Source organism: Bacillus cereus group sp. TH152-1LC (genome assembly GCF_027710505.1).
Taxonomy (GTDB): domain Bacteria; phylum Bacillota; class Bacilli; order Bacillales; family Bacillaceae_G; genus Bacillus_A; species Bacillus_A mobilis.
The window spans coordinates 1-52,305 of the sequence record NZ_JAQFNK010000029.1 but is presented as its reverse complement, the minus strand read 5'-3'; the positions used below and the strand labels follow the sequence as shown (position 1 = coordinate 52,305).

Here is a 52,305-nt window from a genome sequence, read left to right as displayed (position 1 = left end):
ACGCTTGAAAATAGTAGACAGAGTTGCTTATTGGCAGGTGTGGCAATTTTATTGAAAAGATTTTAAACAGGTTCTTAGAAAAACTAGAAGCTTTAACTGGTAAATCAATAGAGGTTATCCATATGGGCGGCGGTGGTATTCAAAATGATTTATTTTGTCAATTTACCGCAAATGCGACAAACCGCCCTGTTATAGCCGGACCGGTTGAAGCGAGTGCGATTGGAAATGCATTATCCCAATGGATTGCACTCGGGAAAATAAAAGATTTAAAGGAAGGTAGAGACATTGTTGAAAATTCGTTTCCTGTTAAACAGTATCAACCTCAAAATCAATCAGAATGGCAGGAAGCATACGGCCGCTTTACCGAAATAATCGACCAAAATGTAACGAAAAAGGGGTTTTAAAATGAAAACTGTTCATAATAGATTTTACAATAAACTACCAAAAATCGGCATAAGACCAACTATTGACGGGAGAAGAAATGGTGTACGTGAATCTCTTGAAGATATGACGATGAATCTAGCAAAATCGGTAGCGAACTTATTAACTGAAAATTTGCGTCACTATAATGGGGAAGCGGTAGAATGTGTCATTGCTGATACATGTATCGGCGGTGTGGCTGAATCGGCTAAAGCGGCTGAAAAATTTGCAAGAGAGGGAGTCGGTGTTTCTATCACTGTTACACCATGCTGGTGCTATGGTTCTGAAACAATGGATATGAATCCCGATATTCCAAAAGCAGTATGGGGATTTAATGGAACAGAACGTCCCGGGGCAGTGTATCTTGCGGCTGTCCTAGCTGCCCACAATCAAAAGGGCATTCCGGCTTTCGGCATATACGGGAAAGATGTGCAAGATTTAAGTGATACATCCATTCCTGAAGATGTGCAGGAAAAGTTACTCCAATTTGCAAAGTCTGGTCTTGTTGTTGCTACTTTAAAAGGGAAATCGTATCTTTCGATGGGATCTGTCTCTATGGGGATTGCCGGTAGTTCCGTCCAACCTGAATTTTTCCAAGATTATTTAGGAATGAGAAATGAATACATCGACATGTCTGAATTTGTAAGAAGGATAGATGAAGAGATTTATGATAAGGAAGAATATGCAATGGCTTTAAATTGGGTGAAGGAGTATTGTCCAGAAGGCCCAGATAATAATGCAGAAGAAATGCAACGATCAAGGGAGCAAAAGAATAAAGATTGGGAAACGAGCGTTAAAATGACGTTAATTGCAAGAGATCTTATGGTTGGAAATCCGAAACTAGAGGAACTTGGCTATGGTGAAGAAGCATTAGGACATAACGCCATTTCTGCAGGTTTCCAAGGTCAACGCCAATGGACGGACCATTTCCCGAATGGTGATTTTATGGAAACAATTTTAAATTCATCCTTTGATTGGAACGGAATTCGACCTCCATACATTATGGCTACTGAAAATGATAGTTTAAATGGGGTTACGATGTTATTTGGCCATTTATTAACAAATACGGCTCAAGTTTTTGCAGATGTAAGAACGTATTGGAGCCCGGAGGCGGTAGAACGCGTGACAGGGCATAAACCGGAAGGATTGGCGGCAAATGGATTTATTCATATGATTAACTCCGGTTCCGCTGCGCTTGATGGTACAGGACAACAAACGAAAGATGGAAAGCCTGCTATAAAACCGTTTTGGGAAATTACGGAGGAAGAAGCTCAAAATTGTCTAGCGGCGACTTCTTGGAGACCAGCTTCAACTGGCTATTTCCGCGGAGGTGGATTCTCAAGTGATTTCTTAACGAAGGGAAATATGCCTGTAACAGCAGCTCGTCTCAACCTTGTAAAAGGATTAGGTCCTGTTTTACAAATTGCAGAAGGTTACACAGTTGAAATACCGAAAGAGGTTCACAACGTATTGGATGAAAGAACCGATCCAACTTGGCCAACAACTTGGTTTGTACCAAATTTAACAGGAGAAGGTGCCTTTAAAGATGTTTACACTGTAATGAACAATTGGGGTGCTAACCACTGTGTAATTAGCTACGGACATATTGGCAATGATTTAATTACTCTTGCTTCCATGCTCCGAATTCCTGTAAATATGCATAACGTCAAAGAAGAGAACATATTCAGACCGAGTGCATGGGGTATGTTCGGAACAAAAGACCCAGAAGCAGCAGATTATCGCGCCTGCCAAAACTTTGGCCCATTATACCATTAATGATAAGATCCCCTGATTGCATATCGGGGGATTACTATAGAGCATATTTTTCTGAATTGGAATGAAATTGTACCAACTGTAGTGCTGAAAAGAATCGCAAGTAATAGGAAACTCTTGAACATACAAATACACATTATTTTCGTATCCAAAATAATAAAACAATAAAAAATAACGGGGGTAAAAATATGGTTAAAAGTTTATGGAACGAAACGAAGGCAACACAATTATCGCAAGGAGTAGACGAATTAGTGTATCGTTCGAATTTAATTGGAACTGACCGTGCAGTATGTAATTGGGGCGGCGGAAACACATCGGTAAAGACATTTGAAAAAGATTTTCGCGGTCATGATATAGAGGTCATGTGGGTGAAAGGAAGTGGATCTGATTTAGCGACTATGAAAGCACAAAACTTTACTGGTTTAAGAATGGAAGACATTCGTTTATTAATGGAGCGCGAAGAAATGCCAGACGAAGAAATGGTAGAGTACTTAGCACATTGTATGATTGATAGCAAGCATCCGCGTGCGTCTATCGAAACATTATTGCATGCTTTCTTACCTTTTAAACATGTAGATCATACACATCCAGATGCCATTATTAGTCTTTGCTGCGCACATAACGGAAGACAAATTGCTGAGGAGATTTACGGTAATCGTTTCGTTTGGGTTCCGTATGTGCGCCCTGGATTTACGTTATCTAAAATGATTGCAGAAGGCGTGAAAAATAATCCAAATGCTGAACTAGTGTTAATGGAAAAACACGGCCTAGTCGTTTGGGGAGATACGGCGAAGGAGAGTTATGAAAAAACGATTGCTGTTATTAATGAGGCAGAACAATATATCAATGAGCGAGTGAATGAAAGTACTGTATTTGGAGGTCAAAAATACGAAGCACTTTCAGTAGAAGAGCGTAGGAGAATTCTTGCAAAAGTAATGCCGATTATTCGCGGGGCAGTTAGCGATGAAAAGAAGATGCTATTATCCTATGATGATGCAGATGAAGTACTTCAATTTGTAAACAGCCACAATGTACGAGAGCTTTCGCAAGTTGGAGCGGCTTGTCCTGATCATTTAGTTCATACGAAGCGCAGTCCTCTTTATATCGATTGGGATCCGGAAACGAAAGACACGGACGGATTAATAGAGAAAATGAAAGCTGGTGTGGAAAGCTTTAAAGAAGAGTATAAAGCTTACTTTGAACGTAACAAATACGAAGGAGACAAAATGTTTGAATCTGCACCTCGTGTAATTTTAATTCCTGGTATCGGTATGGTGAATACCGGTAAAAATGTGGCGATGTCAAAAGTAAGTGGTGCGCTGTATCATAGGGCGATTTCAGTAATGAAAGGTTCCACAACACTTGGACGCTTCGTTTCTTTAAATGAAAATGAATCTTACAATGTGGAGTACTGGCCATTAGAGCTATATAAATTATCGTTAGCACCAGCTGAAGCAGAATTTTCTCGCAAAGTTGCCTTTATTACAGGTGGTGCTGGCGGAATTGGAAGTGAAACAGGACGCTGCCTCGTTTTAGAAGGCGCACATGTAGTACTTGCTGATTTGAACTTTGAAGGGGCAGAAAAAGTTGCGGCTGAAATTAACGAGAAGTATGGCGAAGATCGTGCGCTCGCGGTAAAAATGGATGTAACAAAAGAAGAAGAAGTGAAGGCGGCATTTGAGCAGGCAGCACTTGCTTACGGAGGCATTGATTGTATCGTGAACAATGCAGGACTTGCGACATCGAGCCCATTTGATGAAACAACGCTTCAGGAATGGAATTTAAATATGAATGTTCTTGGAACGGGATATTTTTTAGTAGCACGTGAAGCATTCAAGCAAATGAAACAGCAAGGAATTGGTGGGAACATGGTATTTGTCGGCTCAAAAAACTCGGTATATGCCGGGAAAAATGCTTCAGCATATAGCTCTGTAAAAGCACTTGAAACGCATTTAGCAAGATGTATTGCAGCTGAAGGCGGTGAGTATGGTATTCGTGTAAATTCAGTTCTTCCCGATGCGGTTCTGCAAGGATCAGCTATTTGGGGTTCAAAATGGCGTGAAGAACGTGCCGCAGCATATGGTATCGAGCCTGATCAATTAGAGGAGCATTACCGTAAACGTACAACATTATTGGTTAATATTTATTCGAAAGACATCGCTGAATCGATTGCTTTCTTTGCCTCTTCAAAGGCGGATAAAACAACGGGATGTATGATTACAGTTGATGGCGGCGTAACCGCAGCATTTACTAGATAATCATTTCGCGTATATAACAAGAAGTATAATAGGCAAATGTTTTTTGCCTATTATACTTCCATATAAAAGAATAGCGAATTTCATGGGGAGAATAGAATAAGTCAATGCGTAGAAGGGGACATTTTACATTCGCTTTTCAAAAGGGGATGGAAATTTGAAACTTAAAAACTTATTAACAGGGGGATTGCTTTTTGGTACTTTATTATTCTCTTTAGGAAGCACGGGAGAGTTTAGTAAGGTAGAGGCAACATCACCTATTACAATTGAAACTCCAAAACCAGAAGGAAAGAAATTAATGCTTTGGTACAATCAGCCAGCAAAAGATTGGGAAAAACAAGCATTGCCAATCGGTAATGGTTATATGGGCGGCATGGTCTTTGGCGGAGTCCAGCAAGAACGTATTCAGTTTAATGAAAAAACACTTTGGACTGGCGGACCGAGCAGTACGAGTGAGTATACTTTTGGGAATCGTGATGGGGCAGCGAGTCATTTAGGTAGTATTAGAGAAAAATTATCGAAAGGTGATAAATCAGGAGCAGAAAGGGAATCTTCACAATTTCTTACAGGTCTTCAAAAAGGGTTTGGTTCCTATCAAAATTTTGGAGACATATACTTAGATTTTAATATGCCAGATGCGACTTCATTTTCCAATTATCGCAGAGAATTAAATGTAAATGAGGGAATTGCTACTGTTTCTTATAACTATAAAGATGTTCAATACAATAGAGAATATTTCACAAGTTATCCTGATCGCGTTATGGTCATGCGTTTAACGGCTAGTGAAGCGAAAAAGATTTCATTAGATGTGAGACCAACGAGCGCACAAGGAGGGGAAGTAACGTCCGTAGATAATAAAATCACGATGAAAGGACAAATAACGAATAATGGAATGAAATACGAAGCAGCATTCAAAGTATTGAATGAGGGCGGTACGTTAACAGCAGAAAATGGAAAAATAAAAGTAGCAAATGCAGATACCTTAACAATTATTATGACTGCGGCAACTGATTATGAAAATAAATACCCTACTTATAAAGGGGAAGATCCACATGAAAAGGTTGAAAAAGTCATGTCTGCTATTTCGAAAAAGAGTTATGAGGTTTTAAAATATACACATATTAAAGACTACCTCTCTTTATTTAATCGTGTTTCTTTAAATTTAGGAGGGGAACAACCATCTGTTCCAACAAATGAACTACTAGCGTCTTACAGTAAAGAAAACAGTAAGTATTTAGAAGAACTATTCTTCCAATATGGAAGGTATTTGCTTATTTCTTCTTCAAGACCAGGAACGCTCCCTGCAAATTTACAAGGTGTATGGAATAATTCGAACACACCACCGTGGGAAAGTGACTATCATTTCAATATTAATTTGCAAATGAATTATTGGCCGGCAGAAGTGACAAATCTGTCTGAAACAGCTGTGCCATTAATGGATTATGTGGATTCATTAAGAGAACCAGGAAGAGTTTCAGCTGAAAAACATTTCGGTGTTAAGGGCGGCGGATGGACCGTTAATACGATGAATAATCCATTTGGATTTACTGCACCTGGTTGGGGATTAGGCTGGGGCTGGGCACCTAGTGCGAACGCCTTCATTGGTCAAAACGTTTGGGAACATTATAAATTTACAGATGATAAACAATACTTACAAGAAAAGATTTATCCGATTCTTAAAGAAGCAGCAGAGTTTCATAGTAAGTTTTTAGTGGAAGATCAAAATAAGAAGTTAGTTGTTTCTCCGTGTTGGTCTCCAGAGCTTGGTGGCATTTCTAATGGATGTGCCTTTGACCAACAGTTAGTATATGAGTTGTTTTCAAATGTAATTGAAGCGAGTGAAGTTTTACAGATTGATAATGTATTTCGTGATGAGTTGAAGGCGAAAAGGGATAAATTATTCCCACCAATTCAAATTGGTAGATACGGTCAAGTGCAAGAGTGGAAGGATGATATTGACGACCCTGGTGAAACGCACCGGCATATATCTCAGCTAGTGGCGCTATATCCTGGAAGTATGATTAATCACAAAACACCAAAATGGCTAGAGGCCGCTAAAGTTACTTTAAACCATCGTGGTGATGAAGGAACAGGCTGGAGTAAAGCGAATAAAATTAACTTATGGGCACGTTTATTAGATGGTGATCATGCTTATAAAATTTTGCAAGGGCAACTTACAGGAAGTACGCTCAGCAACTTATTTGATACGCATCCACCGTTTCAGATTGATGGAAACTTTGGCGCGACATCAGGAATTGCTGAAATGTTAATTCAAAGTCATACCGACTCCATTCAACTATTGCCTGCACTTCCGAAAGCTTGGAAGGACGGTTCTTACAAAGGACTAAGAGTACGCGGTGCATTTACGATTAATGCGGACTGGAAAAATGGTGTTCCTACAGTTGTTCAGGTGACTTCTGATCACGGAAATGATGTAAAGTTAAAAAGTCCGATGTTCAATACACCATTTACTGTGACAAGAGTCGGAACGAACACACCAGTGCAATATACGAAGGATGGCGATACGATTTCCTTTAAAACGGAGCAAGGTAAATCTTATAAAATTGAGTCTATGCTCAGTTTCGAGTTAGAATCTACGAACAATGTAACAGCAGGAAATACAGTGAAGGTAAAAGTTCATTTATCAAACTTTGGTACATTGAAATCTTCTTCTGGAGAAGTGGTTGTAAAGGCTCCTGAGAGCTGGAATGTGAAACCAATTCAAGTCGATTTTGAAGGTATGGAACCAGGAGGATCTAAAACAATTGAGGCGGATTTACCTGTTCCAATTGATATAGTTGCTAACAAGTACGCCATTGAAGCGGAAGTAAATACAGATAGTGGAAGGGTTAGTAAATCGAATCAAATAGAAGTAACTCCAGCAGTAAAGCTCATTTCGGCAAAGGTAGAACCAAATCCAATTATTGTTGAAGGTGGTTCTACTATATTAAAAGTAAAAGTTCAAAATGAAATAAAGGAAAAAGTAACTCCTGGCAAAGTTGAGCTTCAATTACCAGACGGCTGGAATGCACAGCCATCCACAACGGACTTTCAATTACCGGCAAGAGGAGAAGAAACATATTCGTTTGTTATCACTCCGCCAACTCAGTTTAAAGGAATGAAAGAAGTTGGTGTCTCCGTAAAATTGGGGAATTCGGTGGTGACTTCAACGAAAGTGCAAGTCGCTTCTGGTGGTATTTATCTTAGTGATATTCCATGGGTAAAAGCAACTGCCGGATGGGCAACAGTTCAAAAAGATAAAAGTACTGATGGAAACCCAATTTCATTACTCGGAACGACAGGCCCGATTACGTATAAAAAAGGAATCGGAACTCACGCGAAATCAGAAGTTACCTATGATATATCAAAGGCAACTTACAAACAATTTAATTCTTATGTAGGAATTGACCAAGAACCTGGCGGTAAAGGTGGTTCGGTCGTGTTTAAAGTACTACTTGATGGAGCGGAAGTATTTAATAGCGGCACAATGTACTATAATACCCCGGCCAAATTTGTTGATGTTGATCTTACAGGTAAGAAAGAATTAAAACTAGTAGTTGACGATGCAGGAAACGGTATTGGAAACGATCATGCCGACTGGGGCGATGCTTGGTTGAGTTATAGATAAATATAGGCTAACAATCTAAAAAAACGCTATTCTTTCTGTAGAATGATAGGAAAGAATAGCGTTTTTGTATGTGTATTTTTATATTAGATGTATTTAAATTAATTGTTAGAGGAATTCAAAACTTCTTATCTAAAATATTATATAAAGTTATATTTTCTGCCTACAGCTCGTAAATAACCGATAAAGTGATTTTTGACGATGAGGTGTTCAAAAAATGAAAATACAAATTGTATTGTTTGACGGTTTTGGAGAACTTGTCTCCTTTGCACCTTTTGAAGTACTGAAAAGAGCAATAGAAGAAGGGGCTCCATTTACGGTTGAATTCGTATCAAGTGAACCGAAAAAAGAAGTTACTACTTCGTTTGGAGTGACGATTACACTACATGATTTTTTACGAATGGATAATCGCCCAGATTTGTTAATTGTACCTGGTGGTGGTTGGAATCATAAAGCTGAACATGGAGCGCGAAAGCAAGCTGAACTTGGTACTTTAACTAAAATCATTAGAGAGATGCACAACGAAGGAACGATTGTTGCGGGAGTTTGTACTGGAGGTATGTTACTAGCTGCATCTGGTATAGTGAATGGTAAAAAGGCGACAATGCATCATTTGGCGCAGAGTGAAATGAGTGAATATGGAGCAGAGCTTCTTCCTTACAGAATTGTGGATCAAGGAAATGTTATTACTGCAAGAGGAGTTACTTCAGGAGTTGACTTAGGACTTTGGATTACGGAAAGGTTCGCAAGCCCTAAAATTGCAGCTGCTGTTGAATATAGAATGGAATACGAGCGGCGAGGGGTTGTTTGGAAGTGATTTGACCGTAATCATAGTTTTATAGATTTTAAAGAAAAAAGCCTACTCGTATGAGTGGGCTCTTTCTTTTATGTATTCATTTTCTATGTTTAATAATTTGGCTGAATATAATCTGATTTTATTTCCTTCATGACAGATTCCAAAATGAGGGAAGTTCAACATAATGGACATAAACGTTGCTTATACATGTAAAATAAGATGTCATAAAAATGAATAAAGACTGCAAATTTTCGTCCGCTTTGATTATGGAGAAATAGGGGGAACGACATGAAAGACAATACGCCTAAGAAAATTTTATTTATTCAATCAGGAATTCCTTTTTATTACCCAATGATTGAAGAAGCAATTTTGAATAGTTTACAAAAGGTAAACAGTAACACAATTATGGTGAACCCAGAACGAGCGATAGAAACCGCATTAAAAATGAAACCGGATTTTATTTTGGTACTTGGTGGTTTAAGCGAGGGAATTATTAGTGTCATGCCAGTACTAAAGAGTGCGGGTTTTACTACTGGACTTTGGCTGACAGATGATCCTTATTATATGGATGTAACACAACATCTTGTTCCATATTATGATTACATATTCACGCAAGATTTAAATTGCATCAAGTTTTATAGAGGGATAGGATGTAATAATGTGTTTCATCTTCCGTTAGCAGCTAATCATGAGGTGTTTAAACCTTCTCATAAAGAAGATACATATAAGTATGATCTTAGTTTTATAGGCACAGCATTTGAAAATAGACTTACTTTTGTTGATTCTATTTCAGAGTATTTAGCAGAAAAAAATATAAAAATTGTGGGGTTCGGTTGGGAGAAGTTAAAGAATTATGAAAGATTAAAGGATAAAATACAAGTCTTGCCACTTGCGAAGTATGAGGATGCATTGCAATATTACGTATCGACTAAAATCAATATAAATTTACACCGTTCACCTAATGATCAGGAATTGAATTGTAATGCTGCAAATATCCAAGCCTATTCAGTAAATAATAGGACTTTTGAAATTAATGCCGTAGGTTCTTTTCAACTAACTGATATACGACCAGATGTAGCAAAGCATTACATACCAGGTGTTGAAATAGAAACGTTTAATAGTGCACCAGAGTTTATACAAAAAGCAGAGTATTATTTGGAACATGTACAAGAAAGAAAACAAATAGCAAAAAATGGACTGGATAGAACTTTGAAACATCACACATATGATAGACGTATATTACAATTATTAAACCATATTCATTTCATAGGCGTGAAGATGTAGTCTAACCATTAACTGAAATGAAAAGCGTTTCGTGCTTTCAACTAGAGTTAACTCTCGTATTCTATAAAATCCTTTACGAAAAAGGATTTGGATAATTTTATTGAATCTATTTATACAGAAAAGATAATTTCATATTCAAACTAATTTATATCTAATAATTAGAGGAGATTAAAAATGAATCACTTTTTTGTAGAATTTGGTGAATATGAAGCAAGTGTTTGTGAATGGGGGGATAAAAGAAATCCTCAAATCATTTGTTTTCATGGTTTAGGAAGTACAAAATTAAGTTTTATCGAAATAGCGCAGCTTTTAAAGGATAACTATCATATTGTATCGTTTGATCTATCTGGACATGGAAAAACACCAAATTTTGAGAAGGATGAAGATTACGGTGCATCTCATTTAACAAAATGGGTAGTAGCATTACTTGAGCAGCTAGGAAAAGAAACATTTCATATAGTAGCACATTCATGGGGAGCAAGTGTTGCGCTTCACTATGCAGCAGAACGTCCAGAAAAAGTGAATAAAATGGTATTGTTAGATGGTGGTTATCATCATGGTAAAATGAACGCGGATTATTTTGCGAATCTATATAAAGATGCGAAAGAAGGAGAGTGTCCACCGCGATCATTAGAAGAAGAAATTACCCATTACGAAAAAGATTTTGATGAATACATTTTTGACAGTAAAGAAGCATTCATCCAGTCAGAAAAAATGGTTTATAGCAGGTGGTCACCATTAATAGAACGTGCGGTTTATGATTTAATGCGAGAAGAAGATAATAAAGTGAAATGGCATGCTACTGGCGATACTGCTAGAAGTGTAATTAAGTTTCAATATTCGGTGTATAAAACGTTGAAATCTAATAAAATTAAAAATGATATTTTATTATTGTATTGTGATCTTCCACATAATTATTTAGAAATAAGAGAATTGCAAATTGCGGAATTTAGGAAGCATATTGATATTACAACTAAGCTTTATACAGATACAGGGCATTTAATGCATTGGGATAGACCAGAAGAGATTGCTGAGGATGTTTTACATTGGTTCATATAAAGGAGGTCCGTTGTTCGAATTTGAGCAACGGATTTTCTTGATACGTTACCTGAACAAGAAACAAGTATCTCTAAACTAGAGGAAAGTAAAAAATAAAGAAAAGAGGTTGCAAAAAAGTAACTATTCAGCGACTTTTTGGGACAACCTCTTCTTTTTGTTGTAGATTTTCAAGAAAATTTAGAATAAAATAATAATAGTCACCTACCTATTATTCACTAATGAAAAGAGGCTAGCGAAATGCAACTGAAGTATGGAAAGCACATTAATATATTATCTATTGTTCTAACGTTGTTCTCTTTTTCTGTAATTGTAAGTTTCTCTACCTGGTTGAGTGGATATTCTATTCCCAACCTTTCTACAATGCTTAAGGTAACAATGTTGAGTGCATTTATTCTTGGGATTATAGGGTTTAGACAAGAGAAAAGCGCACTAGCGATTATAATTATGGGAATATGTGCCTTTGCTCTAGTCGTTCTATATACTTATGCGGTTATAAGTTTTCTTGAGCATTAAACCCCATAAAAAAGAAACGAACAATATATGTTCGTTTCTTTTTTTGGGGATGATTATTATAAAATAGCCTTTTCTAATGATTGAGTGCTGAATCTAAGAATTAATTTTTGAATGTTATTTTCATGATCCTTTACAATGATATATGGAACGCCCTGTACGTTAAAGGATTCAAACTCTTCTTTTTCTAATATGGGGTATTAGGGGTACCACCCCATATTAGAAAAAACGATATTTTGATGCAAAATTATAGTGTAAGCAAGAGCATTAAAGTTCTATCGCCAATTCTTTTTTTGATATAATAGATGCGTGGCAGAAAATAGATAGAAAGATACTGCTAGTCATTTATACTTAAAAGGTTGGGAGATTGAACAGAGTTATGGGGAATGAAAAAGAAATTAGTTCCGCTAAATTAATATGGAAGATGACGCGCCCGCATACATTAACGGCGACGTTTTCTCCTGTAATTTTAGGAACAGTAACATCACTTTATGTTACAGACATTCATTGGCTTTTATTTATTGCGATGATGGCTGCATGTTTAGCATTGCAAATAGCAACGAACTTATTTAATGAGTACTATGATTTCAAACGTGGATTAGATACCGCTGATTCTGTAGGTATCGGTGGTGGAATTGTCCGTCATGGATTGAAACCAAAAAATGTGTTAACAGTTGCGCTTTTATTGTATGTGGTAGCAGCAATTATTGGAGTTTATATTTGTATGAATAGTAGCTGGTGGTTAGTTGTTATTGGTTTAATCGGGATGGCGGTTGGCTATTTATATACAGGTGGTCCATTACCAATTGCGTACACTCCATTTGGAGAATTAGTTTCTGGATTGTTAATGGGGACATGTTTTGTACTTATTGCTTTCTTTATTCAAACGAATACGATAACGACTGAAAGTGTATTGATTTCTATTCCAATTGGAATTTTAGTCGGTGCAATCAACATGTCGAATAACATCCGAGATATCGAAGAAGATATTAAAGGTGGAAGAAAGACATTAGTAATTCTCCTTGGGAGAGAAAAAGCAATCGTAACACTAGCTGTAGCGTTTCTAATTGCTTACTTATGGATTGCCGTAATTGTATTGATGGGTTATATAAGCCCTTGGGCATTAGTTATGTTCCTAGGTTTGAGAAAGCCAATCTCTGCAATTCAAAGTTTCCAAAAAGGAGCAAAGGATCCCGGATATATGCGCATCGCAATGAAATCAACAGCGATGACAAATACGATTTTCGGCTTCTTATTATCAGCAGGGTTATTAATAAGTTACTTGTTCTAAATAACTTAACCCCAATTTCTCAATTTTAATATAGAGAAATTGGGGTTTTATTTTGAGTTTTTTTAAGTTATAAACTATTCTCATTTGAAATGCAAATACCAATAAATTGCAATTTCATCACTTGTCATATCCAAACCTTTATAAACAAGAAAATCAAATCCACCAATTACAAATCCGCATTTTTCATAGAACTTACATGCTGCGACATTATTATTTTGCGTTTCAAGCATAATACCGGGCATATTGTTTTCTTTTGCCCACTGCTTTGCTTGATCAACTAAACTTTTACCAACTCCGAGTGTACGATATTTTTTATCCACCGCTATATCTTCTATGTAAGCATAGTGATTCCAATTCTTTTTCAATACTATGAATCCAATGATTTGGTTATGTAACAGTGCTATGTAAATTACTTGATTCGGTTTATTTATATATTCATTGTACGCCAGTTCTTCATTATCATTTTGATTTTGTAAATAACTTTTTTCATAACTCGGAACGTCTTCTACTGTATATTCTATGCGTTTATTTACTTTTGAAAGAGAAAGAATTAACCGAGCATTCACTATAAAACTGTCATCAATCTCCGGGAAATTATCTAAATCATTTGTTTCTAACTCTCTAATTAAAAGGCTCATCGTGATACCTCCAAATCATATTATTTCTTCTGGTTCTTTATGTGATTCAAATTCATTCCAATTACAAAATTATAATAGAATTTCAATAGTAAGGCTATCTCTGCATTTTATCTTTATACTATCATGCTATTATCTTGATATAACTATGTTGTATGTGGTAGTGACGGAAATAGTGAAAGATTTCTAATTGGTTAACATATAAAATGAACTATTTCTTCCTAACAATAAAGTGAAACTTTAATCAGTGGGGGTTTTCTTCATCCCCACTGATTATCAGCCCTCACTAATCGGACTTTTATGGGCAGTTGATCCCCAGCTAAATTCTTTGCTTTCGCTGCATTTTGAGGTTGGGGTCTTACTGCCCATTAAAGCGGGATAAAATAAATCGTGGAGAAGATAAAGATGCAAAGAACAATATTAATTGTAGAAGATGAAGATATTTTACGTGAAATTATGAAGGATTACTTATTAAACGAAGGGTATAACGTCTTAGAGGCGATTGATGGGAAAGAAGCCTTATCTATATTTGAAGAGCATGAGGTGCATTTAATTATTTTAGATATTATGTTACCGGAATTAGATGGTTGGGCGGTCTGTCGGCGAATTCGGAAGAAATCTAATGTACCTATCATTATGCTAACGGCTCGGGTGGATGAGGATGATACTTTACTCGGATTTGAACTAGGAGCAGATGATTATATTACAAAACCATATAGCCCTCCTATTTTATTGGCAAGAGCAAAACGGTTAATGGAAAGCCGATATTCTGCCGCTGTTAATGTATCAACTGAAGATACATTAACGAGTAGCGGTATTCATGTACATTTCCCTTCTCGTACAGTAACTATAGATGGAGAAGACATAAATTTGACGCATACAGAATTTGAAATAGTAACGTATCTCATGCACAATCAAGGGATTGTAATTTCGAGAGAACAACTAATTACTAAAATTTGGGGTTATGAATTCGCTGGAGATGATCGCACTGTTAATAGTCATATTCGTAATTTGCGTCATAAATTAGGACAAAAAGCAGCTTGTATTGTAACTGTTGTACGAGTTGGTTATAAATTTGAGGGACAAGTATGAAAAAAGGAATTGTATTAAAGTTATTTATATTAACAACAGCATTATGCACACTTATTTTAGTAACTATTTTTATGGGACAAACGATATTTTTTAAGCAATACTACGCAAATCGAAAAGTGAATGATATTAAAACGAATATTCAATCCTTTGAAAAAGCATATGTAAAAGCTGGAGATGATGCGAAAGCAATTCAAGAATTGGAACAAAATTTCTATCAACAGAATGCGACATGGATTACAACGTTAGATCGTGCAGGTAATATAAAATATGCAAATGATTTCTCTTTAGAAATTCAATTAGACTCTAGCGAAAATAAGAGATTTTCTGAACGTTCCATTCACATACCGTTGTATAGTTTTATCAATTTAGAAGATATAGAAAGGATGAAATATAGTTTAGAACAAGGGAGTCATATTATTATCGATGGAGTACAGAAAGGGGATATAGTAGTCCCTGCGATGTTAACAATAAAAGAGAAGAATGTTGGGCTAGAGAACAAGCAACTGTCAGAAAGGTTGTATGGGCCAAAAGCTGTATCATCAAAAGAAAGTTCACAATTATATTTAGCAGGAAGCATTCAGAACGTGGAATTACCAGAGGGGGCTGTAGGAACGAACTTTATATATGGAAATCGTGTGCTTATAGATAGAATAAAGCAATTTCAGGTTGATTTATTATTGAATCAAAAATCTAATGATGCTACTTCTACAGAAATAATGGATTACGAAGAAAATAATATTAAATATAAGCTATTAATCAAACCAACAACAGCTACAGATGGTGAGATAAACTATATTTTTGCTATGACATCATTGCAACCAGTTGATGAAGCAGTACAAATGATAAAGGATTATTATGTATATTTAATTATCTTTGTACTAATTTTAATTGTGTTGATATCGTTCTATTACTCAAAAAAAATAGCCAAACCATTATTACAAATAAATAACACTACCAAAAAAATTGCAGGTTTAGATTTCTCTGAGACGATACCTATTACGACAAAGGATGAAATAGGTGATTTATCACAAAATATTAATACGCTTTCTAAAGCTTTGCATTCGTATATTCATCAATTGCAGCAAGATATAGAAAAAGAAAAGCAATTAGAAAATACACGTAAAGAATTTATCGCGGGTGTTTCACATGAGTTAAAAACACCTTTAAGTATAATGAAGAGCTGTATTTCAATTTTGGAGGATGGTGTTGCTAGTAATAAAAAGGAGTATTACTTTAAAGCAATGTCAAAAGAAGTAGATAAAATGGATATGCTCATTATTGATATGCTGGAGTTATCAAAATTCGAATCTGGTACGTATAAAATGAAAATGGATGTTTTCCATATTGATGAGATGATTGATTATATATGTGAGCAATTAACCTCAGATATAACAGCTAAGCAATTACATGTGCATAAACAACTTTCTAAAATTGAAGTTGTTGCAAACCAACATCGCATAGAACAAGTTATAACTAACTTTATTACGAATGCAATTCGTTACACACCAGAACAGGAGAATATTATTATTTCTACAATAGAAGAGAATGAACGTGTAAAAGTATGTGTAGAAAATAAAGGAGCACATATTGAACTAGAACATTTAGAAAAAATATGGGATCGTTTTTATCGAGGAGATACGTCACGTCAACGTTCAAAAGGTGGAACAGGATTAGGTCTTGCTATTTCAAAGAATATTTTGGAGCTACATGGTGCGGAATATGGTGTTTCGAATACAGAAGATGGAGTACTATTTTATTTCTATTTAAATAAAAACGTGTAGAATTTTCGTTCTACACGTTTTTGTCATTTTTAAATGAAATCGACATTATCTGCATTTTATCTTTATCAGCATTCATTACTATTTTCATTAGAAACGGAATGAAAAGTTGATAAGGAGATTGTTAAAATGAAAAAAAGAGCGATATTGCTTTTGTTTATTATATTAATAATGGGTACAGGCGTTAGTTTCATACATGCTAAAGGGTACAAAAACATATCAAAAGAGGATTTACGATTAAAAGGAAAAACTATTGTAATTGATCCGGGGCATGGTGGAGGAGATAGAGGGACGAAAGGAAAGAAATTTGGAACGATCGAAAAAGAGCTTAATTTAAAAGTAGCTCAAAATATAAAAAAAGAATTAGAAAAAAGAACGGATGCAAAAGTTATATTAACACGTGAAAAAGATACGAGTTTACTTCCAGAAACAAAACAAAAGGAAGAATTGCAAGCTCGTGTCAAAGTAGCGAAAGACCATGCGGCGGATCTTTATATTAGCATTCATCATGATGCTTTTGAGGATACAAATGTAAAAGGAATAACAACTCATTACGGATCTAATAAAAGGAAAGATAAAAAATTAGCTAAGATTGTACAAAAAGCTATTTTTGATCAAAATATAGATAGCCGAGATCGAGGGGTTCATGGAAGTGATTTTCTTGTCTTACGAGAAAATCCTTCTCCGTCTATTTTAATTGAATTAGGATTTACATCTAATGCGAGTGATGAAAAAAGAATGAATTCAGAAGAGTTCCAAGCAAAATCGCAACAAGGTATTGTGGATGGCATTATTAATTATTTTATTATGTAATAAAATAAGCAAGTAGAAAAATACTATTCTTTCTAAATCTTAATTAGGAAGAGTAGTATTTTTTTTTGGGTTGTATATTTATTTTCCAAATTTAACTGTATTAGTGAAACAAATTCTTTTTTTAGTAAACACAATACGCTATTCTTTAACTGATTTCGACGTTATCTGCATTTTATCTTTATCTCTCCCTATTAATCTATTTATTGTAAACACCGGTTGAAACGAATGATTCAGTCGAATAAAGGCTCAGCCTTATAAATAATGAAAATTAATAGGGAAAGGATCGAAAAATAATGAAAGAAACGCAAAGTAAGAAAAAAACAAGTGTAGTAACGAAGGCAATCATATCTCTAGGAGTTGTTTTAGCGACGACCTTTTTCACATTCTTCTTAATTGGAAATTGGAACTCTACTCCAGCGAAGGGAGTTGCTAATGAAAGTAGTAAACAAGTTAATACGCAACGAGAAGAAAAGAAAAAGGAAAAACCACCAGAAAAACAGAAAAGACCTGATGGAAAACCGGTAGGAAAGGTTGTTTATTTAACATTCGATGACGGTCCTAGCGAATTAACTGGGAAATTTTTAGATGTACTAAAAGAGCAAAATGTTGCCTCGACATTTTTTATGCAAGGTAGCAATTTACAAAATACAGGTTTTCAGGAAAATGTAAAAAGAGCGGTAAAAGAAGGGCATTATATTGGTGCTCATAGTATGACACATAATAGTGACAAGCTATACAAAAAAGGACAATTTGTACCAGAGATGAAAGAAACATTAGCTCTTATCCATAATATTACGGGTACAACTCCTAAACTAGTTCGTCCACCATATGGATCTGCACCAGGATTAAAGGGTGAGGAAATTCGTAATCAAATTGTAGAAGCAGCAATAAAAGTTTGGGATTGGACGATTGATACTCATGATTGGGAATTAAAAAATAATCCGAATCAGATTATAGAAAATGTGAAAAAACAAACAACAGAAGAGGTAGAAGTTGTTTTAATGCATGAAAAGGTGCAAATATTACAAGCTCTTCCTGAAATTATTAAATTTTATAAAGAGCAAGGGTATGAATTTGGGGTATATAATGATGAAGATCATTTTCGTTTAAACTTCCAGAAAGATCAACGTCTATAGTATAAACATAGTTATCTTAAAAGATGTTTGTATTACTAAAACAATAACTAAGACAAAGTCGATTTCCATGAAGTGTACCCCGATTGTTAAGCGTATTCTAACAATCGGGGTATTTTTTATATTCAAATTCTCTTAGCGTATGAAATTCGCATTTTTCTACATAGCGAAATAGGACTTACACGCTCTAACCTCATTGTCCTCTGTACATGAAATAAATTTGGTTTGTAATATAATCTGAACTAAAATGAAGTCCATTTCTTATCCACCACATGATGATTCCTACCAATGAGGCAGTTTTGATCTCAATAGCGACATAATCTGCGGGTAACTCTGTATTACTATTATTCCTTCTCGTTTCTACTAATTTCTTTATTAATAGAAATAATTGTTCCTCAAAATGATTCATATTAAATAAAATAGATAAATAATTTCGATGAATATATAAATAATCAAGCAATTGTGTTAGCTGTTGTTTTTCTGATAAATTGCTTACGTGTATTAAAGCGGTAATTTTATTAGAAAGTTCGTTTAAAATTTCATTAGTGAGCTGCATGAGTAAATCCTGAATGTCTTGATAGTGTAAGTAAAATGTTGTCCGATTTAATCCAGCTTTGTTTGCGATTTTTTGGACTGTTAAATTTGAAATGGTGGATTCCTCTTGTAAAAGGGAATAGACAGCATTTTTAAACATTTCTCTTGAACGAAGTGTACGAGGATCCTCTTTTTTAGATGTAGACATTTTGAAACTCCTTTATAGATTTTTCTTTGACTTTCTCGACATAGCATATTTTCAATGTCGATTAATGAACATTTTCAACAAAATTGTTCATGGTCAGGAATATGTATCTTTGTTACTATGAATTTTATCGACACTGTGTCGATAATGCAACTATAGAAAAAGGGAGTTTAGAAATGGAGAAGGGAATAACAGAAAAAAATAAAAAAGTTTTATTACTTGTACTAATTGCTGGCTGTTTTTTATCAACATTAAACCAGACGTTACTAAATGTAGCAATGAGTAACTTAATGGAGGTATTTGATGTTACGGCTGCAACTGTACAATGGTTAGCAACAGGATTTATGCTCGTAAACGGTGTATTAGTGCCAATTACGGCATTTTTAATGAAACGTTTTACAACGAGACAATTATTTACTAGCTCAATGATTTTTTTATTTATCGGAACATTACTATGTGCCGGTGCCATCAATTTTGGCATGTTATTAACAGGAAGAATGATTCAAGCAATTGGGGCAGGAATTATTATGCCGCTCATGATGACAGTTATTTTATATTTATACCCTAGTGAAAAGCGCGGGAGTATTATGGGAACTATCGGCTTTGCCATAATTTTTGCGCCAGCCATCGCTCCAACATTATCTGGTTTTATCATTGAATATGTATCATGGAGATGGTTATTTATTGGATTAGCTCCATTTGTATTAATCGTCATTATTCTTGCGCTGAAATATTTAATTAACGTTGCAGATACGACAAAAGCAAGTTTGGATATTGTAAGTGTCATTTTATCAACGATTGGTTTTGGGTGTATTTTATTTGGATTCAGTAGTGCGGGCAGCAAGGGATGGGATCATCCGATTGTTATTACAACAATTATTACTGGGATAATTGTTACAGCACTATTTTGCTTACGTCAAATAAAATCTAAGGATCCACTATTAAATTTATCCGTATTTAAGTATAAAATTTTTACTCTTACATCAGTGATTAACGTACTCATCACGATGATTATGTATGCTGATTTAATTCTTTTACCGATATACTTACAAAATGGAAGAGGCTTTACCGCATTTGAATCAGGTTTACTTCTATTACCTGGGGCTATCATTAATGCATTCTTATCACCTATTACAGGTAAAATGTATGATAAATACGGGGCAAAACCACTCTTCATTACAGGATTAGTATTAATCATTATTTCGATGTGGGGTGCAATTGATTTAACTGAATCCACAACGTATATGTATGTAATGGTGCGTACTATTCTTTTACGGATTGGATTAAGTTTCATTTCGATGCCTTTAAATACAGCAGGATTAAATGCTTTACCTAGAGAATTAGGTTCACATGGTTCTGCGGTAAATAATACGATTCGTCAATTAGCAGGTGCTATTGGAACAGCAGTTGTTATTACTGTATATACGACTCAAGCAACTTCACATGCTTCGGAGTTATCTTTGGAAAAAGGAAACATTACAGCTATTCAACTAGCGAAATTATCTTCTGTTTTCGGCTCAAATGATGCGTACCTATTTATGTTATTTTTATCTTTCGTAGCATTAATTTTTGCGTGTTTCATGCCTAAAAAAGTGGGGAATCCAAAATTTGAAAGTGAAGCACATAATTAGAATAAATAATAGAATTGTTTAGAAAGTATATATGGAAAGAAAAAGAAAGTGACCTATATATAGGTCACTTTCTTTTTCTTTCTAATTGTTTATGAACTTAACTTTATTTTGTAGAGAAATCAAAGGGGAAATGAAACATTACACCTACAGCAATTAAAAGATTGACTATGTATGTAGAGCTCTTATTATTTATCCTATCCTCATTTTTTGAATAACAATAACAGATTATTCGACAACCGTATTAATAATCAGTAAAGTATAGAATATACACATCTTAGGGAGGGCATATATGTGAAGAAGTGGATGAAGATTGTTCTGTACTCTTTACTAGGTATTTTACTTATGGGAAGTATTGCTTTTTTGACTTGGTCTCAGTTTACTTATAAACCAACGAAAGAGGCTTTGTCGTTAGTGGATGATAAAAAAGATGAAGATAATATAATTTTTGGACAGAAAGATGCTAAAGTAGGAGTTATTTTTTATCAAGGAGCTAAAGTAGAAGCTGAGGCTTATAGCTACTTAGGGGAAGCTCTTGCAAAAGATGGGCATTTTGTAGTAATGCCTAAGTTGCCATTAAATTTAGCGATACTTGGAATCAATGCGGTAGACAGTGTAATGGAACAGTATCCTGAAGTTCAAAACTGGTATGTTGCGGGGCATTCCATGGGCGGAGCTATGATTTCTAAGTATGCCTTTCAACATGAAGACAAGGTAGGGGGGATCATTTTCTTAGGTTCATATCCTGCAGATGATTTCTCTACGAAATCGATGCCGATGTTATCAATTTATGGGGAAGTAGATGCTTTAGCAACTGTAGAAAAAATAGAGAACAATAAAAAGTTAATGTCAAAAAATACAACTATGCACATGATCAAAGGCGGAAACCATGCTCATTTTGGCATGTACGGTGAGCAAAAAGGTGATAATGCAAGTTTAATTACGCCAAAAGCACAGCGAGATGAAACAGTGAAAGTAATTGAAGAATGGTTATTAAAACAATGATAATGAATGTAATAAATCGATTGAAAAAGACTCTTACTATATAAGAGTCTTTTTTTCGTAATTGCTATAATTTTATATATATGTCCAGATCCTTAATGGATAAACTCGCATGAAATAACTTCAATTGGGGATAAATATTAAAAAATAGAAGGGGTTTAATATGAAAAAAATTATAGCAATTTTGTTCACTAATTTAATCACACTCTTTCAATAAAATATATGCTAGTAGTTAGCTAAACTTTCTTGAATATAAAATGTAAATTATTTGGCTAGAGGTGGTATAGTTGTTTGACTTAGTTTTATATCTAGTCTGTTAATTCGGAAAACTAAGATTGATAGATTTGAAGGACGTGTAGGAGGGGAATCTAATTTTAAAATTGTAACTATCAGCTGTTGACTATTTGGAGGAAAATATATAAAGTATTAAATAGAATTTTATTCGCAAACTCACACATTTAAGTGAGAGGCGGAATTTTGTAGAGTTTAACTCTGTTTCATTCGCCCGTTGTCTATTTATAGACAACGGGTATTTTTATTTTTTAGGAGGTTTTTTTTGAGGAATTTAAAATTTTCTTTATTAGTATTATTAGGTGCTTGTAGTTATGGTGTTCTTTCATCTATTCTTAAAGTTGGATTTGCAAATGGGTTTTCTTTTTATGAATTATTAGGTGGACAATATGTGTTTGGATGGGCAGGGCTATTATTAATTGTTCTCTTATTTTCACGTCATAGAGTATCAAAAAAAAATATATTTTTATTGTTAATTGTCGGAACAACTATGAGCATAACAAGTATATTTTATGGATATTCAGTAAAAGAATTACCAGCATCCATTGCTGTTATTTTATTATTTCAATCCACATGGATTGGTGTATTAATCGAAGCTGTAGTCAGCAAAGTTGTTCCAAGTCGTGAAAAGGGGTTATCCATTTTCGTTCTGTTTATAGGAACGTTTTTTGCTAGTGGTATTCTTGAGGGGACAGGTCAACATTTATCTGTAAAAGGGATTGTTTTTGGATTGCTGGCAGCTATAGTTTTTGCTTTATATATATTTGCAAGTGGACGTGGAGCTATAAATGTACCAACCTATTCAAAAAGCTTTTTCATGACAACAGGTGCGGCTCTATTCGTTTGTTTTATTTATCCACCTAGTTTTTTAATAGATGGTACATTACAGGCCGGTTTATGGAAATATACTTTTTTTCTGGGTTTGTTTGGCGTTGTTATACCGGTTATTTGTTTCTCAATCGGTGTACCAAAAATTGGATCTGGTCTTGGGACAATTTTAGGAGCAGCCGAATTACCGATAGCTATTATTGCTTCTATAGTGCTTGTACATGAGACAGTATCACCTTTACAATGGTTTGGAGTTATTTGTATTTTAATTGGAGTTTTTATGCCTCAAATGCTAATTATGCGAAAAGAAAAGCAACAGATTAATAATAATAAAAAGGTAAAAAAAGAAAATAATTCTTTACAAATTGATTAAAATATAATTTTATTTGTTCTATATTATTAATTTAGTGGAATGTTGGTATAAATAAAAGGGAGCAATTTTTTAATTGCTCCCTTTTATTGTAATTCTACATTCCTTAGAATTTTGTAAAGTACTCTTAGCTTTGGATTAATTATGAACTTTAAGTTTTATGATAGAAATGTGAGTACTAGCGGATACATTCAATATAATAATCGGGTATTTTATACGGATTATTTATTTTTATTTAGCAAATTTAATACTTGCTCACTTACTGTGAACATAGGTGAAATGTTATTTTTCGATAGCGAAAGAGCATAGGCACCTTCGATCCATGCTTGAATAGCTACTCCTAGATGCTGGGCCTCTTCAGGTTCATAACCAGAGGACATTAATTTGTTAGCATATACTTGTATCCAATCTTCATAAACATTTTCACAAGCTTGGCGTAATATTTCACTTGAAGCCCATACTTCTCTGGAGATTGCCACCAATGAAATGTCAGTGGTTTCTTTTTCTCGTTCCATCATTCCAAGTGCTTTCTTTCTAATATGATGATGAATAGCTAAAGCAGCATCTTCGTGTGATGCTAGCGAACTTTCAATATAATTCTTTATATTTTCACCAGTTTTTCTTATAGCTTCTTCTGCTAATTGTTCTTTTCCTCTTGGAAAATAATAATAGATAGAACCTCGAGGAGCATTACTTTCTTTTGTAATCTGACTTAAACTTGTTGCATGATATCCTTGTCTACGAAATAATTTAGCAGCTGCACTTAGCAACTTATCTTTAGTATTGGCTTCCTTCATAAAAATTCATCCTTTTCATGTCAAATGTAATTCAGTTGACCATTCGGTATAATCTTATCAAGATTACTTTAAACGTTCAATAAAAACGATGTAGAGAGTAGTGAAATAAATTTGAAAAATAATTATTTTATCTTAGATAAATTTGCGTAAAATAATTAGATCTTCATTGGATTATATCATTAAAAATGTTTGTATATTATTTTTAGTTATACATTATAACTAAGGAAATACAAAGTAAATAATACTCTAATTTATAAGAATGAATAATGAATCATATCAATAAACAAAAGAAGAAGTAGTTTCTGATATCTAAAAGGTTACTCTTTTCATGGGAAAAATATACCGACTGGTCAAGACACTGTTGACAGGATATCTTACTAAGAGTAGAATGAAAATCGGTTTAATAAAGGAGAGGCAAATGGAACGTGCTATTCATTTATCGATATTCCTAGGATAAAGATAGCTACTTAAAAATAATCTTATTTAATTGGAAAGATGAATTTAACTTCACGAATTATACTGATCGGTCAACATTTTATTGACAAGTTAAATTACTAAGAGTAGAATGAAAATCGGTTTAATAAAGGAAAGGTAAATGAAACGTGCTATTCATTTATCGATATTCCTAGGATAAAGATAGCTACTTAAAAATAATCTTATTTAATTAGAAAGCTGAATTTAACTTCATGGATTATACCGACCGGTCAATATATATTTATTGAAGTAAAATACAATTTCATTTGATTATAGAAAGGGGAGATAAATTTTATAACCTTAAAGCGTGAGCCCAATTAAACCAATGTAAGTCCTGTATATTTAAGAATATAAGGATTAAAACAACACAGAAGAAAGAGGGGATCTTATTAATATATATAAAGATGATGTTTCTGGATTTATTATACCGACCGGTCAATATATGATTAACTTCCATTATAGAATAAGTATTTAAATTGTCTGGATAAAAATATACCATTAACCTCTTAGATACTAAAGTTTAATAATAAATTTAAAGGAGCTAAAAATATGTCTAGTACTTCATCTAATAAACTTCCATGGGTAGGACTATTAGCCCTGGCTATGGCCGGATTTATTGCAATTATGACTGAAACTCTTCCTGCAGGTTTACTACCGCAAATTAAAGATGGACTACACATTTCAGAATCTATGGCTGGGCAGCTTGTTACTGCATATGGAATTGGTTCGTTAGTTGCTGCAATTCCACTTGCATTGGCTACCAGTGGTTGGCGTCGTCGTCCACTTTTGCTTGTGACAATTCTTTGTTTTCTAATATTTAATACAGTGACTGCATTATCATCAAATTATGTTTTAACTCTGGTTGCTCGATTCTTCTGTGGAGTAGCAGCTGGTGTTTTATGGGGGATGATTGCTGGTTACGCCTTACGTATGGTACCTGAACAACTTAAGGGTCGAGGGATGGCTGTAGCTTTAGTTGGAACACCAATTGCTTTATCCTTCGGAGTTCCTGTTGGTACACTTCTTGCATCTATTATGAGTTGGCGTTTAATATTTGGAATTATGTCTCTACTGTCTATTGTTCTGATAGGAGGGGTGCTATGGAAAGTGCCAGATTATCCAGGGCAGGCATCTGGTAAACGAATTTCTATTTCTAAAGTGTTATTCACACCAGGAGTAAGCTCAATTCTATTTGTTATTTTCACATGGATGTTAGCTCATAATATCCTTTATACCTATATTGCTCCATTCTTAACTAAATCAGGTCTTGAGCAGTATGTAGGATTAATTTTACTTGTTTTTGGACTCGCATCACTAATAGGTCTTTGGGTTATTGGTGTGTTAATTGATCGTTGGTTACGTTTATTAGTATTAATTAGTCTTGCAAGTTTTGCAGCGACTTCTCTTGTATTAGCTATTGCGGGTAGCTACAGTATAGTTATATTTTTATCTGTTGCTTTATGGGGACTAACATTTGGTGGTGCAGCTACACTGCTACAAACAGCCCTTGCTCAAGCTGCAGGCGAAGAAGCTGTAGACATCGCTATGCCAATGAGTGCAACAGTTTGGAATTTGGCTATTGCAGGGGGCGGAATATTAGGAGGTATCATTCTAGATACTTTAGGGGTCACATTTATACCTTGGACACTGCTAATTATTATTCTTCTTGCATTACTTGTTGCATGGGGAGCAAAAAAACATGGATTCCGCTCGATTCGTCGTTAGTAATGTATGAAAGATGAATCTTATGGAGTACAAGTTGTTAATCAAATGTGTTAATCAGAAAGCCGGAATTTTCTTATTGCAAGAAAATCCGGCTTTCTCGTCGTGAAAAATATCCAAGTTTAGAGTTACCTTAAGCTAGGCATAGGCTTTTAGCTGAGGAATTCAAGAATTTTAAATAGTTTAGGGGAAATTAAAAATGGAAAATAGTAAAAAATACACTTGGATAATTTTGACATTCTGTGTATTGTCATTACTCGCTGCAATGAATTCTGTTTTATTTAACGTAGCTTTATCAAATATTTCTAAGGATTTATCCGTTAATCCATCTCAAGTAAGCTGGATCGCAGTTGGATATTCAATGGTCGTAGCAATAGGATCTGTTACGTATGGAAAATTAGCGGATTACTTTAGTATAAAAAAACTTTTTATAATAGGAATTGTTTTATTTAATTTGGGTTCTATTATTGGTTTTATTGAACATAAAACGTATATCATTGTTATTTTTGCTCGATTGTTGCAAGCAAGTGGTGGATCAGCTTTTATTACTTTAGTTATGGTCGCAATAGGGAAAATAATAGAACCAACAAAACGCCCTGGATCATTTGCTTTAATTAGTATTGCTATTGCTCTGGCTCTCGGCATGGGACCTTTAGTTGGAGGAACTATAACTAATTTCCTTGGTTGGCATTATTTATTCTTGTTGATGATTATCAGTATTGTCTGTATTTGGTTACTTTTAAGGTTTATGCCAAGTGAAACAAGAAACTCTGAACCAGTTCATTTTGATTTTATTGGTTCTTTATTGTTGTTTGCTTTAATTGCTACTTTTTTATTGGGAGTAAACATTAATGGAATGCTTTTTATTCTTTCTGTAGTTTTTCTTATCTTATTTGTATTCTGGATGAAAAGAGTCAAATATCCATTCATCGATATTAAACTGTTGAAAAATACAACTTTCCTGAGAGTTATTATAATTGGTTGTATTATTAATGTGGCTCAATTAGCAAATATGTTCTTACTACCTTTGTTATTAGCAAACAAGTATCAACAAACACCCCTTTCTATTGGAGTTATTTTGTTTTTTGTTTCCTTATTTAGTATTTTATCTAGTTTTTTAACAGGAAAATTATTACCTAAATACGGAAGTATTAAAATTATGTACATCGCATCTTTTGTATTGATTACAGGTTTTCTTATACTTGGTTTCCTTTCAAACACGAACATAAGTGTGATTACATTAGCTGTAATTTTAGTATCAATGGGTTATTCTCCAATTCAAGTTTCGTTAAATTCACTTGTTCCGCTAACACTACATGCCGATGAAATTGGATTAGGTCTTGGAGTGTATAATGTATCTAATTTTATAGGAATGGCATTTGGTCCAGCTGTATCAAGTAAAATTATAGTACTTACAAACAGTTACGGGTTCAATTTCATTCTCATTTCCTTTTTTGTGGGTATAAATTTTTTACTACTGTATAAACTTCCATTTAATCAGCGAAAAACGACATAATGTTAGTAAAACTATGTACAAGTGTTTGTATAGTGTTGAAGAGGTGGCAGAAGAATATGGCAGGCTTTGATAATATATCTTGTACGTAGTTGACATGTTTTTTATAATAAAATCTTTTTAGCGACAAGGTAGACGGGATCATTTTCTTAGGTTCGTATCCGGCAGATGATTTCTCTACGAAATCGATGCCGATGTTATCAATTTATGGGGAAGTAGATGCTTTAGCAACTGTAGAAAAAATAGAAAAGTTAATGTCAAAGAATACAACTATGCACATGATAAAAGGCGGAATTTTGGCATGTACGGTGAGCAAAAAGGTGATAATGCAAGCTTAATTACGCCAAAAGTACAGCAAGATGAAACAGTGAAAGTAATTGAAGAATGGTTGTTAAAACAATGATAATGAAATTAATAAATCGATTGAAAAATAAGCTGATTTAATCAGCTTATTTTTTATTTACTATATTCAATTGTCCTCTTATTTTCGCCGGAATATCCTTTTCAGAAATAACCTCGTACGAGTAAGCATATCTTCCTTTTACATGAATTTTTAAGTAAGTTTTTCGTATGAAATCATTTGGAGTGTTAGTTCCTACTGCATATTTTTCTTTATCTCCTGATTCATCAATACCCTTTAGCGAGTATATTGCTCTTCCTTCATTATGGTAATCAGGAACGCCATATCCCTTCGCGACAGCATATACATTTTTTTCTTCAGCAAGAGGATTAAACCTATCCAAATCCCCGCGCCATAAGAAAGGTAGTAAGTATATAAGTAGTCCTATTCCTAGAATGCAAAGTACAAATTTTTTCATGATCGTTTCTCCTTGTGTTTATTTACATTCTTCAGTATAGAAAAAAGTTCTTATGAATATAGGGGGGAATTCTTTAAGTTTTTCTTAATAAAGTTTAACTGTGTGAAAAAAGACCAAAATCAAAATGTTGTTGGAGCAATTGTAATAGGAGGGCCAGCTCGTATGATCCAAGACGTTGTTTTAGATCGATTTGAGTACCTTTTATCTATTGGAGCAATGAACCTAGAGGAATATAAATTTTACAAAACGCAATTTGAATTGTTAAATGCTCCTAATTTCTCTGGTCAAAATCCCCAAAAAGATTTTCACTTAGGATCAGCAGTATTTTGGAATCCTATCCGGAAAATTAAAGCAGCAGAAATGTCAAAGGAACAAAAGACGACGCTTTAATATTCAAAAACATCAATAATCTATTACGTAAAGTTTTTTGAAAATTTAGGTTTAATATCTTTAAAATAGGTGTATTACATATTACATAACAACTAAATAAAAAATCTAAAGGAGGAAAAATACAATGCATAAGAATGAAAGAAAACCGGTGGTTCATGAATATGAAAATGAACAGGAAGTAGTTATGAAAGTAAAAGAGCTAGAATTGCAAGGGATTCGCCAAGATGACATTTATGTCTTAACGCATGAAAAACATCTAACAAAAAAGATTGCGGATGATACAAACATAAATACGATTGGAGTAAAAGAACAAGGATTGGGTACAAGTATTATCAACTTTTTCTCCAAAAAAGGGGACGAGCTCCGAAATCAAATGGAGGAAATGGGGTTGTCGAGGGAGGAAGCTAATTTATATGAAGCAAAACTAGATCAAGGGAGAATTTTACTTCTAGTAACAGATGAAATACCAACGGCGAGTGATAGGCAGCCGCAAAACTATCATTCTCTCTAATAGATTGCAATATCTGATAAATAGATAAGTTAATTATTTTAGGTTGTAGCATGGAAGAAAATAAAAGTAGAGAAGGGTGAGAAAAATGAAACATACAATATTTAAATATGCTGTGATTGGGATTACGACCGGAGTTATGGTTTCCCTATTAAAAAAAGAAAATCGGAAAGTTATACAAACAAAAGGAAAAAGCGTAAAAGACAAACTACAAGAAGGAAACATAAAGGAAACATTAGAGAAGGTAACTGAGACAAGTAAACAATTCTCTGTAACTGCAGCTAATGTTGCAAAACAAACATTACCGCAACTGCTTACAGCCACACCAGTTGTCATTTCTACCATTAAAGACTTAACAGAAAACGAAAATAACAAAAAGAAAAAAGATGAAAAAATGAAAGAAGAGAGTGCTTAGATTTAATTCTAAAAAGAGAAAGTGAGGAAAAAAGTATGAAATCTCTGTATGCAATTGATGTAGGAATTGGTTTTACTAAGCGGGCATATCGACAGGATATAGATTCTGAGGTGACGATTAAGAGTGAAGCTTCCACACTAGCCCCTGTACCTAATCATGCTGAAAGTGAAGATTTAACAAAGGTAAGTTTTATAGATTTAGACTTTGCATACTACATGGGAAATGAAGCACATCAATCTGACGCTTCATTTCTTCCTCCATTTGACGAAGAAATAGAAAATTATTATGAAAGCGAACAGTTTAAACAACAAATATTTGGTTGCATTGCAAAGGATTATAAAGAAAATATCGTGTTACCTTTAGTTGTTACCGGGCTTCCCGTTACTTATTTTGGTAGTCAGCATGAGCAATTACAACGTGCACTAAAAAAAGAAACTTCCGTGCAAATCGATGGAAAATTTATTAATATTACGGTGGAAAATGCTTTGATTCTTCAGCAACCGGTCGCTTTACATGCCTATTTCTTAAAAGAGGGAATCATTCAGGAACAAGATCGTATCTTAATTATTGATGGTGGATTTCGTACATTAGAAATGACAGATATGAAACAGAATGTCATTTTAAACCATTATGAGACGGAACTAGGATGTAGCAAGCCTTTGAAAAATATTAAGAATATCCTGCAAAATCATGCGGGTGAAAGTAATCAATTGCATATTAACGACATGCCAAACATATTAGAAAAAGGATATGGAGATCGAGAAGAAAATTATGAGACAAGTCAGGTTGATATTTTAATTCAAAAAGAGTTGGATGCACACTTCCAAGACGTCATGCGTGTAGTACAAGAACAATTTAAGTTAGACCAGTATGATACTATTATTTGGACAGGAGGAATAGTAGATATCCACAAAAAACGAATTGAAAAAATGCAAGGTGAAATTGCTTCTTTCCGTATGGTAGACGCTTCAAAAGAGGCTGCACTTCATGGATACTATATGATTGGAAGTCAAGTGTTTGACGACATCACCAATCAATCTGCATATGAATCCAAATTATAATAACGACCGAAATGGATTTCGTTGAATTGACTTGCCAAAGTATGTGGTTCTTTTCCACATATAAATAAGAAAAGATGAAAAGTGCTTGTATAGAGGAAATATTTAAAATTTAGAATACAAATAACTAATATATAGGGGGTCTTCCTTGTAACAGAAGAAGACCTCCTATGCCATTTAGCTTGTAATTTAGAGGATCTAAAAACTTTTCCTCTAAGACATGAATACCTACATATAAATTTCATATTACGGATATGATTCGATCAAACATAAAACTATTCAGAAAGGAAGAATAATATGGAATGCATAAAAATGCCGAAATGGGATTGGTATCATGTGAAAACTAGTGAACTTGAAAAACTTTCTTCTATAATCCCTCCTGATGTAACATCTTATTTCTCTCAATTTGTAAAAAAAATAAGTTCTCCTTGTGAAAATGGATTATATGTTTATACGTTATCACCAAGTCAAACTTGTGTATATGGTTCGTTTTTATATGATCAAGATAAAAAGGACGCCAAAATTCAAAAATTTCTTCATTATTTCGTAGCTCATGGAATACTGATAACGGTCCAGGAAAAAGAGGAAGAGGGTTTTCAAAAATTAATACATAATTTCCCTATGGGTACAAAAAATTGTAATAGTTCCGCTGAAGGGTTATGTGCCATCTTATCAATGTTTATATCTCACTATTTACGAAAGGTTGACTATTTCGAAAACAATTTCAGAAATGTATTATGGGATTTTTATCATCATAATAACATAGCAGTTTTAGAAAGAATTTATCATATTCGTCATGAATTATTTATGAATACACATGTGTTTCGCTTAATACAAGAAGTGTTACAAGGCTTGGAGGAAGCTTGGTTAGAAAACATAACAAACACCCTTTGTTATAAACAAACACACGTAAAATTAGAGCGTGGATTACAACTCGTTAAAGAGTACCAAGAAGAATTAGACACGATGATTCATTTACAAGAAGTTGTTTCTTCTCATCGTGGGAATGAAATTATGAAAGCTCTTACTGTATTAACTGCTGTAAGTACGCCGTTGACAGCTTTAGGAGCATTGTGGGGGATGAATTTTAAATATATGCCTGAACTAGAATGGAAATATAGCTATTTAATCGCTCTCTTATTTATTATTTTCACAACAGGGAGTATGTATTTGTATATGCGATTCAAGGGATGGACAGGTGATTTATTACGAGTAAAGAAAAAGAAATCTTTTTTTAAATCTAATTAATCTTATTTTAAAAATATATGATAGATATTAACATAAATATGGTTAGTAATATTTATGAAAGATTAGAGCTCTTCTTTTTGTAGGAGGGCTCTAATCTTTTTTTAAACTATATCATATACATAGGCAGACGCATCATCTGCAATTTGTCCCGATTCAATTTAGAATATGACAAAAGAGAACTTGCGTTAGAAGACAAGCTCTCTTTAAAAGAAATAACGTAATTGAGATACTTATATAGTAACAATTGTTTTCTTTTAATTCCATATGTCTTATGTTGAGAAATAAATTATAAGTGGCTTGATAACGCTAAAACGGATTATTGACATAATATTACGACGATAATATAATGAATCTCGAATTCGAGATAACTTGTAAAGGATTGGGAATTGTGAGCATGATTAAAGATGAAAGCTTATCTTTAAAGTTACTCGTTATATTATCAAGGGCAGTACAGTCAATCATTAAATGTATTGAAAAGGTTACAAAAATTTATGGACTTAATCCAACTGAATTTGCAGTGCTTGAGCTATACTATGTAGTAAAAGTGATCAGCCTATACAAAAACTTAGAGAGAAGTAGTATTACGTATGCGTCAAATATTTCAGAAGGTATTGAATTGATGGATACTATTTTTCCTCAGCATAAAGAGGGGATTCGGCAAATATTTGATAGTTTGGACTATAGGGAGAAAAAATGATAATTAAACAGTTGAAAAAGTTAGGATGTTACACACAGAAATTGTAAGTTTTTAGAGGTTATTTCTGTTTAGTAATATCCTAATTAAATATAAATTAAATAAATAGGAGGAAAAATTAATAAGTGGTAGTAAATGTATTGTAATACAAAATTAATAAATCATATAATTTCAAGTGGTATAGCGAGAAGTGAGATTGTTATATTAACGTATACATATTGTCCTTTTCATTATAAATCTTTCATAAAGCGGAGAGTGGGTATCAAGAATGGAATTACGTCATTTAGAGTATTTTATTCAAGTTTGTAATAATAATAGTTTTACTAAAGCTGCGGAAGTTCTAGGTATTTCACAGCCGACTTTAAGTCAACAAATCCGTGTGTTAGAAGGTGAACTTGATACACCTTTGTTTCATCGAGTTGGAAGAGGTATCAAAATGACAGAAGCGGGTAAGCTGCTATTTGATAAAGGAAAATTTATCATGCAACAATTTGATGACGTTTATAATGAAATTTTTGAATTAAAGGGTGTAAAAAGAGGTGTAATTACTATAGGAGGTTTATTAGAGGATCTCACCTATTTAACACCTTATATTATGAAGTTTCAACAACATTATCCCAACATCGTAGTAAAAATTATAGAATCCGAAGTTGCTGTAAATCAAATCGTTGATAAAAATATTGATATAGGGATCACGCGTAGTGCTCAAATTCCAGACACATTAACAAGCACCCTTTTGTATAGCGAAGAGCTCGTCCTTGTCATTCCAAAAAATCATCCTTTGAATGAAACATCATCGGTTTCTTTTCGAGAATTAGTAGGGCTGAGTAGAATAATGGTTTCATGTAGTTGTCGTGAATCTATTAAAATATATTGTGAGAGTTTAGGGTTATCTTTATCTGAAGCAAATATAGAAACAAAATCTTCTATTTCTTTATTGAGCCTTGTACACAATGGACACGGTGTTGCTATAATACCTCTTTCACTAGTTGACTTTGTTAATAATGATACTTTGAGCATAGTTCGTATTATTGATCCAACACCAAGTCAAGATATTAATCTGATTCATTTTGATGATAAATTTTTAAGTTTTGCAGCACGGATCTTTATGCAGAAGTTACATAATCCTGAAAAGGTATTAGTATAATAGAAATAATAATGATTATAGTGTGAGAATTAAAAATGATACATAACTCTTGGGATAAGACCTAAATTACAGTCAAAGGGCAAGTAGATTTATCCCACTTTAATGGGCAGTAAGACTCCTACCTCAAAATTCAGCGAAAGCAAAGAATTTAGGTGGGGGATCAACTGCCCATAAAAGTCCGATTGGTTCAACTAATAATCAGTGGGGGATGAAGAAAACCCCCACTGATTAAAGTTTCACTTTATATGTGGGGTATAGTCACTTCAAACCGGAATACCATTGACTTTTACTTAAGGGAAAAAGGGCAGACTTTGCAAGGAGAGAAGGCTGTGAAAAACAAGTCAAGTTAATCAATTAACTCTTCGGTCTTATCGCATAGTAATAGATTCCATTAGGGATATACTGCTATTTCTTTCTAAGTATCCTTATTGCACAAAGAAAACCACCGGCATTATACCGGTGGTTTTGACTTAGAAAGCAAAGCAAGTACAACCAATACCCCATTTAGTTCCATCTTTTCCTATTACGGTATGAGTGTGTTGATGGAGAGGGTTACTGCAACTATGTAACTTGTGATCATGGCTGTCATGAGAAAGTATAGTGTGGGCTAGGTTAGCACCACCATAACCATAAACTCCTGTCGGTGACCAATCAGGTGATGCTGGCGGCAATTCAGGTGATAAATTTTTAAATTCATCATTTCCATAAACAACCTGCCCACCCATAATGGTGAGTAATGATTCAAGGTTCTTGATTTCTTCTTCTGGTACAGTAAAGTAGTCAGCAGACAATACAGCAAGATCAGCAAACTGACCTACTGCAAGAGTTCCTTTTTTACCTTCATCATCAGAGAACCACGCACTTCCTTTTGAATATAATTCCAGGGCTACTTTTCTATCAAGTTTATTTTTCTCATCGTATATCGAAAGTCCACCAATGGTTTTTCCGGCAACCATCCAGTAAAGAGCGACCCAAGGGTTATAGCTGGAAACTCTAGTTGCATCACTACCGGCGCCAACAGGTATACCTAGGTCTAACATACGATAAATCGGAGGAGTACGCTTTGCAGCTTCCTTTCCGTATAAATCAACAAAGTATTCACCTTGAAAAGCCATGCGGTCTTGGATGGCAATACCGCCATTTAAAGCCTTAACACGTTCCATACTACGATCTGAGATTGTTTCTGCATGGTCAAACCACCATCGTAGACCATTAAAAGGAATTTCTTTATTGACTTCCTCAAATACATTTAAGAAACGTGTGATTGACTCGTCATAAGTTGCATGTAAACGGAATGGCCAACAGTTTTCTACCAATAGAGAAATTACTTTCTTTAAGTCAGCTTCCATCATCGTAGCTAGTTCAGGCCGTGGCATTTGAAATTTTTCAAAATCGGCTGCCGAGAATACTAACATTTCTCCGGCACCATTCATTTTATACTTATCAGTTCCTTGACCTGGAGAAACAATTTTGGCCCATGAAGCAAAGTCTTCATATTCATGATTAGGATTTTGTGTAAATAGATTATAAGCAATACGCAAAGTTAATTGTTCCTTCTCGGCTAAATGTTCAACAACTTTGTAGTCATCAGGATAATTTTGGAATCCGCCACCTGCGTCAATAGCACTTGTAATACCTAATCTATTTAATTCGCGCATAAAATGGCGAGTTGAATTAATCTGGTCGTCAAAATTAAGTATTGGTGCTTTACCCAAACTTGAATAAAGAATAGAAGCGTTAGGATTCGCAATTAAAAGGCCCGTTGGATTACCTCGTTTATCTCGCTCAATTAAGCAGCCTGGAGAGTCTGGGGTATCTTTTGTGTATCCCAGTGCACGCAGCCCAGCACGATTTACAAGTGCTCTATCGTAAAGATGTAGCACAAAGACAGGTGTGTCTTCAGAAACAGCATTAATTTCTTCTAAAGTTGGCAACCGTCTCTCTTTAAATTGAAATTCAGACCAACCTCCAACTACTCTTACCCACTGAGGAGCAGGTGTACGCCTTGCCTGTTCTTTGAGCATTTCGAGAGCTATGGCAAGTGAAGGCACACCTTCCCATCGTAATTCCATATTATAATGAAGACCGCCACGAATAACGTGTATATGAGAGTCATTCAGGCCTGGAATAGCTCTCTTTCTTTTAAGGTCTATTTTTTTTGTTTTTTCTGTGGCACTATTAAGAAGCTCATCTCCACCTACTGCAGTTATTAAACCATCAGTTATGGCGATAGCAGATACCTCAGGTTGAGAGGGATCAAGGGTAGTAATTTTTCCGTTATATAAGATCATATCCGGCAAATTCATATTCACACCTCGTCTACTTCCTATTATTTTGTAACCATGGATGAAATAATTTACCGAAAATCGGCATAACTACCCATGATAGCAAGGACACTATACATACAGAAACAAAAAAAGCGGACATAATAGGATTCATATGTTTTATAATAGGTCCTATCAATTTAGGAACTAACATGCTAAGAGGCCATACACCCAGAAGGGTAACGATAGACATTTTCCATTTTTGCGGTGGAATTGGCGTTTTCGGAGTAACAAACCAATAAGCCAAACTACTTTCAGTTTTGTAACTTGGATTAGTAGCTTGAAATTGTTCTGCCTTTTTTAACAAATCCCGGCGAACATCTGATTCTTGCCAAGCACGTAGATGCTCATACGTATCAAAGCGAAAAATAACAGTATACTCTCTGGATTCGTTATTTGGGACTATTAGATTTACACCTAAATGACCTGGGAATTTAGTAGCGGCAGCTTCGATTTCATGTCTCCATGTTTCAAACTGTTTTTCTTTACCTTGTTGAATTTCCCATGTAACAATCGTTGTTACTGGATCGGTAGCATCCATCGTGTTCCCTGTATGAGTCTCTTCGACAGCTATTCCTTCGTGTTTCATATTTTCCTGCTTGGAAGCGCGCCATGCACCATAGTATATGCGTATTCTACACCTTGACCATAAGCACCAGTGTGTTCCTTTACAATCTCCATTACAGCATCATAAGTGTCTTTGTGTGCCCAGTCACGTTGGTATTCAAGTAAAACTTGAATTGCTGTCACTGGAATTGCACCAGCTTGTTCTACACGACGCATAGCAGCGTTATGTGCTGTCAAACTAGTACCACCTGAAGCATCATCAACTGCATACACCTCATAGCCAGCTTTAATTGCTTCAAGCACAGGGAATGCAAGGCAAACTTCAGTCCAAAGTGCTGCAAATATTAATTTCTTTCTACCTGTTGCTTTAACTGCTTCAACAAATTTTGGATCTTCCCAAGAGTTCATTGAACTGCGTTCTATAATTTCATGGTTTGGGAATATGTCAAGAATTTGCGGCCAAAAATAACCAGAAAAGCTGCGTGTCTCAACTGTAGTAAGAATAGTAGGTACGTTAAAAGTTTTTGCTGATTTAGCAAGCAACATAACGTTATTAATCAATGTTTGTCTATCAATACTTGCAACTCCAAAAGTCATTTGAGGTTGAAAATCAATCAAAATTAAGGCACTGTTCTCCGGATTTAATAATTCTAAATTACTCATAATAAAACGCTCCTTTTTTTATTATTTTCAAAAATTTAATTTAAGCTGTAATCATAAAAATAAAAGCTTTGCTATACTTTTTAATTTAAAATTTAGTGCTGATTTAATCAGCACTAAATCTATACTATCTACTTTAAAAAAGTAATTTAAAGCTATTTCTTTGGCATACATTTATGCATTTTGTTTACTAAGATCGCGCTGAGCTCCTAAATAGCTTCCAATTATATTTTGATAACCTGGAAGATTACTAGCAAGTAAATTGCCAAAACCTTCGACATCGTTGCGCCAATCGCGTTGTAATTCGCAAGCTATGCTAAACCAATTCATAAGTTGTACGCCATTATGTGCCATACGCGTATTGGCAGCATCTGCAACTTGTTTGCTGAAAGTTCCTGAAGCATCAGTAACAGCAAATACTTCATATCCAGCTTTTATAGCAGAAAGTGCCGGGAAAGCAACACAAACGTCCGTAACTACGCCCGCGATGATAAGTTGTTTTTTTCCAGTTTCTTCGATTGCTTTTACAAAATCATCATTATCCCATGCGTTAATTTGTCCAGGTCGAGCTATTTTTTGTGCGTGAGGAAAGAGATCAACCAATTCTTGCATTAAAGGTCCATTAGGTCCGTTTTCAAAGCTAGTTGTTAAAATAACTGGTAAATCAAAAAACTTAGCAGTGTGGGCAAGAGCTAAAACATTGTTTTTGAATTCATCAACACCATAGTCACGTACTAGTCCGGACATAAGACCAGTTTGATGGTCTACTAAAAGAACGACAGCATCATCTTTGTTAATACGAGAATAGAGATCAGTCATTATGTATTCCTCCTAAAAATTAAGTAATCGAAGAAATTTTAAACAGTAGAATATCATCCTAAATTTCTTCGTTTGTTACGATTAGTTTGTAACTAAACTGACCGTTCATATGAGATATAGCAGCATTCGCGGAACATGAAGCGCTATACAAATTTATAGTATTTGAAAACCAATTGGTTAATCAATTCTAAATTATCTATAATTTGTATAGGTCGTAACTATAGTTGTTTTCACTATAAAATGGATTGATTTTACCTATACATTCTATAGATAGAACGATATTGATAGTCACCTATTTTTGTTATTAGAATTGAATTGGAGGAATTTTCAGCGAATACTTCATGATGAAAAAGGTAGGAGATGGGGAATTGTTCCATAAACAGAAAATGAAACCATTGGAACAATAGAGTTTCATGCACAGAGTTCACAATATAAATGGGCATAAATAGGTTATGAGATTCATCGGGAGTATTAAAGAAAAGGATACATATTAAAGGAGGTAGGAGAATGGCAAAAATTACTGTAGGAACCGAAAATCAAGCACCAATTGAGATATATTATGAGGATCATGGTATAGGGAAACCGATTGTACTCATTCATGGTTGGCCGTTAAGCGGTCGATCTTGGGAATACCAAGTTCCCGCTCTTGTTGAGGCTGGATACAGAGTTATAACATATGATCGTCGAGGTTTTGGAAAATCATCTCAGCCGTGGGAAGGGTATGAATATGATACCTTTACTTCTGATTTACACCAACTATTAGAACAGTTAGAGCTTCAAAATGTCACACTCGTTGGTTTTTCTATGGGTGGAGGCGAGGTAGCCCGGTATATTGGGAAATATGGAACCAATAGAATAGAGAAGGCTGTATTTGCAGGAGCTGTACCACCATTCCTTTATAAGTCAGCAGATCATCCTGAGGGTGTATTAGATGATGTAGCAATTCAAGGATTTGAAAATGGAGTAAAAAATGATCGCCTAGCATTCCTTGATGAGTTTACGAAAGGATTTTTTGCTGCTGGAGATCGAACTGACTTAGTTAGTGAACCATTTCGACTTTACAATAGGGATATAGTTGCGGGTGCATCACCTAAAGGAACGCTAGATTGTATCGCTGCTTTCAGCAAAACAGACTTCAGAGGCGATTTAGCCAAGATTAATATACCTACCCTTGTTATTCATGGTGATTCAGATGCAACTGTACCATTTGAATATAGTGGGAAATTAACACACGAAGCAATTCCTAATTCTAAAGTAACGTTAATAAAAGGTGGTCCACATGGACTAAATGCAACGCATGCCAAAGAATTTAATGAAGCGCTCCTATCATTTTTAAAGGACTGATTACAACTATATAATTGTTAATTGATCAGTATAAACAAGTTAAAATAAAGCTTTATAAAAGATGCTCTTGGATAAATCCAGGAGCATCTTTTTAAATAGTGATATTGAGATGTTAGGTTGATAAATCTCCATTAGTTTCGAATTGAATATTCTTCTTAATAGCTAAAATGTAAGGTTTAGATTTTTTAGGTCTCTTAGATGTATTTGTTTATTATTATATTAATATAAAGAAAATAATTTGAATTACCCTCAAAACAAAGATTTTTTGTCAGAAAAAAATAAAACATTATTAATTTTTATAATTAGTCGAATTTTTATAGAAATAATTCTCTTAATATATTAAAATAACATTGTATTATGTCAGATTTTAATTAGGGGAGAGAAATTTTATGTTGAAAAAAATCATTCCAGTTGCTTTAGCATTAAGTACAGTTACTTTTACTAGTCTATTTGCTGCGCCTTCAATCCAAGCAAGTACAGAACCAAACCGCTACATAGATGTACAAATGCTCGGTATTAACGATTTTCATGGCCAACTAGACACTGTAAAAAAAATTAACAATAAAGATGCAGGAGGAATTGAGTACTTAGGGGCTTATTTACGTGATCGTGAAAAACAAAATCCAAATACATTAAAGGTACATGCTGGCGATGTTGTTGGAGCAAGTACTCCTGTTTCAGCATTATTACAAGACGAACCTACGATTGAATTTCTAAATGATTTGAAATTCGATGTTGGGACTATAGGAAATCATGAATTTGATGAAGGTGTTGCGGAAATGAACCGCCTTATTTATGGTGGATACCATGAGAAAACAGGGAATTTTAAAGGAGCAAAATTCCCATATGTTGCCGCAAATTTCTATAATAAATCCACCGGTCGTTTATTTTTACCACCATTCACGATAAAAAAGGTACAAGGAGTTCCTGTTGGATTTATCGGAGTCGTAACAACGGATGTTCCTAACCTTGTTATGCCTACTATGCTAAAGAATGTAGAAATTACAGATGAAGTTGAAGCTATTAACAAATCCGTAAAGCAATTAAAAAAACTAGGCGTTAAATCTATCGTTGTTCTTGCGCATAACGGGGGTACAACAGATGGGAACGGTGTAACAAATGGTGATATCGTCCGATTAGCAAATGAGACTGATCCAGAAGTTGATGTTATTTTTGGTGGGCATAGCCACACTTATGTAAATGGAACTGTTAATAATAAACTTGTCGTACAAGCAAATTCTTATGGTATGGCTTTTGCTGATGTTGATGTAAAGATTGATCGTAAGACACAAGATATTGTTGAGAAAAAAGCAGAAATTGTTACAACTTACCATGAAGGCATGGAGCCTGATAAAAAAATAAAGAAGAAGATGGAGAAATATCAAGCAAAAATCGCACCTCTTGTTAATGAAGTTGTAGGTAAGTCTATTGCTCCGCTAGATCGCAAACTAAATACGGCTGGTGAATCTACTCTTGGAAATTTAGTTGCTGATGCTCAGCGCGCAACAATGCAATCTCAAATTGCACTTATGAATCCTGGTGGTATTCGTAATGACTTAGATGCTGGTGATATTACATGGGGAGAGATATATGGTATTCAACCATTCGGAAATCAATTAATAAAAGTAAATTTAACAGGCCAAGACATTCGTGATATTTTAAATCAACAATGGCAAAAAGACATAACAAGAATGCTTCAAATTTCAGGGATCCAATACACTTGGGATGCGAACAAGCCTAATGGAGAAAAAGTAACAAATATTCGCTTAACAGATGGAGAAGAAATTATTCCTTCTCAAACTTACAGCGTAGTTGCGAACGCATTTCTAGCTTCAGGTGGAGATGGATTTGTATCCTTTAAAAACGGTAAAGATGCTGAAACAGGACCAACTGATTTTGAAGCATTAGTAGATTATATAAAAAAATCAAAAGAACCAATTCAGTCTGTTATTGATGGAAGAATTCAAAAAATAAATTAGTTTTTTATTAATCTCAAAAACAAATAGATTACCTGCGCACTATACTTTTTCGTGTGGGGGTAATCTATTTTTTGTGGGTTTGAAATAAAGTCTTACTGTGGCCAATGGGTATACCGTCTAGATGGAGAATTAATACAAACTAGTCTCCCTGAGCAGGCAGAAGAAAACGGTTTGGAACTAGAATGGATTCGACATAACATGGACTCTATTCGTTTAGATCATGGGTTATGCATCAAAAGTCCTAAGGTTAGTTGTGAATTTTTAGATTATTAATTAGAAAAACGATTGAAGAGTTACGTCAACAGCAAGAAGGCATACATGATTTTAAGAAGATAAAAAGAAAGACATCGGATGCCTCTAAAGATGTAATCATAGAAACTTTAAAGAATAAGATCAACCTTTTAAAACATAAGAACAAGTTATTAGAAAGTGAAAAGGAGCACTTGAAAACACAACTAAAAAAAGATTTTGGGAAAGTGTATGAAAATTTATAAATATGTGATACCCTTCTATCAGTTTTAAAATAACACACTTAATAGGGGGGCACACGACATACCCATCAACCTAACATAAAATAAACTATCCCAAAATAAAAAAATGAATAAGCTACACAAAATTCTTGTTTTGTTTTGGGTAATTAATGGTTATAAACGAAAAACTGCAATGTCCCAAGGAACATGAAAAATGACCCTTAGGACAAATCGAAAATTAAGGGAATTAAAAAAAGATGAAAAGGCGATTCTTTAAATAGAAAAAAGTCGCCTTTTCATCTGAAAATATTTCTTAAAGAAAAAACTTAACAAATCAAGGGCATTACATAATCAATTTTCAATTGTTTTTTCGGTTTCAGTGCAAGAATGATTTCATAGAATTTCTAATCTATACATTCAATGATTTTGAAAATACATCCTTCGCAATCTAAAAATGTTTAATGTTCGTAATTAACCTTATATTTTGATACCATTCGAGCCTTACACCAGAGTCGAATATTGCAAATAGGGATGCATGTTGAATAAATGTGTAACGAGCCGAGTATAATACTAACATTTCTTTATGACAAAATATGGTGGTGGATATGGCGAAGCAGATGGTTAATTTTTTTCAGATTGCTCTTATCCTTATTGGTAGTACTGGAATTATTAATCATGTCATTATAATTCCGATGTTATTAGATCATTCTGGTCGAGATTCCTGGATCTCAATTATAATTTTGAGTTTAGTGTATATTATTTGGATTCCTTGTGTATTTATCGTTCATAAATATACAAGGGAAGAACATTTATTCTCGTGGTTAATGCGAAATTATGGCGGATTTATCACATATCCATTGCTTTCTATAATTGTTTTATATTTAATTTTTCTAGGCACAGTCACATTAAAAGAAACACTAACATTCTTCTCTTTTTATTTACCAGAAACACCTAGAATATTATTGGGAGTACTTTTATCGATTATCTGTTTTTATAATATACAAAGAGGGGTTCAATCTATTGCACTCACAACAGGCATTTTATTACCGGTTGTATTTTTGCTTGGATTTTTTGTAATGATCGCAAACTTTCCGCATAAAGATTATTCTTTACTTAAACCGATAATGGAGCATGGGATAGACCCAGTAATAAAAGGGATGATTTATCCAGCTGCAGGTTTTATCGAACTAATTTTCATTCTTTTTTTACAACATCATATGCGAACCAAAATTAAATTATCTCAATTGATTATAGTCGGAATCATTTTAGCTGGTATTACACTAGGTCCTACCATGGCAGCTATTGTAGAGTTTGGTCCATTTGTGGCTGCAAATCAGAGATATCCAGCCTTTGAAGAATGGCGACTTGTGTCAATTGGGAAGTATATTGAACATCTAGACTTTCTTTCTGTGTACCAGTGGCTTGTAGGGGTTTTTATTCGTATATCACTCGTTATTTTTCTCATTCCAGACGTGTTACAAGTTACAAAAAGGAAAACGAGTAATCAAATTAGGTTTGCATTGCTTATGTTTATGGTGATTATTTGTATACTACCCATCAGTGATGCCAGTTTTTATTGGTTTTTATCTTATGTTTTTTTACCAATTTCAGCAATAGGGTTATTTTTGTTTTCTATGCTTTTACTTGTATTTGTTTGGGTCTCTAAAAATAAGAAAAGAGCTTAGAATATTATATATTCGGTTAATGGATGCAAAGGGGATAATATAGATGAGAACAGTGGAAGTAAATGAATCCATACTCCGTGTATGGTTTGAAGGCTGCAAAGATGTAAAAATAATGAACCGTAAATGGTGTGAAGATACAACTACAACAACGATTTTATTGGTGTATTGTCAACATGTAATTGATCATACAAAGTTAAAGCAAGCGATAGCTCCTGAAATGTGTAACGACCTTTTACAGAGCTCATTTAAAGATTCAAATCTTCTAGCATCTAACTCTCAGTTCCCAGTAACAACGTTAGAGTTAGAAAACTCAAACGAAAATGTTTCTCGAATGCTATTTGAAGGAAAGCTACTTATTATTTTTCAAGAATATAAACGAGGGTACACAATTGATATTGCGAAATTACCTACAAGATCTATTGAACAATCCAATACAGAAATGACAATTCGCGGAAGCCGGGATGGGTTTGTTGAAGAACTTAGCACAAATATAGGTTTAATTAGAAAAAGGCTCAAAACAAGCTCACTTAGCTACGATGAATTTATTATTGGAGAAAGGACGCAAACGAAGGTAGGACTTTTGTATCTAAAAGATGTAGCATCACAAGAAACAATTAGTCAAGTTCAATTAAAGCTAAAAGAAATTAATATTGATGGTGTGGTTTCAAGTGCCCAGATCGAAGAATTCATTACGGGGAATCAATTTAGTTTATTTCCTTTAATTGAATATACAGGTAGACCAGATTATGCAGTGAATTGTTTGTTGCATGGGCGCTTTATTCTATTAGTTGATAGTTCACCGACTGCAACGATTGCACCAGTTTCTTTCCCGTTTTTTGTAAATACTGCTGAAGATCAAAATTATTTTTACTTATTCGGTAGTTTTATACGATTATTAAGTCTTTTTGGAATAGGGATATCTATATTCCTTCCTGGATTTTGGGTAGCCTTAGTTACATATCACCCTGATCAAATTCCTTACACATTACTAGCTACATTAAGCTTATCAAGAGAAGGGATTCCTTTTCCGGCTCCATTAGAGGGACTGATTATGATTACCTTATTTGAACTGCTAAGACAAGCAGGCCTACGTATTCCTACTGCATTTGGACAAACTTTATCTGTGGTAGGTGGGTTAATTATCGGACAAGCAGCTATAAGTTCTGGATTTGTTTCACCATCGATGGTCGTCATGATAGCTATTTCCGTTGTTTCAACTTTTACTTTAGTCAATCAATCATTTACTGGGTCATTAAGTATTTTGCGGTATGGTGTTTTTTTAATGTCTTCTTTTTTAGGAATCATAGGTTTTATATTTTCCATACTTGTAATTGTAATACACGTAGCAAATTTACGTTCATTCGGTCTCCCATTTCTCGCGCCATATTCCCCTCCCATGTTTAGTAGTATGCTACCATCCACATTTCGGATTCCTTTCACAAAGATGAAGAAGCGACCAAAAGAACTTCATACGTATGATAATACAAGGCAAAGGACAAATAATGATGAAAATAAATAAAAAAGGTGTGCTATTCCTTCTCATGTTTCTTTTTTTACTCACAGGTTGTTGGGATAGACGAGAATTAGAGCATGTTTTATTTATAAATACCCTAGGAATTGACTTTAAAGACAATCATTATATTATTTATCCGCAGTTTATTAATTTTACCAATATGGCGAAAGAAGAAGGAACCGCAAGTCGTAATTACAGTCCCGTTTATATTGGAAAAGGGGAAGGGGAAATTTTATATGGCACAGCTTTTGATTTTTATAAAAGTACACAACAGCAAGTTTCATGGGAACATATTAAAAGTATCGTTGTGACGGAAAGATTCCTCAAAAATGGTAATTTAAATCAACTTAATGATTTTCTCTCTCGTTTTTTTCAGTTTCGAAACACGATGTGGGTATTTGGAACAACGGAACCATTAGAAAACATACTAGCAACGAATAATATATTTAATATTTCTTCTTTATATACTCTTATGAATTTACCACAAGAAACGATTAGACAATATGCAAGTGTGGATCCCTTGCGACTGTATACGTTTCGATCCAATTATTATGAGCCGGGAATGACAACTCGGATTCCTTTTTTAGCTACAACTACAGAACATTGGAAAAAGGGGCATAAACCATTCCGGATGTTAGAATTTAATGGATATGGTTGTATAGCTGCTAAGTCCTATGTCAATCATTTAAATGATTCTGATATAGCAGGAGTTCGGTGGACTAACAAAAATACAAATCGAGCCCCTTTACTATTAAAATTTAAGAATCAAGCCATTGGAGAAATCACATTAAAAAATCCTAAAATAGATACGAAAGTTTCTATAGAAAAAGGAAAACCACATATTGTCATGAATATCCGGCTAGAAGGCGATATGTATCAAGTAATGAAGTCGATGCCTATACATAAGGTTAAAAAAATTGCTGAGAATCTAGTTGAAAAAGAAATTAGAATGACCTATCAAACAGGGATGGAAAAGGGGATTGATGTTTATCAATTATCCCATCTACTATATCGTGATCAGCTAACTTTATGGAAGAAATATCAAAAAAAAGGAATGATACCTCTTCAAAACAATACATTAGATCTGAACGTTTCAATAAATATATCCACCAATGGGAAATCGAAAGTCACACCTATAAAAAATGTTGAGGCTCAGGGATAATCAGTTTTGATAGTAAATAGATTACAATTAAAAAGATTCGCTGCCGGAAATATCGGATATGGCTTCTCCCATGTTTTCGTGTAAATAATTTTGTTAATCACAAATCTATTCTTAAGAAAATATATAGAAAAGAGGGGACAGTTCTTTTATCCATCTACGAGAGCATCCGTACGATCCATTACTTGTTACTGGTTCTGTTACAAGCATTCAATAATGTTAAAATATACAACAAAATATAAGGTTACTTATAAACATTATACATATTTTGATTAATAATACCCGTAATTTTTATTTGGTTTTTCAGAGCAGTATTTTCACAATCATTGAATGTTCAGGTTAATAATTTTATGAAATCATTTTTGCGCCAAAACCTAATATTGACCAAAGTCAGTATTTAGGTGTAATAGAGCAGAAATTGTGGTTCTGGTGCAAAAAATACAGCGCTTGCGAGATCAGTTTTCCATAAAATGATGATTTCCAGTTGCCAACGGGGTGAGTAGAAACCATGTATTTGCTCCATTCGAACAATGCCCTCAACAGTAGTAAATTTAGAAACAATCATTAAGAGCATCAATGAAGATGATATTTTAACCAGGCTAAAACAAGAGCATTTACTTGAAGAAAAATACCCAATTAAGAGGATTCGTGCAATTAAAGGTGAAATCCAACCACCTTATCTCTGGAAGTAAGAGAATTGAAAAAATATAAAAAGGCAATTCTTTATATTTAAAGAATCGCTTTTTTATATAAAATATTCCTTAACGTACAATTTTCTTTTTTGGGTCTTGTGACCCCTATTACTCCTCTTTAAACTGCCAACCTTTCAAAATGAAGTTATACTTAAAATTTAAATAGTGTATTTAAGCGAAAAAGAATAAAGATGGAATAGCGCAGTGGACGTATGACGATATACCCGAGAAGTTATGGAGTATTAGACCACTCAGTAAATTTTGGGGTATATCGTATAAAACGGAAATGAAATTAAATCGAAAAGGTATACATACGATTGGGGATTTAGCACAATACCCGTTGAAGTATTTAAAACAATCATTTGGTGTAATAGGAGAAGAATTACACTTGCATAGTAACGGGATTGATTTCAGCAGAATAGCAGAGAAATATGTTCCAGCGACAACATCTATAGCGAAAAGCCAAATATTATTTCGTGATTATTCAATAGAAGAGTTCATCGTTATTTTACTAGAGCATGTAGAAGAAGTTTGTTACAGATTGAGAAGAGAAAAGAAATATGCACAAACGATTCATTTTTCAGTTGGATATAGTAAGGAATACGGAGGAGGAATAAAAAAAGCACATACGTTAAATAGAGCAACGAATTTAACGATGGACATTTACAACGTTTGTAGCTATTTTTTACACGAGAAGCATACAGGAGAGCCGATTCGATCGATCAGTCTTTCCTTAACAAATTTAATACATGAAGGAGAAGAGCAAATTTCGCTTTTCGATAACATTATTCAAAGAGAAAAAGAAATGAGATTAACGAGGGTTATGGACGAAATTCGAACACGATTTGGTAAGAACAGTATTCTACGTGGAATTTCCTACACAAGCGTCGCAACAACAAGATATAGAAACACATTATTAGGAGGGCACAAATCGTGAAGAATGCTAATATGCCAAAAAGAAGAGGAATGGTAAAGTGGCAACCGTTTGCTAGTATGCCAGAGCAGTTCGTCTGTTGTGATTTGAACCATAACTTTGCCGTTCCGGCAAGGTTATGGTTCTTTTTGTTTGCGGCAAACTTATGCTTCCAGGATCTGAAGAATATTCTTAATGTCGCTTTTAAAAAGTCACGATTTTTATAAAAAAGTTACAATGTTTTTGCCTTTTAATTAAAGAGTTCTGACTATACTTTATTTTAAAGCTACAATAATTCCTTGATAAATAGAATTATTGTAAAGTAATGATAATTAAATTATATATTATTTGAAAGTGATGAAAGGAAGTAGTAACAGGTATTTTTTCTTTTAGAGAGTCGGTGGGTGGTGCAAACCGATAGAAAGAACTTGTGAATCTGTCCTTGAGCGAAATGTGGAACACTTCAATGTGAAGTTAGTAATCGTTTCCGGTTAAAAACCGTTAATTTTTTAAGTTGAAAGCTTATATTTTCTATGCTTTCAACTAGGGTGGCAACGCGGGTTAACTCTCGTCCCTTTTATAGGGACGGGGGTTTTTTGTGTTTTTTAGTGAAATTCCCTACCTTAAAAGTTTAACGTGAACGAAGAAGATGGCATTATTCACTTATTAAAGGAGAGATAAGATGTGTGGAGGTAAAAATTAATTAGACTAATAGAAAATTAATAAACATGGTGATTTTTGGGGTTATTATTTCAATAAAATCATGAGGTTGGTATGTGAAAGGGGGCAACAATAACAAGTTGCTCCTTTTTTTAATAATTCTATGAACAACATTAATTTGTTTTCTGAAATATTTTCAAGGAATATAGAAAGAAATTTTAGAATTTTTAAAATTCCAAAATAGGAAACTAAACTTTCTATAATTGATAAATGTTACATTTGAATAAGAAACTATTAGCAGATCTAACAGGTACACTTTATTTATGGGGATGACAGCATGCAAATCTAATGATTTAGCCAGCACAGCTGAAAAATCAAATGTGCAATAGAAAAAAGATATGCCAATGCCTGTAAAAAAAATTAATACAACTACTAATGCAGGATCCTTTAAATGTAGACTTAATATAGCTTTGAAATAAAGTCGTATCGTCTTATTCTTTTAATAATAAATTGGTAAGCAATGTATAACTATAGGTAAGGAAGAGGGACATCTAAAGCATGCTCAACATAAATATGAACCTTGACATGTCAGTAAGTGTATTGTAGATTAAGTTAATGACTTAAACCATTAACCATATAACGTTAGAGGGGAATAGTTACAGTAGATCTGGAGTTCTGCATTTGTACATGTTATAGAGTTATCTAAAATGTCATTTCAGATGGAACATATACTTTTAGTGACCTGTACAGTACAAGTAATCGAGACTTTAAACTATTTGCAGAGCACCTATTTTAAATTCGTATCTTGACAAGTTAATGGGGGTATAGTAGATTTGGTTAGTGACTTAAATCATTAACCATATAACGAAGGGGAAGTGGTAATAAAGGTATATATTCTCTGTATTTGTACAGGTAATAGAGTTAAATCAAATATCATTTCATTTAGAATATAAACTCTTATTGATCTAAACAATATAAGCAATTAAAACTTCAAACTACTTGTAGAGCACCTAAATCCAATGAGCATATTGACAAGTTGATGGGGATATTGTAGATTTGGTTAGTGGCTCAAATCATTAACCATATAACAATGGGGGAAGGAAGTGCTCATGAGAACTGAGAAACCCGTATTTGCACAGGTTGCAGAGATGATTGAAAATGATATTTTATCTGGTACATATAACCCGGATGACTTAATTATTTCAACCACTCAGATTTCTAAGCTTCTCTCAGTAAACCCAACTACATCGGTAAAGGCTGTTAAGATTCTCGCAGATAAAGGAGTGCTCTATAAAAAGCGAGGAATTGGAATGGCAGTAACCAATGAGGCAAAGAAAATCATATTGGACGAGCGAAAAAAAGAGCTGTTAGATACGATACGACAATCGATGAAAATTGGTATATCACGAGAGGAAATAATTAAATTAGTAATGGAGGAAAACGATGATTAATTTATTTAATGTAACTAAAGATTATGGGAAAAATGAAGGGTTGCGGAATTTCTCCGTAACCTTGGATTCACCTGGTATTTACTGTTTGCTAGGTAAAAATGGGGCAGGAAAAACTACCTTTCTCAAATTAATTGCGGGTCACCATAATGCTAGTGCTGGTGAAGTCAGAGTTGAGGGGAACCTCGTAAATATGATGCGTATGCCAGAGCAAGTATATTTTGTTCCTAGTGATGCAGAACATTTTAATATGCGTATCAGGGACTTATTCAAGACTGCAAAAGAATTGCACAGTCAATTTGATCTCAATTTCGCAATTGAAATTGCGGAAAAATTCAAACTGGATTTAAACAAAAAGTATGAACAAACATCATTTGGAATGAAGGTTATGGTCAACACAATCCTTGGAATGGCTAGTAACAAGGCTGTAATTATTCTAGATGAACCAGTTTTAGGGTTTGATGCTATTACACGTAATAGTTTTTACGATTTATTACAAGTATGCAACGAACAGAAACCAAAAATTATTATTGTGTCCACACACTTAATTGATGAAATTTCTAAAGTTGCAGAAAAGCTTCTTATCATTGATAAAGGAGAACTGAAATTATATGCAGATACCACTGATATTGATGAAATGGCTTATTCTGTAACAGGTCCAGTTGATATCGTCGAACAGGTAACGAAAGGTCTAAATATTATTGGTAAAAAGAATGTGGGTGGATTTGTATCACAATACATTTTTGACAAACCAATTGAGGATACAGATACAGTAATGATATCACCTTTGGGCTTACAAGATTTCTTCATCAGTCTTGTTGAAGAAGAATAAAAAGAATTTGATTGTGAAAATATAAAATTAGGAGGACTTAAGATGAATGCACTTGCTGTAGCAAAGCTAAATTTTAAGAAAGTAAAATTATCGTACGTTATTTTTATCGCAGCGATTGTCTTACAAATAATTAGTTACGTAATCAATGATTTATTAGGAACAACAAATAAAGGACAATTTTATTTAAGTTTTAGTTTTTACTCTTATATCATAATTTTAATGAGTGCGGTGCTCATTCCTGCTAAGAATTTCCGGAAAATTATGAATCTTAATGTAAAAAAGCTGGATTATATGAGAGGGATCCTTATAAATTATATTGGTTTCGCCCTTGTTATTTCGCTATTTACAGCGCTTTGCTATCTTTGTTTAGATAAACTATTACCTGTAGGTAATAATGGATTTGTAGCCAATCCATTTGGTGTTTTTGGTTGGGATAAAAATGGAGTTAGTATTGCCTTCATTCGTCAATTTGTATTTATGCTGATGGTTGCTTTGATTGTTCATACATTAACTACCATCCAAGGTACTTGGTATGGTTGGCTTACAGATATTATCATTGTAGCTATCATTTGTGTATTTACACCTATTGCTGCACTTCGAAAAGTATTAAGCTTGATATTTGAAACACTAATCTTTACTCCTAATGCAGTTATTCAAATAATAAGTTGTATTGTAGTATCTGTCATTGTCTATGTATTATGTGTTTTGGTCGTAAGTTGGAAGAAGATTTAAATATTAATAAGTTATCATTTACTAAAGGATAGAGGCAGTAAAGGCGAAATGAGCATCCGTTATATTTTGCTGAGTATAAGTAAAATAGGACAGGATAGAAAATAAAAATACTCATCTTAACTATTATAGGCCGCTTTATACGCGCTGAAATTACTAACTAGAGATTTAGTGGAGGGATTATTATGTTTACCAAGCGTATTGTGGCAAGTGCAATAATAATTTCACTTGCAGCTTGTGGTACAACGCCTGAAAAGCCGGATAAGAATTCACAGAACCAAAATGTTACGCAAGGCACAAAAAATTTTGATGAGAAGGATTTAAAAATAAAAACCTACTAATTATTTTCAAGATAAAAATTAATAAAAAATATATTTTTTTCACATGGATATCACCCCAACGCAA

General features: G+C 34.1%; 40 protein-coding genes, 5 pseudogenes and 1 other annotated feature. Of the genes and pseudogenes, 37 read left to right on the top strand and 8 right to left on the bottom strand.

Annotation, left to right across the window (positions count from 1 at the left end; genetic code table 11):
• Positions 1-23: 23 nt before the first annotated feature.
• The 9 genes from PDL00_RS31330 (at position 24) to menA (ending at position 13,013) form a co-directional block, all read left to right on the top strand.
• The gene (locus PDL00_RS31330; RefSeq protein WP_270733448.1) at positions 24-404 is read left to right on the top strand and encodes an FGGY-family carbohydrate kinase; all 381 of its coding nucleotides are present in this window, start codon (positions 24-26) and stop codon (positions 402-404) included.
• Position 405: 1 nt separating this feature from the next.
• Positions 406-2,196, top strand: coding sequence for an L-fucose isomerase (locus PDL00_RS31325; protein WP_270733446.1), 1,791 nt, complete (start codon positions 406-408; stop codon positions 2,194-2,196).
• Between the two features lie 185 nt (positions 2,197-2,381).
• Positions 2,382-4,451 (top strand): bifunctional aldolase/short-chain dehydrogenase, encoded by a 2,070-nt coding sequence (locus PDL00_RS31320; RefSeq protein WP_270733444.1) that lies wholly within the window; start codon positions 2,382-2,384, stop codon positions 4,449-4,451.
• A 154-nt stretch (positions 4,452-4,605) separates the two neighbouring features.
• Positions 4,606-8,076 (top strand): glycosyl hydrolase family 95 catalytic domain-containing protein, encoded by a 3,471-nt coding sequence (locus PDL00_RS31315; RefSeq protein ID WP_270733442.1) that lies wholly within the window; start codon positions 4,606-4,608, stop codon positions 8,074-8,076.
• A 214-nt stretch (positions 8,077-8,290) separates the two neighbouring features.
• Positions 8,291-8,890, top strand: coding sequence for a DJ-1/PfpI family protein (locus tag PDL00_RS31310; protein ID WP_242251337.1), 600 nt, complete (start codon positions 8,291-8,293; stop codon positions 8,888-8,890).
• A gap of 267 nt (positions 8,891-9,157) precedes the next feature.
• On the top strand, positions 9,158-10,153 hold the full coding sequence (locus PDL00_RS31305; RefSeq protein ID WP_242251339.1) for a CgeB family protein: 996 nt from the start codon (positions 9,158-9,160) through the stop codon (positions 10,151-10,153).
• Positions 10,154-10,327: 174 nt separating this feature from the next.
• Positions 10,328-11,212, top strand: coding sequence for an alpha/beta fold hydrolase (locus PDL00_RS31300; protein WP_242251341.1), 885 nt, complete (start codon positions 10,328-10,330; stop codon positions 11,210-11,212).
• Between the two features lie 237 nt (positions 11,213-11,449).
• Complete coding sequence (locus PDL00_RS31295) at positions 11,450-11,725, top strand: hypothetical protein (RefSeq protein WP_001176332.1); 276 nt, start codon at positions 11,450-11,452, stop codon at positions 11,723-11,725.
• Positions 11,726-12,101: 376 nt separating this feature from the next.
• Positions 12,102-13,013 carry a 1,4-dihydroxy-2-naphthoate polyprenyltransferase gene (gene menA / locus PDL00_RS31290; RefSeq protein WP_270733439.1) on the top strand — a complete coding sequence of 304 codons (912 nt, stop codon included), beginning with the start codon at positions 12,102-12,104 and terminating at the stop codon, positions 13,011-13,013.
• Positions 13,014-13,093: 80 nt separating this feature from the next.
• Here the strand turns inward: menA and satA are convergent, their stop codons facing one another.
• Complete coding sequence (gene satA / locus PDL00_RS31285; RefSeq protein ID WP_270733437.1) at positions 13,094-13,651, bottom strand: streptothricin N-acetyltransferase SatA; 558 nt, start codon at positions 13,649-13,651, stop codon at positions 13,094-13,096.
• Between the two features lie 402 nt (positions 13,652-14,053).
• Here satA and PDL00_RS31280 point away from each other — a divergent pair, with 402 nt between their 5' ends.
• The 4 genes from PDL00_RS31280 (at position 14,054) to PDL00_RS31265 (ending at position 18,467) form a co-directional block, all read left to right on the top strand.
• Positions 14,054-14,740: a response regulator transcription factor gene (locus PDL00_RS31280; RefSeq protein ID WP_270733435.1), complete on the top strand. Its 687-nt coding sequence runs from the start codon at positions 14,054-14,056 to the stop codon at positions 14,738-14,740.
• Positions 14,737-16,521 (top strand): sensor histidine kinase, encoded by a 1,785-nt coding sequence (locus PDL00_RS31275; RefSeq protein ID WP_270733434.1) that lies wholly within the window; start codon positions 14,737-14,739, stop codon positions 16,519-16,521. The genes PDL00_RS31280 and PDL00_RS31275 overlap by 4 nt, the downstream gene beginning before the upstream one ends.
• A gap of 126 nt (positions 16,522-16,647) precedes the next feature.
• Complete coding sequence (locus PDL00_RS31270) at positions 16,648-17,331, top strand: N-acetylmuramoyl-L-alanine amidase family protein (RefSeq protein ID WP_270733432.1); 684 nt, start codon at positions 16,648-16,650, stop codon at positions 17,329-17,331.
• Between the two features lie 293 nt (positions 17,332-17,624).
• Positions 17,625-18,467, top strand: a complete 843-nt coding sequence (locus PDL00_RS31265) for a polysaccharide deacetylase family protein (RefSeq protein WP_270733431.1) — start codon at positions 17,625-17,627, stop codon at positions 18,465-18,467.
• A gap of 190 nt (positions 18,468-18,657) precedes the next feature.
• Here PDL00_RS31265 and PDL00_RS31260 read toward each other — a convergent pair whose 3' ends face one another.
• Positions 18,658-19,206, bottom strand: coding sequence for a TetR/AcrR family transcriptional regulator (locus PDL00_RS31260; RefSeq protein WP_098324310.1), 549 nt, complete (start codon positions 19,204-19,206; stop codon positions 18,658-18,660).
• A 173-nt stretch (positions 19,207-19,379) separates the two neighbouring features.
• Here PDL00_RS31260 and PDL00_RS31255 point away from each other — a divergent pair, with 173 nt between their 5' ends.
• The 3 genes from PDL00_RS31255 to PDL00_RS31245 all read left to right on the top strand — a co-directional run bounded on the left by PDL00_RS31255 (position 19,380) and on the right by PDL00_RS31245 (position 23,325).
• A complete protein-coding gene (locus PDL00_RS31255) occupies positions 19,380-20,834 on the top strand; it encodes a DHA2 family efflux MFS transporter permease subunit (RefSeq protein ID WP_270733429.1) in 1,455 nt (484 codons plus the stop codon).
• Between the two features lie 291 nt (positions 20,835-21,125).
• Positions 21,126-21,836 carry an alpha/beta hydrolase gene (locus tag PDL00_RS31250; RefSeq protein WP_270733428.1) on the top strand — a complete coding sequence of 237 codons (711 nt, stop codon included), beginning with the start codon at positions 21,126-21,128 and terminating at the stop codon, positions 21,834-21,836.
• Between the two features lie 553 nt (positions 21,837-22,389).
• Positions 22,390-23,325: an EamA family transporter gene (locus tag PDL00_RS31245; RefSeq protein WP_270733426.1), complete on the top strand. Its 936-nt coding sequence runs from the start codon at positions 22,390-22,392 to the stop codon at positions 23,323-23,325.
• Between the two features lie 218 nt (positions 23,326-23,543).
• Here PDL00_RS31245 and PDL00_RS31240 read toward each other — a convergent pair whose 3' ends face one another.
• Positions 23,544-24,119, bottom strand: a complete 576-nt coding sequence (locus PDL00_RS31240) for a TetR/AcrR family transcriptional regulator (protein ID WP_270733424.1) — start codon at positions 24,117-24,119, stop codon at positions 23,544-23,546.
• Between the two features lie 1,023 nt (positions 24,120-25,142).
• Here PDL00_RS31240 and PDL00_RS31235 point away from each other — a divergent pair.
• The 3 genes and pseudogenes from PDL00_RS31235 to PDL00_RS31225 form a co-directional block, all read left to right on the top strand.
• Entirely contained in the window at positions 25,143-26,318 is a 1,176-nt protein-coding gene (locus tag PDL00_RS31235; protein WP_270733423.1) for an MFS transporter, read from the top strand.
• Positions 26,319-26,514: 196 nt separating this feature from the next.
• Positions 26,515-27,831, top strand: a complete 1,317-nt coding sequence (locus PDL00_RS31230; protein WP_270733421.1) for an MFS transporter — start codon at positions 26,515-26,517, stop codon at positions 27,829-27,831.
• A gap of 122 nt (positions 27,832-27,953) precedes the next feature.
• Positions 27,954-28,231, top strand: a pseudogene (locus tag PDL00_RS31225) (alpha/beta hydrolase); the annotation flags it as partial.
• Positions 28,232-28,277: 46 nt separating this feature from the next.
• On the opposite strand, the gene PDL00_RS31220 reads toward PDL00_RS31225, so the two are convergent.
• On the bottom strand, positions 28,278-28,646 hold the full coding sequence (locus tag PDL00_RS31220; RefSeq protein ID WP_270733420.1) for a YxeA family protein: 369 nt from the start codon (positions 28,644-28,646) through the stop codon (positions 28,278-28,280).
• Positions 28,647-28,748: 102 nt separating this feature from the next.
• On the opposite strand from PDL00_RS31220, the pseudogene PDL00_RS31215 reads away from it, so the two are divergent.
• The 7 genes and pseudogenes from PDL00_RS31215 to PDL00_RS31185 form a co-directional block, all read left to right on the top strand.
• A pseudogene (locus PDL00_RS31215) lies at positions 28,749-29,033 on the top strand (alpha/beta hydrolase); the annotation flags it as partial.
• A gap of 127 nt (positions 29,034-29,160) precedes the next feature.
• Positions 29,161-29,547 carry a general stress protein gene (locus PDL00_RS31210; protein ID WP_270733418.1) on the top strand — a complete coding sequence of 129 codons (387 nt, stop codon included), beginning with the start codon at positions 29,161-29,163 and terminating at the stop codon, positions 29,545-29,547.
• A gap of 85 nt (positions 29,548-29,632) precedes the next feature.
• Positions 29,633-29,959 (top strand): peptidase U61, encoded by a 327-nt coding sequence (locus PDL00_RS31205; RefSeq protein WP_270733417.1) that lies wholly within the window; start codon positions 29,633-29,635, stop codon positions 29,957-29,959.
• A 35-nt stretch (positions 29,960-29,994) separates the two neighbouring features.
• Complete coding sequence (locus PDL00_RS31200; protein WP_270733416.1) at positions 29,995-31,020, top strand: ParM/StbA family protein; 1,026 nt, start codon at positions 29,995-29,997, stop codon at positions 31,018-31,020.
• 294 nt (positions 31,021-31,314) lie between these two features.
• Positions 31,315-32,265 carry a magnesium transporter CorA family protein gene (locus PDL00_RS31195; RefSeq protein WP_270733415.1) on the top strand — a complete coding sequence of 317 codons (951 nt, stop codon included), beginning with the start codon at positions 31,315-31,317 and terminating at the stop codon, positions 32,263-32,265.
• 388 nt (positions 32,266-32,653) lie between these two features.
• Positions 32,654-33,009 (top strand): annotated as a pseudogene (locus tag PDL00_RS31190) (MarR family transcriptional regulator).
• A gap of 218 nt (positions 33,010-33,227) precedes the next feature.
• Complete coding sequence (locus PDL00_RS31185) at positions 33,228-34,106, top strand: LysR family transcriptional regulator (RefSeq protein WP_270733412.1); 879 nt, start codon at positions 33,228-33,230, stop codon at positions 34,104-34,106.
• Positions 34,107-34,576: 470 nt separating this feature from the next.
• On the opposite strand, the gene PDL00_RS31180 is transcribed toward PDL00_RS31185, so the two are convergent.
• The 4 genes from PDL00_RS31180 to ycaC form a co-directional block, all read right to left on the bottom strand.
• On the bottom strand, positions 34,577-36,412 hold the full coding sequence (locus tag PDL00_RS31180; RefSeq protein WP_270733410.1) for an amidohydrolase: 1,836 nt from the start codon (positions 36,410-36,412) through the stop codon (positions 34,577-34,579).
• Positions 36,413-36,425: 13 nt separating this feature from the next.
• A complete protein-coding gene (locus tag PDL00_RS31175) occupies positions 36,426-37,019 on the bottom strand; it encodes an antibiotic biosynthesis monooxygenase (protein WP_270733408.1) in 594 nt (197 codons plus the stop codon).
• Positions 37,016-37,660: a hydrolase gene (locus tag PDL00_RS31170; RefSeq protein WP_000067162.1), complete on the bottom strand. Its 645-nt coding sequence runs from the start codon at positions 37,658-37,660 to the stop codon at positions 37,016-37,018. Before PDL00_RS31170 ends, PDL00_RS31175 begins: the two co-directional genes overlap by 4 nt.
• Positions 37,661-37,831: 171 nt before the next feature.
• On the bottom strand, positions 37,832-38,476 hold the full coding sequence (gene ycaC / locus PDL00_RS31165) for an isochorismate family cysteine hydrolase YcaC (RefSeq protein WP_242251388.1): 645 nt from the start codon (positions 38,474-38,476) through the stop codon (positions 37,832-37,834).
• 507 nt (positions 38,477-38,983) lie between these two features.
• Between ycaC and PDL00_RS31160 the strand changes: the two genes are divergently transcribed.
• The 11 genes and pseudogenes from PDL00_RS31160 (at position 38,984) to PDL00_RS31110 (ending at position 52,241) form a co-directional block, all read left to right on the top strand.
• The gene (locus PDL00_RS31160; RefSeq protein ID WP_270733407.1) at positions 38,984-39,820 is read left to right on the top strand and encodes an alpha/beta fold hydrolase; all 837 of its coding nucleotides are present in this window, start codon (positions 38,984-38,986) and stop codon (positions 39,818-39,820) included.
• 389 nt (positions 39,821-40,209) lie between these two features.
• Positions 40,210-41,799, top strand: coding sequence for a bifunctional metallophosphatase/5'-nucleotidase (locus PDL00_RS31155; RefSeq protein ID WP_270733406.1), 1,590 nt, complete (start codon positions 40,210-40,212; stop codon positions 41,797-41,799).
• 1,087 nt (positions 41,800-42,886) lie between these two features.
• On the top strand, positions 42,887-43,954 hold the full coding sequence (gene gerXB, locus PDL00_RS31150; protein ID WP_270733450.1) for a spore germination protein GerXB: 1,068 nt from the start codon (positions 42,887-42,889) through the stop codon (positions 43,952-43,954).
• 43 nt (positions 43,955-43,997) lie between these two features.
• The gene (gene gerXA / locus PDL00_RS31145) at positions 43,998-45,473 is read left to right on the top strand and encodes a spore germination protein GerXA (protein WP_270733404.1); all 1,476 of its coding nucleotides are present in this window, start codon (positions 43,998-44,000) and stop codon (positions 45,471-45,473) included.
• The gene (locus PDL00_RS31140) at positions 45,460-46,629 is read left to right on the top strand and encodes a Ger(x)C family spore germination protein (protein ID WP_270733402.1); all 1,170 of its coding nucleotides are present in this window, start codon (positions 45,460-45,462) and stop codon (positions 46,627-46,629) included. Before gerXA ends, PDL00_RS31140 begins: the two co-directional genes overlap by 14 nt.
• A gap of 864 nt (positions 46,630-47,493) precedes the next feature.
• Positions 47,494-48,255, top strand: a pseudogene (locus tag PDL00_RS31135) (DinB/UmuC family translesion DNA polymerase); the annotation flags it as partial.
• Positions 48,252-48,332, top strand: a pseudogene (locus tag PDL00_RS31130) (YolD-like family protein); the annotation flags it as partial. The pseudogenes PDL00_RS31135 and PDL00_RS31130, both read left to right, overlap by 4 nt.
• A gap of 247 nt (positions 48,333-48,579) precedes the next feature.
• Positions 48,580-48,810 (top strand) — a binding site (T-box leader).
• 1,190 nt (positions 48,811-50,000) lie between these two features.
• Positions 50,001-50,342 (top strand): GntR family transcriptional regulator, encoded by a 342-nt coding sequence (locus tag PDL00_RS31125; protein WP_002160770.1) that lies wholly within the window; start codon positions 50,001-50,003, stop codon positions 50,340-50,342.
• Positions 50,335-51,171: an ATP-binding cassette domain-containing protein gene (locus tag PDL00_RS31120; RefSeq protein WP_078172943.1), complete on the top strand. Its 837-nt coding sequence runs from the start codon at positions 50,335-50,337 to the stop codon at positions 51,169-51,171. The genes PDL00_RS31125 and PDL00_RS31120 overlap by 8 nt, the downstream gene beginning before the upstream one ends.
• Positions 51,172-51,213: 42 nt before the next feature.
• Positions 51,214-51,903, top strand: a complete 690-nt coding sequence (locus PDL00_RS31115) for a permease (RefSeq protein WP_098629509.1) — start codon at positions 51,214-51,216, stop codon at positions 51,901-51,903.
• 182 nt (positions 51,904-52,085) lie between these two features.
• Positions 52,086-52,241, top strand: coding sequence for a hypothetical protein (locus tag PDL00_RS31110; RefSeq protein WP_270733395.1), 156 nt, complete (start codon positions 52,086-52,088; stop codon positions 52,239-52,241).
• Positions 52,242-52,305: the final 64 nt, after the last annotated feature.

What these genes read in the sequence shown, in the direction of transcription:
- PDL00_RS31260 (WP_098324310.1), bottom strand. Translation starts at nt 19,206, where the DNA reads ATGTCTACATCTAAAAAAGAGGATCCTCGTACACTTCGTTCAAGAGAA.
- PDL00_RS31280 (WP_270733435.1), top strand. Translation starts at nt 14,054, where the DNA reads ATGCAAAGAACAATATTAATTGTAGAAGATGAAGATATTTTACGTGAA.
- PDL00_RS31205 (WP_270733417.1), top strand. Translation starts at nt 29,633, where the DNA reads ATGAAACATACAATATTTAAATATGCTGTGATTGGGATTACGACCGGA.
- PDL00_RS31180 (WP_270733410.1), bottom strand. Translation starts at nt 36,412, where the DNA reads ATGAATTTGCCGGATATGATCTTATATAACGGAAAAATTACTACCCTT.
- satA (WP_270733437.1), bottom strand. Translation starts at nt 13,651, where the DNA reads ATGAGCCTTTTAATTAGAGAGTTAGAAACAAATGATTTAGATAATTTC.
- PDL00_RS31220 (WP_270733420.1), bottom strand. Translation starts at nt 28,646, where the DNA reads ATGAAAAAATTTGTACTTTGCATTCTAGGAATAGGACTACTTATATAC.
- PDL00_RS31175 (WP_270733408.1), bottom strand. Translation starts at nt 37,019, where the DNA reads ATGAAACACGAAGGAATAGCTGTCGAAGAGACTCATACAGGGAACACG.
- PDL00_RS31125 (WP_002160770.1), top strand. Translation starts at nt 50,001, where the DNA reads ATGAGAACTGAGAAACCCGTATTTGCACAGGTTGCAGAGATGATTGAA.
- PDL00_RS31305 (WP_242251339.1), top strand. Translation starts at nt 9,158, where the DNA reads ATGAAAGACAATACGCCTAAGAAAATTTTATTTATTCAATCAGGAATT.
- gerXB (WP_270733450.1), top strand. Translation starts at nt 42,887, where the DNA reads ATGGTTAATTTTTTTCAGATTGCTCTTATCCTTATTGGTAGTACTGGA.
- PDL00_RS31320 (WP_270733444.1), top strand. Translation starts at nt 2,382, where the DNA reads ATGGTTAAAAGTTTATGGAACGAAACGAAGGCAACACAATTATCGCAA.
- PDL00_RS31235 (WP_270733423.1), top strand. Translation starts at nt 25,143, where the DNA reads ATGTCTAGTACTTCATCTAATAAACTTCCATGGGTAGGACTATTAGCC.
- PDL00_RS31270 (WP_270733432.1), top strand. Translation starts at nt 16,648, where the DNA reads ATGAAAAAAAGAGCGATATTGCTTTTGTTTATTATATTAATAATGGGT.
- PDL00_RS31300 (WP_242251341.1), top strand. Translation starts at nt 10,328, where the DNA reads ATGAATCACTTTTTTGTAGAATTTGGTGAATATGAAGCAAGTGTTTGT.
- PDL00_RS31210 (WP_270733418.1), top strand. Translation starts at nt 29,161, where the DNA reads ATGCATAAGAATGAAAGAAAACCGGTGGTTCATGAATATGAAAATGAA.
- gerXA (WP_270733404.1), top strand. Translation starts at nt 43,998, where the DNA reads ATGAGAACAGTGGAAGTAAATGAATCCATACTCCGTGTATGGTTTGAA.
- PDL00_RS31230 (WP_270733421.1), top strand. Translation starts at nt 26,515, where the DNA reads ATGGAAAATAGTAAAAAATACACTTGGATAATTTTGACATTCTGTGTA.
- PDL00_RS31240 (WP_270733424.1), bottom strand. Translation starts at nt 24,119, where the DNA reads ATGAAGGAAGCCAATACTAAAGATAAGTTGCTAAGTGCAGCTGCTAAA.
- PDL00_RS31325 (WP_270733446.1), top strand. Translation starts at nt 406, where the DNA reads ATGAAAACTGTTCATAATAGATTTTACAATAAACTACCAAAAATCGGC.
- PDL00_RS31170 (WP_000067162.1), bottom strand. Translation starts at nt 37,660, where the DNA reads ATGAGTAATTTAGAATTATTAAATCCGGAGAACAGTGCCTTAATTTTG.
- PDL00_RS31185 (WP_270733412.1), top strand. Translation starts at nt 33,228, where the DNA reads ATGGAATTACGTCATTTAGAGTATTTTATTCAAGTTTGTAATAATAAT.
- PDL00_RS31160 (WP_270733407.1), top strand. Translation starts at nt 38,984, where the DNA reads ATGGCAAAAATTACTGTAGGAACCGAAAATCAAGCACCAATTGAGATA.
- PDL00_RS31295 (WP_001176332.1), top strand. Translation starts at nt 11,450, where the DNA reads ATGCAACTGAAGTATGGAAAGCACATTAATATATTATCTATTGTTCTA.
- PDL00_RS31140 (WP_270733402.1), top strand. Translation starts at nt 45,460, where the DNA reads ATGAAAATAAATAAAAAAGGTGTGCTATTCCTTCTCATGTTTCTTTTT.
- PDL00_RS31255 (WP_270733429.1), top strand. Translation starts at nt 19,380, where the DNA reads ATGGAGAAGGGAATAACAGAAAAAAATAAAAAAGTTTTATTACTTGTA.
- PDL00_RS31115 (WP_098629509.1), top strand. Translation starts at nt 51,214, where the DNA reads ATGAATGCACTTGCTGTAGCAAAGCTAAATTTTAAGAAAGTAAAATTA.
- PDL00_RS31195 (WP_270733415.1), top strand. Translation starts at nt 31,315, where the DNA reads ATGGAATGCATAAAAATGCCGAAATGGGATTGGTATCATGTGAAAACT.
- ycaC (WP_242251388.1), bottom strand. Translation starts at nt 38,476, where the DNA reads ATGACTGATCTCTATTCTCGTATTAACAAAGATGATGCTGTCGTTCTT.
- PDL00_RS31110 (WP_270733395.1), top strand. Translation starts at nt 52,086, where the DNA reads ATGTTTACCAAGCGTATTGTGGCAAGTGCAATAATAATTTCACTTGCA.
- PDL00_RS31120 (WP_078172943.1), top strand. Translation starts at nt 50,335, where the DNA reads ATGATTAATTTATTTAATGTAACTAAAGATTATGGGAAAAATGAAGGG.
- PDL00_RS31155 (WP_270733406.1), top strand. Translation starts at nt 40,210, where the DNA reads ATGTTGAAAAAAATCATTCCAGTTGCTTTAGCATTAAGTACAGTTACT.
- menA (WP_270733439.1), top strand. Translation starts at nt 12,102, where the DNA reads ATGGGGAATGAAAAAGAAATTAGTTCCGCTAAATTAATATGGAAGATG.
- PDL00_RS31310 (WP_242251337.1), top strand. Translation starts at nt 8,291, where the DNA reads ATGAAAATACAAATTGTATTGTTTGACGGTTTTGGAGAACTTGTCTCC.
- PDL00_RS31200 (WP_270733416.1), top strand. Translation starts at nt 29,995, where the DNA reads ATGAAATCTCTGTATGCAATTGATGTAGGAATTGGTTTTACTAAGCGG.
- PDL00_RS31275 (WP_270733434.1), top strand. Translation starts at nt 14,737, where the DNA reads ATGAAAAAAGGAATTGTATTAAAGTTATTTATATTAACAACAGCATTA.
- PDL00_RS31265 (WP_270733431.1), top strand. Translation starts at nt 17,625, where the DNA reads ATGAAAGAAACGCAAAGTAAGAAAAAAACAAGTGTAGTAACGAAGGCA.